The following is a 57,296-nucleotide window of genomic DNA, read 5'->3' as shown; positions in this document are numbered from 1 at the left end:
GACTCACCGGAAAGCGTTGAACGCGCCGCAGATGAGGTGATCGCCCTTACCGGCAACCGTCTGTACGGTCTGTTCAATAATGCCGGTTACGGTCTCTATGGCCCGCTGAATACGATCTCCCGCGAACAGCTTGAACAACAGTTTTCCAGCAACTTTTTCGGTGTGCATCAGCTCACCATGCGCCTGCTTCCGGCGATGCTGCCTCACGGTGAAGGGCGTATCGTGATGACCTCCTCGGTGATGGGGCTGATTTCTACCCCCGGCCGCGGCGCGTATGCCGCCAGCAAATATGCGCTGGAAGCATGGTCGGACGCCCTGCGCATGGAGTTGCGTCACAGCGGGATTAAGGTGAGCCTGATTGAACCCGGCCCCATCCGCACCCGTTTTACGGATAACGTCAACCAGACGCAGGCGGACAAACCGGTCGAAAACCCCGGCATCGCCGCACGTTTTACTCTTGGGCCGGAAGCGGTTGTCGCGAAAGTGCGCCATGCTTTTGAGAGCGATAACCCAAAAATGCGCTATCCGGTAACGCTGGTCACCCATGCCGTAGGCTGGTTAAAACGTCTGCTGCCGGGCCGGATGATGGACAAAATTTTACACGGTTGAGTTGAAGCGACGACGCTCACCCCCATGTAAATAACAAACCGATAAAAGAGAATACCGCATGTCCGTACAGAATATCGTCAATATTACTGAAGCAAACCTGCAACAGGTCCTCGAACAGTCGATGGTTAAACCGGTACTGTTCTACTTCTGGTCTGAACGCAGCCAACACTGTCTGCAGCTGACGCCGGTCCTCGAAAGCCTTGCCGCACAATACAATGGCCAGTTTATTCTCGCCAAACTGGACTGCGATGCAGAACCCATGGTGGCCTCACAGTTTGGCCTGCGCGCCATCCCCACGGTCTATCTTTTCCAGAATGGACAGCCTGTTGATGGCTTCCAGGGACCGCAGCCTGAAGAGGCGATCCGCGCCCTGCTGGATAAAGTGCTGCCGCGTGAGGAGGAGCTAAAAGCGCAGGAAGCCATGGCGCTGATGCAGGAAGGTAAATACGACGAAGCCCTGCCGCTGTTGAAAGACGCCTGGCAGCTCTCTAAGCAGAACAGCCAGATTGGCCTGCTGCTGGCTGAAACGCAGATTGCCCTGCACCGCTCAGAAGATGCTGAAGCCGTGCTAAAAACGATCCCGTTGCAGGATCAGGACACCCGCTATCAGGGCCTGGTGGCGCAAATTGATCTGCTGAAACAGGCGGCGGATACCCCGGAAATCCAGCAACTCCAGCAGCAGGTTGCCGATAACCCGGCCGACGCAGCGCTGGCAAGCCAGCTGGCACTCCAGCTGCATCAGGTGGGTCGAAATGAAGAGGCCCTGGAACTGCTGTTCAGCCACCTGCAAAACGATCTGGCTGCCGCAGACGGTCAGGCGCGGAAAATGTTCCAGGAGATCCTGGCCGCACTGGGTACCGGCGATGCGCTGGCGTCGAAGTACCGTCGTCAGCTGTACGCGCTGCTCTACTAAAAAAAATGCCCGGTGGCGCTCACGCTTACCGGGCCTACACAAACAGGCTTAATCCGCTTTTTTTAGCTGTGTGACCACCAGCTGGTGGCGCTCGTTGTAGAACTTCCTATACGTCAGATAACAGGCAATGATGGTCGACAGGCTCGCCGTGGAGAGCAGCATAAAGGTCACCATGATCTGATATTTGATCGCTTTTACCGGATCAATGCCAGCGAAGATCAGCCCTGACATCATCCCCGGCAGACTCACCAGTCCGACCGTTTTCGCCGAATCCACCGTGGGGATCAGCGACGCGCGGATACTCTCACGAATCAGCCGCGCCGACGCCACTTTAGGCGTGGCCCCCAGGCTTAACTTCTCCTGCAGCTTCTGTTGCTCACTGCTGAAGCGCTGGCCAAGGTTGTTGTAGCACAGCCCTACCGCCACCATGGCGTTCCCGGCGATCATCCCGGAGATGGGGATCACCTGCATCGGCGTAAACTCAATAGAGCCAGATAGCACCAGCACCGCCAGCGTCAGCGCGGTCCCGGTCGTAATGGCAATAAATGACGAGACAAACGCCTTATCGATATATTTGCTGCGCTTCTGAGCATTCCACGCTGCGTTGAAGCAGATAAACAGCACCATCAGCAGCGTAAGCACCGCGTGGTTGACGTTAAAGATGTACTTCAGCACATAGCCAACGATGATGAGCTGAATCACCGCGCGGCAGATGCTCCAGAGAATATCTTTCTCCAGCCCCAGCTTTTCCCGGTAGCTCACAAAAATCGCCACCAGTACCAGCACCATCGAAAACGCCAGCGATGCGTTGGTGATATTATGCTCACCCATGGTTTGCCTCCTGCCATTTCCCACCCTGCGGCTGCAGCGTGATGACATCATCCGCATGGGCAATTTCATTTGCGTCGTGCGTCACCCACAGCACGGCAATATTTTGTTCACTGGCGTAGCGATGGATGATGTCGTTCACGTTGCGCTTGTTGGCCTCATCCAGCGCGCTGGTGATCTCGTCCAGCAGCAGCACCTTAGGTAAAAACTGCAGGTTACGAATCAGCGAAACGCGCTGCTTTTCGCCCCCGGAGAGCTCATTAATGGATTTGGTCAATGTCTCTTGTGCCAGGCCAAAGCGGGCCAGGTCAGCGATAAATTTATTCGGCTCCGGCGTTTGCTGGCGAATCTGCCACGGGAAGATCAGGTTGTCATAGACCGTTTCGCCGAACAGTGAAGGGGTCTGTACACAATAAGAGACCTGCTGGCGATAGCGTTCCGGGGAGAGGGTCGCAATATCGTGGCCCTCAAACAGAACGGTTCCCTCCGTAGGACTTAGCAGTGAAGCCACAATTTTCAATAACGTGCTTTTGCCGCAGCCTGACGGCCCGGTGATTAATTTAAACTCGCCCGGTGAAAGGCAAAATTCGACGTGCTGAAGGATCGTATTTCCCCCAACACGAAATCCGACATCCCTGAGATGTAATATGTTTTTTTGATCGTTCATTCCGCTTCCGTTAACCGCTTCTGGTAAAAATCGTCTGTAGCATAATCCTTTGTCCCTTCCCAGCCTATTTTCAGAGGCGAATTTCAGCCCGATAGCCGATATACTTATGAACAATAAACATGCATTTTTACTCATCAACAGCATGCAAAACAGGAGGTTTTTATGCTTATCGTTGTTCCTGTCCTTATATTCGTTGCGCTGGTTATTGTGGGCGCCGGGGTCAAAATTGTCCCGCAGGGATATCAGTGGACCGTTGAACGCTTCGGCCGCTACACCAATACACTCCAGCCAGGCTTGAGCCTGATTGTTCCCTTCATGGACAGAATTGGTCGCAAGATCAATATGATGGAACAAGTGTTGGATATCCCCTCGCAGGAAGTTATTTCGAAGGATAACGCCAACGTCACCATCGATGCCGTCTGTTTTATTCAGGTAATTGATGCGCCCAAAGCCGCCTATGAGGTGAGCAACCTGGAGCTAGCGATTGTTAATCTGACGATGACCAACATCCGTACGGTACTCGGCTCTATGGAGCTGGACGAAATGCTCTCTCAGCGTGACAGCATCAACACCCGTCTGCTGCACATTGTTGATGAAGCGACAAACCCGTGGGGCATTAAAGTCACCCGCATTGAAATCCGGGACGTTCGCCCACCTGCGGAGCTTATCGCTTCGATGAACGCCCAGATGAAGGCAGAACGAACCAAGCGCGCCTATATTCTGGAAGCCGAAGGGGTGCGTCAGGCGGAGATCCTGAAAGCAGAAGGGGAAAAACAGTCGCAAATTCTGAAAGCGGAAGGGGATCGCCAGTCTGCTTTCTTGCAGGCAGAGGCGCGTGAACGTTCTGCCGAAGCGGAAGCCCGCGCAACCCAGATGGTATCCGAGGCCATTGCCGCCGGTGACATCCAGGCCGTGAACTACTTTGTCGCGCAAAAATATACCGATGCGCTGAAAGAGATCGGCTCGGCAAATAACAGCAAAGTGGTGATGATGCCGCTGGATGCCAGCAGTCTGATGGGCTCCATCGCCGGGATTGCTGAACTTATCAAAGACAGCGGAAATGAGCGCAAAAAATGATTGAGCTGATCGTCGCACATCCTCATGCTTTCTGGCTAAGCCTGGGTGGCTTACTGCTGGCCGCAGAGATGCTTGGTGGCAACGGTTATCTGCTCTGGAGCGGTGTGGCCGCGGTGATTACCGGGCTGCTGGTCTGGCTGCTCCCCCTGGACTGGGCGTGGCAGGGCGCGCTGTTTGCCGTGCTGACGCTGGTGGCCGCCTGGCTGTGGTGGCGCTGGCTGAACCGTCAGGTTAACGAGCAAAAACCGCTGGATACCCATCTCAATCAGCGTGGACAGCAGATCGTCGGCCAGCGCTTTACGCTTGAGACCGCGCTGGTGAACGGCCGCGGACATATGCGCGTGGGCGATAGCTCCTGGCCGGTGGTGGCCGACGATGACCTCAGCGCCGGGACGCGGGTTGAGGTCATCGCGGTGGAAGGGATTACGCTTCGGGTGAAAGCCTGCTAAGCCTGCGCCTTACGATGACAGCAGCCGGCAAGATTATCGATAATCGGGCAGTCGGCGCTGTCATCTCCCGGACAGGATTCCGCCAGCGCCAGCAGCTGCTTGCGCATCGCTTCCAGTTCCGTAATGTGCCGTTCAATCTCCGCCACTTTTTCCAGCGTCCGTTTTTTTACATCTGCGCTGTGGCGTTTTGGATCGTTGAACAGATTCACCAGCTCACCGCACTCTTCAAGGTTAAAACCCACCTGACGCGCCTGACGCAGTAAGGTCAGCTCGTCCAGATGCAGTTGCGTGTAGCTACGGTAGCCATTTTCGCTGCGCAGCGGCGGCGTCACCAGCCCCTTCTCTTCATAAAAGCGGATGGCTTTGCTGGTCAATCCGGTTTTTTTCGCAACATCGCTGATATTCACATTTCCCCCTTGACCTTCCCCTTGATGGAAGGTTTAACCTTCATAACAGTTAGCGAAAAGCGTTACTCCGGTCAACAACTGACCAGTTCATTATACGGGAGTTTTGTTATGTCTCACACAATTGACCTGACACTGGACGGCCTCTCCTGCGGCCACTGTGTCAAACGCGTTAAAGAAAGTCTGGAACAGCGTCCTGATGTCGAAAGCGCTGACGTCACTATCGATCACGCCGCCGTCACCGGCAGCGCCAGTGCGCAAGCGCTGATTGATACCATCAAACAGGCAGGTTATGGGGCGGAGCTGAGCCACCCAAAGGCTAAACCGCTGGCAGAGTCATCATCCCCGTCGGAAGCACTGACAGCGGCCACTCCTGAGCTTCCGGCAGCTGATGATATCGATGACAGCCAACAGCTGCTGATCAACGGCATGAGCTGCGCCAGCTGCGTCTCCCGGGTGCAAAATGCCTTGCAGGCGGTACCCGGAGTCGCGCAGGCACGGGTCAATCTTGCGGAGCGTACTGCGCTGGTCATGGGCAGTGCCTCCGCCGCAGAATTAGTGCTGGCCGTTGAAAAAGCGGGCTATGGCGCAGAGGCCATCGAAGATGATGCCAAACGCCGTGAACGTCAGCAGGAAACGGCCATCGCCACCATGAAACGCTTCCGCTGGCAGGCCATTGTTGCGCTGCTGGTCGGGATCCCGGTGATGGTGTGGGGCATGATCGGTGACAACATGATGGTCACCGACGACAACCGCACGCTGTGGCTGGTCATTGGTATCATTACGCTTGGTGTAATGGTATTTGCAGGCGGACATTTCTACTCCAGCGCCTGGAAGAGCCTGAAAAACCGCACCGCAACCATGGATACGCTGGTGGCACTCGGCACGGGTGCGGCATGGCTCTACTCCATGAGCGTGAACGTCTGGCCACAGTGGTTCCCGATGGAAGCCCGCCATCTCTATTATGAAGCGAGCGCGATGATCATCGGCCTGATTAACCTGGGCCATATGCTGGAAGCCCGTGCCCGTCAGCGCTCCTCAAAGGCGCTGGAGCGGCTGCTGGATTTAACCCCCCCGACCGCCCGCGTGGTCACTGACGACGGAGAAAAAAGCGTTCCTCTGGCCGAGGTTCAGCCCGGTATGACGCTGCGTCTGACCACCGGTGACCGCGTTCCCGTGGACGGAGACATTACGCAGGGCGAAGCCTGGTTTGACGAAGCGATGCTCACCGGGGAACCCATTCCGCAGCAGAAATCACAGGGTGATGGCGTGCATGCCGGTACGGTGGTGCAGGACGGCAGCGTGCTGTTCACCGCCAGTGCAGTGGGAAGCCACACCACGCTGTCCCGTATTATCCGCATGGTGCGCCAGGCACAGAGCAGTAAGCCTGAAATAGGTCAGCTGGCCGATAAAATCTCCGCCATTTTTGTGCCGGTGGTGGTGGGCATTGCGCTGCTGAGCGCGGCTATCTGGTATTTCTTCGGCCCGGCGCCGCAAATTGTCTATACCCTGGTGATCGCCACCACGGTACTGATTATCGCCTGTCCTTGCGCGCTCGGCCTTGCGACGCCGATGTCGATTATCTCCGGCGTGGGACGCGCCGCCGAGTTTGGCGTGCTGGTGCGTGATGCCGACGCCCTGCAACGCGCCAGCACTCTCGACACGCTGGTCTTTGATAAAACCGGTACCCTGACCGAAGGTAAACCGCAGGTTGTATCCGTGCATACCTCAGGCTTCGCGGAGGCTGACGCGCTGCGTCTCGCCGCGGCCCTGGAACAAGGCTCCAGCCACCCGCTGGCGCGAGCCATCATTGAGAAAGCCGGTGAGGCCAGCCTGCCGCAGGTGAACAACTTCCGCACCCTGCGCGGATTAGGCGTCAGCGGTGAGGCCGAAGGACACACACTGCTGCTGGGTAACCAGGCCCTGATGAATGAAAACGGCATAGCAACTTCAGCGCTGGAAAGTGAACTGAATGCCCAGGCATCGCAGGGCGCAACCCCTGTGCTGCTTGCGGTGGACGGTCATATTGCGGCCCTGCTGGCCGTGCGCGATCCGTTACGTCAGGACAGTGTGGATGCCTTACAACGACTGCACCGCGCGGGCTACCGTCTGGTGATGTTAACCGGGGATAACCCAACCACGGCCAACGCCATCGCCAGAGAGGCGGGGATCGATGAAGTCATTGCCGGTGTCCTGCCGGACGGCAAAGCGGACGCCATTAAAACGCTGCAACAGCAGGGGCGCCAGGTCGCGATGGTTGGCGACGGTATTAACGATGCGCCTGCGCTGGCACAGGCAGAGGTGGGGATTGCCATGGGAAGCGGGAGCGACGTTGCCATTGAGACGGCAGCCATCACACTGATGCGACACAGCCTGATGGGTGTTGCCGATGCGCTGGCGATTTCGAAAGCCACGTTGCGCAACATGAAGCAGAACCTGCTGGGTGCGTTTATCTATAACTCGCTCGGTATCCCGATTGCTGCCGGCATTCTGTGGCCCCTGACCGGTACGCTGCTTAACCCGGTGGTCGCAGGTGCAGCGATGGCGCTCTCCTCCATTACCGTGGTGAGTAACGCCAACCGTCTGCTGCGCTTTAAACCGAAAGCGTAATACGTTGTAGGCCGGGGAAGCGCAGCGCCACCCGGCTTTTTTGCCTGATGGCGCTGCGCGTATCAGGCTTACGAAACGTGCCGACGTTCACCTGTTGCGCCGCCCTTCCCCACGCGTTAGCATGAACCTTTCCGTTTATGGAGCGCGTATGAGTCTGTTTCGCCGTATAAAAACATCGTTTCGCGCCCTCTTCCCCCGCCGTTATACCTGGCCCGGAATGGATATTTCGCTCCCCGGCGGTCAGCATCTGCACCTGGTGGGCAGCATACATATGGGCACGCAGGATATGTCCCCGCTACCCTCTGGTCTGTTATCCCTCCTGAAGCAGGCCGATGCGCTGGTGGTTGAGGCGGATATTTCAGGCCACGAGTCTCCCTTTGCCGGTCTGGAGAGCGATCTCACCCTGGCCGACCGTCTGGACGAGGCTCAGCTCGCCGAACTGACGCGCGTGGCGGATGAAACCGGCGTTTCGCTCTCGATGCTGGACACCCTGCCGCTCTGGCAGATTGCCATGATATTACAGGCGACGCAGGCGCAGCGTCTGGGTCTGCGCGGTGATTACGGTATTGATTACCAGCTGCTGAATGCAGCCCGGGCACGCCGTCTGCCGATCATTGAGCTGGAAGGTACCGATAGCCAGATTGCCCTCCTTCGCCAGCTGCCTGATGACGGTCTCATTCTTCTTGATGATACGCTAACGCACTGGCATACCAACGCCCGTCTGCTGCAAACCATGATTGGCTGGTGGCTGGATGCCCCGCCTGCTGAGGGGAAATTAACGCTGCCATCGACGTTCAGTGAATCGCTGTATGATGTGCTGATGAATGCACGCAATGCGGCATGGCGGCAGACGCTGCATGCGTTACCTGCTGGGCATTACGTGGTTGCAGTGGGGGCATTACATTTGTACGGAGAAGGGAATTTGCCGTCGCTGCTGAAATAAAAAAATGGCCAATATTTCTATTGGCCCGTCAAAGAGGAATTTCATCGTTTTTATTATGCCGAAGGAGACCTTCGGTTGAGCCGATTGTCGCTCAAAGTGACCATCACTGCCAATACTATTGCGCAAGATGGTGCTATTTTTTAGACAAACGTCAGGCGTATGCTGTCAGCATGAATTGTCTGTCGTAAGAAGGATAGCTATGACTCCCGCCGTTAAATTACTCGAAAAAAACAAAATTTCTTTCCGGATCCACACTTACGATCACGATCCGAACGAAACCAATTTTGGTGATGAAGTGGTGCGCAAACTGGGGCTGAACGCCGACCAGGTCTATAAAACGCTGCTGGTGGCCGTGAATGGCGATATGAAGCATCTCGCCGTCGCGGTCACGCCCGTGGCTGGTCAACTGGACCTGAAGAAAGTGGCCAAAGCGCTGGGAGCGAAAAAGGTAGATATGGCAGACCCAATGGTTGCGCAACGCACCACGGGTTATCTGGTGGGCGGGATCAGCCCGCTCGGACAGAAAAAACGCCTGCCAACGCTGATTGACGCCCCTTCTCAGGAATTTGAAACCATCTATATTTCCGGCGGCAAGCGCGGGCTGGATATCGAACTGGCCGCAGGCGATCTGGCCAAAATGCTGGATGCGAAGTTTGCGGATATTGCGCGCCGGGATTAAAAGAAAAAGCCGGGTGGCGGCTGCGAGGTAAAAGCAAAACGGTAACAGACGTTACCGTTTTTTGTATTCACGCCCTCTCCCGGTGGGAGAGGGTTGGGGTGAGGGCATCAGGCCGCACAACGTTACTGCCAGCTCACCTCGCCTTTCGGCTCATACGCATTCACGTCGATCGGTGAATTCTGCTCGATAAACTGCTTCAGAACCTCGGCATCAATAAAGCCGGTATTCACATAGCCCGGTTTATTATCGATGTGCGGATAACCGTCGCCGCCGGTGGCGTTAAAGCTTAAGGTTGCCAGACGGTAGGTTTTCGCGGGATCAACCGGCTCACCCTTGATTTTGAGATCGTTGAGCTTGCCGTCTTTGGCCACAAAGCTGACGTTAGCGAACTGCGGATAGGCGCCAGAGTCCGGCTTCATCTGCGCCACGGCGGTAAGGTACTCAATCACCTCTTTCCCGCTCATATCGGCATAAACCACCACGTTGCCAAACGGCTGCACCTTCAGCACATCTTTATAGGTGATATTCCCGCCTTCGATGGAATCACGGATCCCGCCGCCGCTCATCACACCAAAATCAGCGCCGGTGCGCGCGATTTGTGCCGCCAGCACCAGGTGACCCATATTGGTCTGTACGAAACGGACTTTGCTGCGGTCCCCTTCCAGACGCCCGTTCAGCGTACCGATTTTCACGTCCAGCTGCGCTTTGCCTTTATTCTGGAACGGGGTTAACAGGGAGAGCATCTGTGGGTTCTCGGGGATCTCCGGGGTGTAGAGCACGCGCTCACTTTTCGCGTCCGGATAGATCACTTTTTTCTTCAGGTTGACCGGGATGAGCTGATAATGCACCAGTTTCATCTCGCCGTTACGGAACTCAAAGTCGGCACGGCCAACGTATTTACCCCACTCGTGCGCCTGCACAATCCAGATCCCGTTCTGACGGTCTGGTGCACACGGCGTGCCCGGAACATAATCCACCTGCTTTTTATTCTCCGAGGCCATGCACACCGGATCTTGTGAGTGACCACCCACAATCATTGCCAGCGAGCCCGCAGGGAGGCTGCGCGCCATTTCAACGTCGCCCGGTGCGTTAGAACCATGCTCGCCGTTGTCGTAATGTCCCATATGGGTGGTGGCGATGATCACGTCCGGTTTTTCATTTTGCTGCAACTCCTGAATCACCAGCTTCGCTTCGTCTGCCGGTTTACGGAATTCGATATCGGTAAAGAACTCAGGGTTGCCAATTTTTGCCGTATCGTCCGTGGTGAGGCCAATCACCGCGATTTTCAGATCCTGACGCTTAAACAGCGCCCACGGTTTAAACAGGCGTTCACCGGTGCTTTTCTGATAGATATTGGCGGAGAGGAACGGGAATTTGGACCATTTTTCCTGCTGGCGCAGCACGCTCAGCGGGTTATCAAACTCGTGGTTTCCAACGGCCATCGCATCGTAACCGATTAAATTCATGCCGCGAAAATCAGGCTCGGCATCCTGTAAATCGGACTCCGGCACGCCGGTATTGATATCGCCCCCCGATAACAGCAGCACGCTGCCCCCTTCGGCGGCAACCTCTTTACGAATGCCATCCACCAGCGTTTTTTGCGCGGAGAGACCATATTCGCCGTACTCGCTGCGCCAGAAATGGCCGTGGTGATCGTTGGTATGCAGGATCGTAATTTTATACGTTTTGTCTTTTTCATACGCCTGTGCGGGCAGGCTTGCCAGACCCCAGGCGGCGAGCAGCGCCAACGCGACGCCATGCTTCATTAACTTCATCTTCTCTCTCCCTGACCAATAGACAAACGCAAAAATTACAGTGAGTAACAAGAATAGACAAATAAGTTTTCATAATTGCGACTTTCTTCAAATGTCGCTGGCAGGTATGTTAGTTGGATAATAATTACCCCCTGCATTTTTCATCACTAACGACGTGGTATTTATGGCAATCAGTGAATCAACCCAGCCCGTTTCGGGCGCGCCGGCGTCGCCGCCACCCTCGCGCACCTCATTTAAAGTCTTAGGCGCTATTAGCCTCTCCCATCTGCTCAACGACATGATCCAGTCGCTGATCCTGGCGATTTACCCGCTGCTGCAATCCGAGTTTTCATTAACCTTCGTGCAGATCGGGATGATCACCCTGACCTTCCAGCTGGCCTCTTCGCTACTGCAACCGATCGTCGGTTACTGGACGGATAAATATCCGATGCCGTGGTCGCTGCCGATTGGCATGTGCTTCACCCTGAGCGGGCTGGTGCTGCTGGCTATGGCGGGCAGTTTTGAAGCGGTGCTGCTTGCCGCCGCGCTGGTGGGGACCGGCTCGTCGGTCTTCCATCCGGAGTCCTCCCGTGTGGCACGTATGGCCTCCGGCGGGCGCCACGGGCTGGCGCAATCACTCTTCCAGGTGGGCGGTAATTTTGGCAGTTCCCTCGGCCCGCTGCTGGCGGCAGTGATCATCGCCCCCTACGGCAAGGGTAACGTCGCCTGGTTTGTGCTGGCCGCCCTGCTGGCGATCGTTGTGCTCGCCCAGATCAGCCGCTGGTATGCCGCACAGCACCGCGTAAACAAAGGCAAACCAAAAGTGAAGGTTATCAATCCCCTTCCACGCAATAAGGTGATCCTGGCCGTGTCCGTGCTGCTGGTGCTGATTTTCTCGAAATATTTCTATATGGCGAGTATCAGCAGCTATTACACCTTTTACCTGATGCAAAAATTCGGATTATCGGTACAAAACGCGCAGTTCCATCTGTTTGCTTTCCTGTTTGCCGTCGCAGCAGGGACGGTGATTGGCGGGCCAGTCGGGGATAAAATTGGCCGTAAATATGTTATTTGGGGCTCTATTCTTGGTGTTGCCCCCTTTACCCTTATTTTGCCTTACGCCAGCCTTGAATGGACGGGCATTTTAACGGTAATTATTGGTTTTATTCTGGCCTCGGCGTTCTCGGCTATCCTGGTGTATGCGCAGGAGTTGTTACCGGGGCGTATTGGTATGGTTTCCGGGCTCTTCTTTGGTTTCGCCTTCGGCATGGGCGGCCTTGGTGCAGCCGTGTTAGGCATGGTTGCCGACCACACCAGTATCTTCCTGGTTTATAAAATCTGCGCTTTCCTGCCACTTCTGGGGATGTTGACCATATTCCTGCCTGATAATCGTCATAAAGCGTAATTTCATGGCTGCCAAAGTGTAATTTTGGCAGCCTGATGCCCTCATGGCATAAGGCTTTCCTGTTCATCCCTTCTCTGAATTTATCAAAACCTGCCTTTTCTTAGGCATATTGCCGTTTTATTCAAACTTCAACAATTATTCATAAACACAAGGGTAAAAATTGTCATAAACTATTACTCGGTTTTTGGTTTTCACCAAAATGGAACACCCACAACGAAAGGAGACGGAATGCACCACGCCACACCGCTTATCACCACCATTGTTGGTGGACTTGTGCTCGCTTTTATTCTCGGCATGATTGCCAATAAACTGCGTATTTCCCCTCTTGTGGGCTATCTGTTAGCCGGGGTACTGGCGGGACCGTTTACGCCTGGCTTCGTTGCGGATACCAAACTGGCACCTGAACTGGCGGAACTGGGCGTGATTCTGCTGATGTTTGGCGTGGGGCTGCATTTTTCCCTGAAGGACCTGATGGCGGTAAAGTCGATCGCCATACCGGGAGCGATCGCCCAGATAGGGGTAGCGACGCTGCTGGGCATGGCGCTTTCGGCCGTACTGGGCTGGTCGTTAATGACCGGCATCGTATTTGGGCTCTGTCTCTCAACCGCCAGTACCGTGGTGCTGCTGCGCGCGCTTGAAGAGAGGCAGCTGATAGATAGCCAGCGCGGACAAATCGCAATCGGCTGGCTGATTGTTGAAGATCTGGTGATGGTGCTGACGCTGGTCCTGCTGCCTGCCGTCGCCGGAATGATGGAAAAAGACACCCTCGGCTTTGCCTCGCTGGCGCTGGATATGAGCATCACCATCGGAAAAGTGGTGGCGTTTATCGCCATCATGATGCTGGTAGGCCGCCGTCTGGTGCCGTGGATCATGTCGCGCAGCGCGGCCACCGGCTCGCGTGAACTGTTCACCCTTTCCGTCCTTGCGCTGGCGCTGGGGATTGCCTTTGGTGCGGTGGAGCTCTTTGACGTCTCCTTTGCCCTTGGCGCGTTCTTCGCCGGGATGGTGCTGAACGAATCCGAACTGAGCCACCGAGCAGCGCACGACACCCTCCCCCTGCGTGATGCCTTCGCGGTGCTGTTCTTTGTCTCCGTCGGGATGCTGTTTGATCCGATGATTCTGGTTCAGCAGCCGCTGGCCGTACTGGGGACGCTGGCGATTATCATCTTTGGTAAGTCGGTCGCTGCCTTTTTCCTGGTGCGAATGTTCGGCCACTCACCGCGTACCGCTCTTACCATCGCCGCAAGCCTGGCACAGATTGGTGAGTTCGCCTTTATTCTGGCGGGTCTGGGGATGGCGCTGAACCTGCTGCCGCAGGCCGGGCAGAACCTGGTGCTGGCGGGAGCGATCCTCTCGATTATGCTGAACCCCGTGCTGTTCGCGCTGTTGGAAAAATATCTCGATAAAACGGAAACCCTTGAAGAGCAGACGCTCGAAGAGGCCATTGAAGAAGAGAAACAGATCCCGGTGGATATTTGCAACCACGCCCTGCTGCTCGGCTTTGGCCGCGTGGGAAGCCTGCTCGGCGAGAAGCTGATGGCGCAGGGGATCCCGCTGGTGGTGATTGAAACCTCGCGCACCCGCGTCGATGAGCTGCGAGAGCGCGGTATCCGCGCGGTGCTGGGCAATGCGGCGAACGAAGAAATTATGAACCTGGCGCATCTGGACTGCGCCCGCTGGCTGCTGCTGACCATTCCAAACGGCTACGAAGCGGGTGAGATTGTGGCCACTGCACGTGAGAAATGCCCAACGATTGAGATCATTGCCCGCGCCCATTACGACGACGAGGTGGATTACATCACCGAACGGGGTGCGAATCAGGTGGTGATGGGTGAGCGCGAAATTGCGAATACGATGCTGGCGCTGCTGGCGAAGCCGCCGGTTGAAGAAGAGGTGACGGGCTAGCTTGTGCGGCCTGATGCCCTCACCCTGACCCTCTCCCACCGGGAGAGGGAATAAACACTAAAAACGGCAACATGCGTTGCCGTTTTGCTTTTACCTGTCCCAGTACGCCTCTTCGAGGCTGTCTTCCCTTTCCGGCAGGCCACGCGTTAAGCGCGGGGAGTGCTGGTTCAGCACCTGATAACTGACGCGGTTCGCGTATTTACATACCTGCGCCAGCGACGAATAGGTGAGCCAACTGAACTTATGTTTGCTGGAATTCGGCACGTTGGTTTTGTGGTAGGCATTGGCGGTGATGTCATGCAGCAGCGCCGCCAGCGCACCGTCGCCCGCACCGTTGGTGTTCATGATCTTCTCCGGGCCGCCCATGTACGGGGCGATGTGCGAGTAGATCCGCAGCGGATTAACACAGTCTTTATAACGCATGCCACGGCTGAACTCATACTGGTTGAACTCGGCGATGGCGCCAGGCAGCAGCGGATGCTGGGTTTTGCGTTTGCTCTCTTCTTCCGTGAAGCCTGCCATATACAGCCCTACCGGTCCGGCGGTGCAGAGCACCAGATCCACCCAGTCCAGCGCTTTATCGGAGGCCAGCAGCGGATCGCTCTCGCCGGTGAGAGCCTCAGCTTCTTCTTCGTTCATCGCCAGAATCGAGACATGCTCTTTCAGGAAGGCCTGCCACCACTCCGGGTTGTCGGCAATCACAAATTTCGTTCCCAGCGTCAGGACCACCGGCACATCGTACTTTTTCGCGTACTCAATCGCCTTCATGGTGGCTTCCGGCATCGGCTCGCCCGGCTTGCAGCGCACCAGGTAGGAGGTGAGCACCAGCGCCGACGCGCCCGCAATCACCTCTTCGGGAATGCTCTCGGCACGCAGCTTGTTCATGTGGCCAGGGCTGATAGCAAAGGTACGCTCGCCGGATTCACCGATCAGCGTAAAGCAGCGGCCAATGGGGCCGTCGACACCCTGCAGATAGTTAAGATCGGTACGGCTGGAGGTATTGCACAGGTAACGGTAGGCGTAGCCACCAATTTCGATGTTGCTGCACATCACGCCGAGCAGCACTGAGCGGTCGTCTGCCAGAACGGAGTAGTTGTGCATGGTATTGCCGATGGTGCCACCGGCAAACTGATGGGTGATCAGGTTGTCACGCACCAGCTCCTGATAGAGCGCCTCAGCAACGTCGTCTTCGATTACCAGCGAGTGGCCGGCGCTCAGACCGTAACGGGCGACAAACGCATCATCCACTTTCGCTTCAATGTCCACCAGCGTCTGATCGATACCGACGACCCATGCCGCGCTGGTTTCATTTTCAGGCTGGATTTGCTGCAGGAGCGGATCGCGGGCATCAACAGGGAAGTAGTGTTTGGATTTGCGTTTACCGGGAAATTTCATGGTCTGAACTGTGCATAGAATATGGGCCGGGAATGGTAGCACAAACCCGGCCCTGAGTGCGATCAGCGGCTGTTGGTCACCAGCGAGACCATCATGTCGATATGTTCCGGAGCGTCGTTAAGTGCCGGAATGTACTCGTACTTCTCACCACCAGCCTCAAGGAAAAACTCCCGGTTTTGCACCGCGATCTCCTCCAGCGTTTCCAGGCAATCGGCCGAGAAGCCCGGGGACATTACCTGAATATGCTTCACGCCTTTCTCGCCGAGCATTTTGAGGGTTTCATCCGTATACGGTGTCAACCACGGCTCGCGACCAAAGCGCGACTGGAAAGTCATCATCACCTTCTCCGGCGGCAGGCCGAGCGCGGACACCAGCTCACGCGTGGTATCGCGACAGCGCTGCGGATAATCATCCCCTTCGTTAGCGAAACGCTGCGGAATGCCGTGATAGGACAACAGCAGCAGATCCGGCTCGCCGTGTTTTTCAAACGACGCGCGGGCACTGCTGGCAAGCGCTTTGATATAGAGTTCGTTATCGGCGTAGTCGCGTATAAAGGTCACGCCCGGAATGCGGCGGCGGGTCGCCAGAATGCGGGCCAGTTCGTCCCACACCGCAGCAACCGTCGAGCAGGAGTACTGCGGGTAGAGTGCCAGCACCACAATGTGCTCAACCCCCTGCGCGAGCAGCGCGTCGACCGCACTTTCCAGAGACGGTTTGCCATAGCTCATGCCGAGCGCGACAGGCATATCCGGCAGGCGGGCAGCCAGCGCTTTCTCCTGACGACGGCTGTAGACCATCAGCGGCGAGCCCTCTTCCATCCAGACAGACTGATAGAGTTTGGCGACGCGCGGTGAACGAATGGGCAGAATCACGCCACGCAGTAATGGCCACCACAGCAGTCTTGGGGTATCCACAACGCGCGTGTCGCTTAAAAATTGTCGCAGATAGCGTTTTACCGCTTCTGGCGTAGGTGCTTCTGGGGTGCCCAGATTGGCAAGCAGGATGCCGGTTTTCGCCTGACTCATTCACGCCTCTTAACCATTTGAATGGTTGTCAATTGTAGCGGAAATGCGTTTAAACGGAACCCATTGCTGTAATAGGTAAGATGAGAAATATTCTCACCCGGGGACCCGGGTGAGAGCAGTGCGATTAGCCGAGGATTTTTTCCAGCTCTGCACGAACGTCAGCCACGGCTTTGGTGCCGTCAACTTTCGCGTATTTGGTGTTACCCGCCTGCGCTTCTTTGGTGTAGTAGCCGATCAGCGGCGCAGTCATCTGATGGTATTCCACCAGGCGCTTACGCACGGTCTCTTCCTGATCGTCTTTACGGGTGGTCAGCTCTTCGCCGGTTACGTCGTCTTTACCTTCAACCTTAGGTGGGTTGAATTTAATGTGGTAAACGCGGCCAGAAGCAGCGTGCACGCGACGACCAACGATACGGTCAACGATCAGCTCGTCTGGTACGTCGAACTCCAGCACGTAGTCTACGTTGATGCCCGCTTCTTTCATGGCGTCAGCCTGAGGAATGGTGCGTGGGAAGCCGTCCAGCAGGAAACCGTTACGGCAGTCTTCCTGAGCAATGCGCTCTTTGACCAGAGCGATAACCAGCTCGTCGGTCACTAGTTTGCCAGCGTCCATGATGTCTTTCGCTTGTTTACCCAGCTCAGAGCCAGATTTAACAGCGGCGCGCAGCATATCACCGGTGGAGATTTGCGGAATACCGTATTTCTCCATGATGAACTGAGCCTGAGTTCCTTTACCCGCGCCCGGAGCGCCAAGCAGAATAATACGCATTGCGAAAATCCCCTCAAAAGTCGATTCAATTTTTCAAAAGCGCTAAACAATACCACCAGAACGGATGCGGCTCAAGGAAGGCGGGAGGGCTGAAACGGTTAATGGGGGGAGATTATTTGGGGGAGTGCGGTCTGGTGCCCTCACCCCGGCCCTCTCCCACGGGGAGAGGGAGAAGACCAGGGGAGGCGTGGTCAATTACGCCAGCAGCAGCGCATTCACACGTTTAATGAAGAGGTTAGGATCTTCCAGCGTGCCGCGCTCGGCCAGCAGAGACTGATCCAGCAGCAGTTCAACCCACTCGGCAAAGCGGGTTTCGTCCTGGGTATCCGCCGCGCGTTTCACCAGCGGGTGATCCGGGTTCAGCTCGAAGATATATTTCACTTCTGGCATTGCCTGACCCGCCGCGGCGAACAGTTTCGCCATCTGGGTACCCATTTCGTCCGCATCGGTAGTCACAATCGCCGGAGTATCGGTCAGACGGTGGGTGAAGCGCACCTCTTTCACACGATCGCCCAGCAGGGTTTTCACGCGCTCAACGAACGGCTCCAGGGCCTTCTCGGCTTCTTTCGCGCTTTCATCCACTTCATCCGCCAGCTTGTCGATGGATTCATCGGCTTTGGCAACAGACTGGAATGGCTTACCGTCGAACTCGGTCAGGTAGTTCATCATCCACTCGTCGATGCGGTCAGAAAGCAGCAGCACTTCGATACCTTTCTTACGCAGCAGCTCCAGGTGCGGGCTGCTCTTCGCCGCGGCGTAGCTGTCGGCGGTGATGTAGTAGATCTTCTCCTGCCCTTCTTTCATGCGGGAAATGTACTCTTCCAGCGACACGGTCTGCGCGGAGGAGTCAGTGTTCGTAGAGGCAAAGCGCAGCAGTTTGGCGATCGCTTCTACGTTCGCGGTATCTTCCGCCGGGCCTTCTTTCAGCACCAGGCCAAACTGCTTCCAGAAGGTCTGGTATTTTTCCGCGTCGTCTTTCGCCAGTTTTTCCAGCATCTGCAGCGTACGTTTGGTCAGCGCGTTACGCAGGTTGCGGGTCACGGTGCTGTCCTGCAGAATTTCACGGGAGACGTTCAGCGGCAGATCGTTGGAATCTATCAGGCCACGGACAAAGCGCAGGTAGTTCGGCATGAACTGCTCGGCGTCGTCCATGATGAAGACACGCTGAACGTAAAGCTTCAGACCATGCTTGTGATCGCGGTTCCACATATCCCACGGTGCCTGCGACGGGATATACAGCAGGCTGGTGTACTCCTGCTTACCTTCCACACGGTTATGGCTCCAGGTCAGCGGATCGGTAAAGTCGTGGGCGATGTGTTTGTAGAACTCGTTGTATTCGTCGTCCTTGATTTCAGCCTTATTGCGCGTCCACAGTGCCTGCGCCTTGTTGATTTTCTCCCAGGAGACCACGGTTTCACCGTCTTTCTCTTCCTGTTTTTCAATCTCAACCGGCAGGGCAATGTGGTCGGAATATTTGCTGATGATGGAGCGCACGCGCCAGTCGTTCAGGAAATCGTCTTCGCCTTCGCGCAGGTGCAGGGTGATTTCGGTGCCGCGATCCGCTTTGGTGATGTCATCAACGGTGTATTCACCTTCACCTTTAGATTCCCAGAACACCCCGTTTTCCGCGCTGTCGCCCGCCGCACGTGTACGCACGGTCACTTTGTCCGCCACGATAAACGCCGAATAGAAGCCCACGCCGAACTGGCCGATCAGCTGGCTGTCTTTCGCCTGGTCAGAGCCCATTGATTCCAGGAACGCTTTGGTCCCGGATTTGGCGATAGTCCCGAGGTGGTCGATCACCTCGTCGCGGTTCATGCCGATGCCGTTATCGGCGATGGTCAGGGTACGGTTCTCTTTATTGAAAGAGACGCGCACGCGCAGCTCGCCGTCGCCTTCATACAGATCCGGGTTAGACAGCGCGCGGAAACGCAGCTTGTCCGCCGCATCGGAGGCGTTGGAAATCAGCTCACGCAGGAAGATTTCTTTGTTGGAATACAGGGAATGGATCATCAGGTGCAGAAGCTGTTTTACTTCTGACTGGAAACCACGGGTTTCTTGTCCTTTCATCTAAGTCGACCTCAACAATGCCATTTAATGGGGTTGTAAAACGTTGAGGGAGAGATGGGGATAAGCAGGGAAATTTTCAAGCGGAGGCTGCGAATGCCGCCTCCGTTTGGTCAGAAAATAATCTTGTGACGTCCGGCCAGAGAGTGCGACAGCGTGGTGCCGTCAACCATCTCCAGCTCGCCGCCAACCGGCACGCCGTGAGCGATACGGCTGGCGTCAACACCGTACTGCGCGCACAGCTCGGCGATGTAGTTGGCGGTTGCCTCCCCTTCCACCGTGGGGTTGGTGGCGAGGATCACCTCTTTGATGGTCTCGGACTCCAGACGCTGTTCAAGGCGATCAAGACCGATATCATCCGGGCCAATACCGTCCAGCGGGGAGAGATGCCCCATCAGCACGAAATAGCGGCCAGAAAACTGCCCGGTTTGTTCGATGGCATAGATGTCCGCCGGACTCTCCACCACGCAAATCTGACCGTTCTCCTGACGACGCGGATTCGAGCAAATATTACAGACGTCCTGCTCGGTAAAAGTACGGCAATCCGCACAGTGACCAATCTCTGACATGGCGCGGGTCAGAGCCTGCGCCAGGCGCATCCCGCCGCTGCGGTCGCGCTGCAATAGCGTAAACGCCATACGCTGCGCCGACTTCGGGCCTACGCCCGGCAGGCAGCGCAACGCTTCCATTAACTGCGTGAGCAGCGGACTGGTTTGCATCAGAACGGCATCTTGAAGCCCGGCGGCAGTTGCATACCGCTGGATACAGAGGCCATTTTCTCTTTCTGGGTTTCGTCGATACGGCGAGCGGCATCGTTGAACGCGGCTGCAACCAGATCTTCCAGCATCTCTTTGTCGTCTTCGAGCAGGCTTGGATCGATTTCAACGCGGCGGCAGTTATGCGCACCGTTGATGGTCACCTTGACCAGACCGGCACCGGATTCACCCGTGACTTCCAGCTGAGCGATCTCTTCCTGCATCTTCTGCATTTTTTCCTGCATCTGCTGAGCCTGCTTCATCAGGCCACCCAGACCGCCTTTTCCACCAAACATAGGCTTCTCTCTCTTTCACGTTTAACGATGACAACCGTAAGTCAGACTCACGATCAAATGGGGCGAATACTCTCTTCATCCAGATCGGCGTCGAAGAACCGGCGCAGGGTCTGGATGTTGTTATCCGCAATAATCGACTCACGCGCCTGCGCGAGTTTCTCTTCATAAATGGCCTGGCGCCACTCCAGTGGCGTTCGCACCGCCGGATTATCATCTTCAATGATAGTCAATTCAACCGGTGCACCCTGCAATGTGGCCAGCGCCTCCGCCAGCGCTTTTTGTGCGCCGGGGGAGTTCAGATGCCGTTGACCAGGACGCAGATGCAGACGCACCTGATTACCGTCCTGCTCTTTCCAGGCATTCAGCGCGACCTGCTCGACCAGCTTAGGCAAATGCAGTTTACTGACCTCCGCGGCCCAGGCGTCACGCGCGATAGACTCTTCCGCGAGCTTCGCGGAAAGCTCCGGTGTTTTTTCATGCTCCAGCGCTTTCTTCAGCGCTTTTGGCGTGGCAACCTCTTTCTTCACCTCTTCGACGATGGTCGTCGACTTCCAGCGGTAAGCCTCTTCTTTCACCGGGGCTTTTTGCTCGAGCGCGGACGGTGCCGGGCGCGCCTGTACGCGCTCCGTTACCGAGGCCAGTCGTTCAAGCGCGGCGTTGTTAACCGGCCGCGCTCTTCCTGGCGCTGCCGGTTCACTCTTTTTTGGTTTGGTTGCTCCCTGCGCTCGCTGCAACTGGCTGCGGGCGGCAAGCACCGAACTGGTGGCATCCGACAGCGGTACATTTTGCGGCGGCGGCGCTGCCGGCTGTGCTGGCACCTGCTGCGGCGACATCACTGCCGTCGGGGCGGTCGGGGCGAATGACTGCCGGGGCACTTCAGGCTCTGGCAGCGGCATACGCGGGTGGAACGCCAGCGCACGCAGCAGCGTCATTTCAACGCCCATTCTAGGATCCGGCGCAAACGGCAGCTCTTTACGGCCAATCAGCAAGGTCTGGTAATAAAGCTGTACGTCAGCAGGCGGCACGGTTCGCGCAAGTTCACGCATCCGCTGTTCAATGGCCGCCATATCCGCCCCCATTGCTGACGGAGAGAGCTGCAGCATCGCTACACGGTGCAGCAGGCTAAGCATCTCGACCATCAGGGCTTCCCACTCGACGCCACGGGCTGCAGCGGCATTCACCAGCGACATGACGCGCTCACCGTTCGCGGCGATCGTGGCTTCAATCAGGGACAGCGCCTGGTCGTCGTCCAGCGTGCCGAGCATGGTGCTGACCGCCTCCGTCGACAGTTTACCGTCACCGCTGGCAATGGCTTGATCCGTCAGACTGAGCGCATCGCGCAGACTACCGTCCGCTGCACGGGCCAGCAGTTGCAGGGCGCGCGGCTCGTGGACAATGTTCTCTTCGTCAAGAATGTGTTCCAACTGAGTACGGATCTGTTCAACGTCCAGCGCCTTCAGATGGAACTGCAAACAGCGCGACAGAATCGTCACCGGCAGCTTTTGCGGATCGGTGGTCGCCAGCAGGAATTTCACATGCGCAGGCGGCTCTTCCAGCGTTTTCAGCAGGGCGTTGAAGCTGTGACGTGACAGCATGTGCACTTCATCGATCAGATAGACCTTGAAGCGGCCACGCGCCGGGGCGTACTGCACGTTATCCAGCAGGTCACGGGTATCTTCAACTTTGGTGCGCGAGGCGGCGTCGATCTCGATCAGATCGACAAAGCGCCCCTGCTCGATCTCACGGCAGTTGTCACACACGCCACACGGCGTGGCGGTGATCCCGGTTTCGCAGTTCAGACCTTTTGCCAGCAAACGGGCAATAGAGGTTTTACCGACGCCGCGGGTACCGGAGAAGAGATAGGCGTGATGGATACGACCTAGCGACAAGCCGTTCGCCAGGGCCGTCAGCACATGTTCCTGACCGACAACGTCGGCAAAGGTTTGTGGTCGCCATTTACGGGCTAACACCTGATAACTCATGGGCAGGCTCTGCAACGCTGGAAGGTGAATTAATGGAGGGGAATGCTATCACAACCTCACCCATTGAGCGAGGTTGTGAGAAACGGGATTAATGACCCGGGAAAGGCACCAGGCTGTAGCTGGTAATACCCTGTTTTTCCAGGCGCTGTTCGCCGCCCAGATCGAACAGATTGATGATGAAGGCCGCATCGGTCACTTCACCACCCAGGCGACGAATCAGCTTCACGGTCGCTTCGATAGTGCCACCGGTTGCCAGCAGATCGTCCACCACCAGCACTTTGTCGCCAGGCTTAATGGCATCGACGTGGATTTCCAGCTGATCGGTGCCGTATTCCAGCTCATAGCTCTCCGCGATGGTTTCACGCGGCAGTTTGCGCGGCTTACGCACTGGCACAAAACCTACGCCCATTGCCAGCGCCACCGGTGCGCCAAACAGGAAGCCACGGGCTTCGGTACCTACTACTTTGGTGATCCCGGCGTTTTTATAACGCTCTACCAGCAGTTCAATGCTGAGCGCGTACGCTTTCGGGTCTTCCAGCAAGCTGGTGACATCACGGAAAAGAATGCCAGGTTTTGGATAGTCCTGGATGCTTTTGATGCTGTTTTTCAGATATTCAAGCTGCTGTGCAGTTGCGGTCATCGGTTTGTGCCTAAATGAAACAGTGTTACTCACAGCGCGCAAAGAGGCGGTAAAGGTAACAATTGTTTAACCTTTAACCAGGCGCGCCTGTGCTCGAAAACGGTCGAATTTACTGGCTGCGCGCAATAATTGCAACAGCCATTATAAGGCTTCAGTGCTTTTGTTGCTTTTCATCAACCACGGGGATCCGCCACATGAAGATAAGCAGGCAGGTCAGGATAACCAGCAGCAGGATCCGCACCCACATCATTTTCACCAGCCATAATGAAATGGCGAAGGTGATGAGGATGACTGCAATCGCACGCGGCTTTGCGCCAGGCGGCATGGCCCGGTGTTTCTGCCAGTGGCGCAGATAGCCGCCAAACCACGAGCGATACAGCAGCCAGTGATGAAAACGCGGGGATGAGCGGGCAAAACACCAGGCTGCCAGCAGAATAAACGGCGTCGTGGGCAAAAGTGGCAAAACCACGCCCAGAGTGCCTAACACTACCGCGAGCCAGCCAATGATGATTAAAATAGTACGCTGCATAATGCGAATCGTTATCAAACTGAACGGCTACTTTACCACTGGAGCGCGCCTTGAAAATAGCCCTGCTTTTAGAGACGCTGCAAAATCAGCTCGTTGCCCTGCGCACGCAGGCGTCACCGTTGATGCAGCATGCGACGCTCAAACCGCGCTTTGACCGGCAGTTATTTCATACGCGAAGTACGCTGATGAAAGACTATCTTGATGAGGCGCAGACCAACCTCGACGAACTGCGACAGGCCGTGAATGACGGTAAACATGAGCAGGTGGCCTGGCTTGCGGAGCATCTCACCAGTCAGATCACCGCCTTGCACCGGGAGATCGCAGCCTGGCCCCTGCGTACGTGGGATAGCGCGTCGCCCGGCCTCGGTAAATGGCAGCGCAAACGGCTGGAGCACCAGGAGTTTGAACGCCGTCTGTTTGAGATGAAGCGCGAGCGGGAAGCACGTCTGAACAACAGTGAAACGCTGGAAGAGCAGCAATTATTGATGCGCGAAATCGACGCGCTGGATGGACGTCTTGTCCGCTGCCGTCAGGCGCTGGATGAGATCGAACGCGTCATTGAACGCCTGACCCGTTAAAAGGAGCCACACATGTCGCTGGAAAATGCCCCCGATGAGGTCAAACTGGCCGTCGATTTGATTATGCTGCTGGAGAATCATGAGATCCCGGCTGAGACGGTGCTGAAGGCGCTGGAGATAATGCGGCGGGATTTTGAGGGAAAGGTGAAGGCCGGTTGCCCTCACCCTAACCCTCTCCCACAGGGAGAGGGAAAATAGTTCAGGCGGGAGTCGGATCGTCACCCTTAATCTCACGCTTCACTTCCGTATGCTCGTCACCTTTCTCGTTATGCAGGTGAACCTCAAGCTGGTTGAAAGCAATATTGATATTGTTTTCACGGCACAGACGGTCGATGGAGCGGTTCAGTTCATCCACGGTGTAGCTGCGATCGCGAAGCTCACGCACGTATAAACGCAGCTCGTGATCCAGCGTGCTCGCCCCGAAGGTGGTGAAGAAGACGTCTGGCGCCGGCTCGTGCATAACCTTTGGATGCTCTTTTGCGGCCTTCAGCAATACCTCTTTCACCTTATCCAGATCCGAACCGTAGGCTACGCCGAGGCGGATCACCACACGCGTCGTCGTATCAGAGAGCGACCAGTTGATTAGACGCTCGGTCACGAACGCTTTGTTCGGGATGATCACCTCTTTGCGATCGAAGTCGGTAATAGTGGTCGCACGAATGCGGATCTTGCTGACGGTACCGGAGAAGGTCCCGATGGTCACCGTATCGCCAATTCGCACCGGACGTTCGAACAGGATGATCAGGCCGGAAACGAAGTTACCGAAAATCTCCTGCAGGCCAAAACCGAGACCCACAGAGAGCGCTGCCGCCAGCCACTGCAGTTTGTCCCATGACACGCCCAGCGAGCCGAAGACCGTCATCGCCCCGACAATAATAATGACGTAGTTGAGGATGGTGGTAATGGCATAGGACGCCCCCTGACGCAGGTTCAGGCGCGACAGCACCAGCACCTCCAGCAGACCCGGCAGGTTTCGAATCAGCGCCCAGGCCACCATCGACGACACTACCGCAAACAGCAGGCTGCCCATGGTGACGCTCTTCATCACCGCAGCGCCTGCTTCGGTCCCGCTGTACTGCCAGAGGGTGATACTGTCGAGATAGGCAAAGACGGTAATCAAATCAGACCAGATGGCCCAGAACATCACCGCGAACAGGGCAATCATCACCAGCATGGTGATACGCAGCGTCTGTTGGTTAACCTGCTCCAGCGCGATGGTCGGCTCTTCCTGCGGCTCCGCGCCTTCGGCGCCCTCTTTCACCTGATGCTGACGACGCGCAATGGCGCGGCGATAAGCGATACGGCGAGCCGCCACGCTCAGGCCGCGCAGCACGGTCTGGTAGAGCAGGTTCCAGACAATCACCAGATAGACGGTTTCTATCCAGCGGCCGGACAGGCGCAGCGTGGTGTAGAAGTAGCCCGTCGCCGTGAGCACCATCAGCGCCAGCGGAATGATTGCCAGCACCGTGACGGTGGCGAGGCGCAGGTTGTGGGACTCTTTATCACGCCAGCTATCGCGGCACATCGGCCACATCAGGATGGCAATCAACAGCAGGTTCAGCAGAATGACCAGCTGACCCAGAACGTCATCCATCAGATGCAGCGGAGAAAGCTCGGAAACCACCGACCAGAAGTGCAGCGGCAGGAGCGCCAGGCTGATGCGGACAATCTGACGACGCCAGTGGCTGGTCAGTTGCTGCGGCATATTGAAGTGACGCACCGCCACGCCGTCTTTTTCCAGCACCTTCCAGCACAGACCAAACACCAGCCAGAACAGGGCCAGCTTTTTACTGAAAGCCCACAGCAAATCGCTGACGTTGAGCTGCATGGTGAGCAGGATCAGGCCAACCGCCAGGATGATCAGGCACACCGGCAGCGCGCGAATGAGATCGATCAGAATCGCTTTTGGCGTATGCAGCTGGCTGTCATTTCGCAGTTGCCCCACTTCTGAGGCCAGCTTCGCCTGATAGTTCTTCAGCCATCCCAGACGCCAGCGGATCACGCCCGCAATCAGCAGCAGCGGTAATCCCGCCAGGAAGGCAATCATCACCGCGGGCCAGGCTTTCTCCCAGTTCCCGGTGATTTTCATGCTTTTAATCTGCGTTTTCAGCGTTTCGGGGAAGGATTTAACCCAGTCCCAGTCCATCGGTTTGTTGCTGTTAACCCAGAAAATCTGCTGGGTTAAAATCTCCTGCAGACTTTTAGAAACGCTCACCAGCTGCTGCTGGTTGATCTGCAGGTTAATCGCCATCATCAGCTGGTTACCCAGCTGTTTATTGAGCTGGTCAAGCAGCTCGCGGCGCATATCCACCACCTGCAACAGTGCGTCGTGCACTTCCGGGTTCACTTCACTGGAGTGGCCCTCTTCTATTTTGGCGACAAAGGTATCGCTCTGGAAAAGGGCATCGCGCTGCTGGTTGACGTCAAACTGTTCCAGACGTAAATCCGCAATGCGGTTGGTCATGTCCTCCAGCTCGTCGGCAGAGGGCAGCGTCTGCTGTTGCTGATAAAGAATGCGTGACAGCAGAAGGCTGCCTTTCAGCACCGCAATTTGCTCTTTGATGTTACGTTCCGCCTGGAGCGCGCGGTCCAGCCAGTTTTTAACTTTAATGTTCTGTTGAACCAGCGAGTTACCGTTTTCGGTCGCCTGAATCAGGCGCTCGCTCAGCTGATGGTTCGCATCGAGCTCCTGCTTCACCAGCGGATTGGCCTGGATGCGGGCGGTTTCGTCCGGCGATACCGCCTCCTGGGCGGTTTTTTCCGTCAGCGTCAGGCGCTTGCTGTTCACCGCCTCCTGCAATAGCTGAAGCTGATGTTCCAGACGGTTAATGTTGGCGGTCACGTAATCACGCTGTTTTTGTAGCGTGTCCTGCAGCACCGTATTCCCTTCCAGGCTTTTACGCTGCTGTTCAATCTGCGCATTCAGTAACGACTGCTGAACCAGCAGCAGCGTTTGCTGCGTCGGGCGCAGCGTGCCTTCACCCACCGTGGTGCCGTTCAGGCGATTGCGGATTTGCTGCAGTTGCTGAGACGCGGCGTACATCGCGTTTTGTACGCGCTCGGGCTGAGTCTGCAAAGAGACAAGCTGACTGTTGTAGGTGGCGAGATCCGACTGTGCAGTTTGCAGATCGTCGAGCAGTTGTGCGACGCGCGACTCCAGCTGACGCAGCGACAGCGTTGCCAGCGTTTTGCGCGTTTCGTCGTCGTTATCCACGTCGCTCAGGGCATTTAGCGAATCCGTTGCTTTACGCATGTTTTCAGGCGCCTGCGCCACCTTCTGACGAAGCTGGGTGGTTTCCGCTTTAACGCGATCGATTTTATCCAGTGATTCCAGCGTTTCCGTCAGATCCTGCTGAACGAGTTTGTCCTGAGGCGTGAGATCTTTTTGTTTATTCAGGGCGTCGAGCTGCGACTGAACATCAGCACGTGATGGAATGTCATTGCCGTTATCGGCGCGGGCCCAGGAAAGCGGTGCCGTTGCGAAGAAAAACAGCGTCGCGAAGAGTAGTGCAAGAACAGGATGTTGCGAGCGATTGGTGTGCAGCATAGTCGTGAGTGATGTCAGAAGATGACCGAAAATAGTCCGGCGTGCAGAATATCACGCTCGCCTGAAGCAGAATAGCGCGAACGTGAGCCTCTGAGATAAATCCTGGAAATGGCTCAGGCAGTGAGCGAAGGCGCGTCGCTGCGCAGCGTCGGGCAGAGCTGTAGCATTTCCAGTAAAATCGCCACGTAGCTGCGGGCTTCCGCTTTTAAGTCAAAGGATTGCGGGGCGAAAAGCCAGTTTTCCATCAGGCCCGAAATGTAGCTGCGCATCAGAATAGCCGCCCGGCGGGTCAGGAGATTGGCCGGTAGCAGTTTAGCCTGCATGCACTGGTTCAGGTTCTGTTCAATGCGGTCATAGCTTTCCAGGCTGAGGCTGCGTTGCGCCTGCTGCACGACAGCCATCTCTCCCACAAACTCACATTTATGGAAAATAATTTCCATCATTAACCGACGGCGCTCTTCAACTACCGTCGCTTCAAGGATATATACTAATATTTCTCTTAATACTGAGAGTGGATCGTCAGGGAATTTTGCCCGATACTCACTCTCGAGATCGCTAATGCTGGACTCTGAAAGCTCCCAGATTTCACTGAACAGATCTGACTTGTCTTTAAAATGCCAGTAAATCGCTCCCCGCGTAACGCCAGCGGCCTGAGCAATCTGTGCCAGCGAGGTTGACGAAACACCTTGCTGAGAAAATAAGCGGATTGCCACATCCAGAATGTGTTGTCGGGTTTCAAGCGCTTGTTGTTTGGTTTTTCGTGCCATAAGTGGGTGAATTTACAGGCGTCAGATTTACATACATTTGTGAATGTATGTACCATAGCATGACGATAATATAAACGCAGCAATGGGTTTTTGGACTCAGGACCATTGATCAATTTGAAATCGGACACTCGAGGTTTACATATGAACAAAAACAGAGGGTTAACGCCTCTGGCGGTCGTTCTGATGCTCTCAGGCAGCTTAGCGCTTACAGGATGTGACGACAAACAGGCTCAACAAGGAGCGCAGCAGATGCCAGAAGTTGGCGTTGTGACGCTCAAATCCGAACCTCTTCAGATCACCACCGAATTGCCTGGCCGCACAAGTGCTTATCGCATTGCAGAAGTTCGTCCTCAGGTGAGCGGCATTATCCTGAAACGTAACTTTACCGAAGGCGGCGATGTGCAAGCCGGTGAGTCTCTGTATCAGATTGATCCCGCAACGTATCAGGCGTCGTATGAAAGCGCGAAAGGCGACCTGGCGAAAGCGGAAGCGGCGGCCAAAATCTCTCAGCTGACGTTGAATCGTTACAAAAAACTGCTCGGTACGCAGTACATCAGCCAACAGGACTACGACACAGCCCTGGCGGATGCACAGCAGGCTAACGCGGCCGTTGTGGCAGCAAAAGCAGCTGTCGAAACCGCGCGCATCAACCTGGCCTATACCAAAGTGACCTCCCCTATCAGCGGTCGTATTGGTAAGTCCTCCGTGACCGAAGGGGCACTGGTGCAAAACGGTCAGGCCACAGCGATGGCAACCGTGCAGCAGCTTGATCCGATCTACGTTGACGTGACGCAGTCCAGCAACGATTTCCTGCGACTGAAACAAGAGCTGGCAAACGGCACCCTGAAGCAGGAGAACGGCAAAGCCAAAGTGGAGCTGGTCACTAACGACGGCATCAAATATCCACAGGCGGGTACGCTGGAATTCTCTGACGTAACGGTCGACCAGACCACCGGTTCCATCACCTTACGTGCGATCTTCCCGAACCCTGACCACACCCTGTTGCCAGGTATGTTCGTTCGCGCACGTCTGGAAGAAGGCACTAACCCAACCGCACTTCTGGTTCCACAGCAGGGTGTGACCCGTACGCCACGCGGCGATGCGAGCGCACTGGTTGTTGGCGCTGGTGACAAAGTCGAAATGCGCAATATCACTGCTACGCAGGCGATTGGCGATAAATGGCTGGTGACGGACGGTCTGAAAGATGGCGATCGCGTGATTGTTACTGGTTTGCAAAAAGTTCGTCCTGGCGCGCAGGTTAAAGCACAGGAAGTGAAGTCTGACGATAAACAACAAGCTTCGGCCGCTGGCCAGTCAGAACAAACCAAGTCTTAACTTAAACAGGAGCCGTTAAGACATGCCTAATTTCTTTATCGATCGCCCCATATTCGCATGGGTGATCGCCATTATTATCATGCTGGCCGGGGGACTTGCGATCCTGAAGCTGCCTGTTGCGCAATATCCGACCATTGCGCCACCGGCGGTGACGATCTCCGCAACCTACCCGGGGGCGGATGCGAAAACGGTGCAGGATACCGTTACGCAGGTTATCGAACAGAACATGAACGGTATCGATAACCTGATGTACATGTCCTCAAACAGTGACTCCACCGGTACGGTTCAGATCACCCTGACCTTCGAGTCTGGTACTGATGCTGACATCGCGCAGGTTCAGGTGCAGAACAAACTGCAGCTGGCGATGCCGCTGCTGCCGCAGGAAGTACAACAGCAGGGTGTGAGCGTCGAGAAATCGTCCAGTAGCTTCCTGATGGTTGTTGGCGTTATCAACACCAACGGCACCATGACGCAGGAGGATATTTCCGACTACGTGGGCGCCAACATGAAGGACGCCATCAGCCGTACTTCAGGTGTGGGTGACGTTCAGCTGTTTGGTTCCCAGTACGCGATGCGTATCTGGATGGACCCGAACAAACTGAACAACTTCCAGCTGACGCCGGTTGACGTCATCAACGCGATTAAAGCGCAGAACGCCCAGGTTGCAGCCGGTCAGTTAGGCGGTACGCCGCCGGTGAAAGGCCAGCAGCTTAACGCGTCCATCATCGCGCAAACCCGTCTGACCTCCGCCGATGAATTCAGCAAAATTCTGCTGAAAGTGAATCAGGACGGTTCGCAGGTTCGCCTGCGTGACGTGGCAAAGGTGGAGTTGGGTGGCGAAAACTACGACATCATTGCGAAGTTTAACGGCAAACCGGCTTCCGGTCTGGGTATCAAACTGGCGACCGGTGCTAACGCCCTGGACACCGCAACGGCTATCCGTGCAGAACTGAAGAAGATGGAACCGTTCTTCCCGTCAGGTCTGAAGATCGTTTATCCGTATGACACCACGCCATTCGTTAAAATTTCGATTCACGAAGTGGTTAAAACCCTGGTAGAAGCGATCATCCTGGTCTTCCTCGTGATGTATCTGTTCCTGCAGAACTTCCGCGCGACGCTGATTCCAACCATCGCCGTACCGGTCGTCTTGCTCGGAACCTTCGCCATACTGGCAATATTTGGCTACTCGATAAACACCCTGACGATGTTCGGGATGGTGCTCGCCATCGGCTTGCTGGTGGATGACGCCATCGTGGTGGTAGAAAACGTCGAGCGCGTCATGGCGGAAGAAGGTCTGCCGCCGAAGGAAGCAACCCGTAAATCCATGGGCCAGATCCAGGGCGCGCTGGTCGGTATCGCGATGGTGCTGTCCGCCGTATTTATTCCGATGGCCTTCTTCGGGGGCTCTACCGGTGCGATTTACCGTCAGTTCTCCATCACTATCGTTTCTGCGATGGCGCTGTCGGTGCTGGTGGCGTTGATCCTGACGCCTGCGCTGTGTGCAACCATGCTGAAACCGATTCAGAAAGGCGGTCACGGCGAGCACAAAGGGTTCTTCGGCTGGTTTAACCGCATGTTTGATAAGAGCACGCACCACTATACCGACAGCGTGGGGAACATTCTGCGCAGCACCGGTCGTTATCTGCTGCTCTATATCATCATCGTGGTGGGCATGGCCTATCTGTTCGTTCGTCTGCCAAGCTCGTTCCTGCCAGATGAAGACCAGGGCGTATTCCTGACGATGGCGCAGCTTCCGGCGGGTGCATCGCAAGAACGTACCCAGAAAGTGCTGGATGAAGTGACGGATTACTACCTCACCAAAGAAAAAGCGAACGTTGAATCCGTGTTTGCGGTTAACGGCTTTGGCTTTGCGGGTCGTGGCCAGAACACCGGTATCGCCTTCGTTTCGCTGAAAGACTGGTCTGAACGTCCGGGCGAAGAGAACAAGGTTGAGGCGATCACCGGCCGTGCAATGGGCACCTTCTCGCAGATTAAAGATGCGATGGTCTTCGCCTTTAACCTGCCAGCGATCGTTGAACTGGGTACGGCGACCGGTTTCGACTTCCAGCTGATTGACCAGGGCGGTCTGGGCCACGAGAAACTGACTCAGGCGCGTAACCAGCTGTTTGGCGAAGTGGCTAAACACCCTGATCTGCTGGTCGGCGTGCGTCCTAACGGCCTGGAAGATACGCCGCAGTACAAGATCGACATCGACCAGGAGAAAGCGCAGGCGCTGGGTGTATCCATCAGCGACATCAACACCACACTGGGCGCAGCCTGGGGCGGTAGCTACGTTAACGACTTCATCGACCGCGGTCGTGTGAAGAAAGTGTACGTGATGTCTGAAGCGCAATACCGTATGTTGCCGAACGATATCAACAACTGGTACGTTCGCGGCAGCGATGGCCAGATGGTGCCGTTCTCAGCCTTCTCGACGTCGCGCTGGGAATACGGTTCACCGCGTCTGGAACGTTATAACGGGCTGCCATCCATGGAAATTCTGGGTCAGGCCGCGCCAGGTCGAAGCACCGGTGAAGCCATGAACCTGATGGAAGAGTTAGCCAGCAAGCTGCCTGCGGGTATTGGCTATGACTGGACCGGTATGTCCTATCAGGAACGTCTGTCCGGTAACCAGGCCCCTGCCCTGTACGCCATTTCACTGATTGTGGTGTTCCTGTGTCTGGCGGCACTGTATGAGAGCTGGTCAATTCCGTTCTCCGTTATGCTGGTGGTGCCATTGGGGGTTATCGGTGCGCTGCTGGCCGCAACGTTCCGTGGGCTGACCAACGACGTGTACTTCCAGGTAGGCCTGCTGACAACCATTGGCTTGTCGGCGAAGAACGCGATACTTATCGTCGAATTCGCCAAAGATCTGATGGAGAAAGAAGGTAAAGGCCTGATCGAAGCCACGCTTGAAGCTGTTCGTATGCGTCTGCGTCCTATTCTGATGACCTCACTGGCATTTATCCTCGGGGTACTGCCGCTGGTTATCAGTTCTGGTGCGGGTTCCGGCGCACAGAACGCGGTAGGTACCGGGGTAATGGGCGGTATGATCACCGCGACCGTACTGGCTATCTTCTTCGTACCGGTGTTCTTCGTGGTGGTTCGCCGCCGCTTCAGCCGGAAGAATGAAGATATTGAACACAGTCATTCGGTAGAACCTCACTGATACCGGTTTCACATGATAAAAAGGCCGCATTAGCGGCCTTTTTCATTTCTGAAAAAAATCATAAAATACGCTTATTGTCGTTTTATTTATTTTATGCCATGTTTAAAAGGCATATCATAATTAGCAGAAAACTTAATGGGCGAACTCAGGATTGTTTTAATTCCATTTCGCCGCTTAACTTATTAGGAATATTCCTAATAACAAGTCCATACAAAGAAAATTCTGAATCCGGACTTTTTCCGCGTGTTTACGCTAAATCAATGAAACGTAAGGAAGCGAAAAAAAACCAGCGTTAATTTGGATAAAAGTGTTCATCTTAGGATGTACTATTGCGTAAACGCTCGCAGACTCTGATTTTAATTGTAATTTTTCGTAATAGCGCGGTGAAATCCTGATCAGAGTGGCTTATAGTTAGAGTGAACAGGAGCACAGCACCCGTAGAGCTAAGTAGGTTGTATCCATCCCGACAATGATGTTCGGTGAGTAAGAAATCACTCAGAAGGGGATGCGCTATGGACGAGTACTCGCCAAAAAGGCATGATATCGCGCAGTTGAAATTTCTCTGCGAATCCTTGTACCATGACTGCCTTGCCAATCTTGATGAAAGTAATCATGGCTGGGTGAACGATCCAACATCGGCCATCAATTTGCAATTGAATGAGTTGATAGAGCATATCGCGACCTTCGCACTTAATTATAAAATTAAGTACAATGAAGATAATAAACTGATTGAGCAAATTGACGAATACCTGGATGACACCTTTATGTTGTTCAGCAGCTACGGCATTAACGCGCAGGATTTGCAGAAATGGCGTAAATCTGGAAACCGGCTATTCCGCTGTTTCGTCAACGTGAGCAGAGCTAACCCGGTTAGCCTTTCCTGTTAAAATTATTACAATGACTAAGGTGAATTTATGTCTGATAAACCACTCACAAAAACCGATTATTTGATGCGCTTACGACGTTGTCAGTCAATTGACACACTCGAACGCGTGATTGAAAAAAATAAATACGAGCTTTCTGATAATGAACTGACCGTATTTTATTCAGCCGCTGACCATCGTCTTGCCGAGCTGACCATGAATAAACTGTATGACAAAATCCCGCCTTCCGTGTGGAAATTTGTCCGTTAGTTGTTGCAGTGTGTCTGTAGAGGTTCTACGCCACTCTCTTAGTTGTTTATACCTTTCGAATTACGATCCCGGTGTTAGAGCCAGGTCTCCGTGTAAAACGTGATCATTAGCAACAATGTTGTGACTTTAGTCACACGCGCTTTTCGGGAACGTTCCCTTCCTGGCTTATCCCGATTACCCTGCGGTAATCAAACCCAGAGAGGCATCCTATGAGCGTAGAAAAACAGAAAATGATTGCGGGTGAACATTACCGTCCTGGTGATGAAACATTACGGGCCGACCGACTGCGCGCCCGCCATCTGGTTCACCGCTATAACCACTCCGCCCCCGATGAGAAAACAGAACGCCAGAAGATTCTGGCGGAACTGCTGGGGCAAAGTGAAGGGGCTTATATTGAGCCAGCTTTCCGTTGTGACTATGGCTATAACATTTTCCTGGGCAAAGAATTTTACGCTAACTTCGACTGCGTGATGCTCGATGTCTGCCCCATTCATATTGGTGATAACTGTATGCTCGCGCCAGGCGTGCATATTTATACGGCCACCCACCCGCTGGATGCCGAAGAACGCAACAGCGGAGTGGAATACGGTAAACCCGTACGCATTGGCAATAATGTCTGGATTGGGGGACGAGCGGTGATTAACCCGGGCGTCACGGTGGGGGATAATGTGGTGATTGCCTCCGGCGCTGTGGTGACAAAAGATGTCCCGGCCAATGCCGTCGTCGGGGGTAATCCGGCGAAAATTATCAAAATGCTGTGAGGATGTGGGGAGTCAACTGTTATGGTCTTTCAGCGCGTAACTGTTACTTTTTTCAGTCAAATGGCTCCCCTAAAATAGGCAGATCCCCTGTATTCAACAATCATGAAGGCAAAAAATGACCGAAATACAGCGCCTGCTTACCGCCACCATCGACGATCTCAACACCCGCGAAAAGCGCGATAATCGCCCGCGCTTTAGCATTAGCTTTATTCGCAAACATCCAGGCCTGTTTGTCGCAATGTATGCCGCCTGGCTGGCAACGCTGATTGTCATGCTGAAATCCGAAACGCTGGTGGACTCCGTCTGGCTGCTTGTGGTGCTGTTTGTGGTGTTTAACGCGTTTTTCTTTTTTGACGTGCATCCGCGTTATCGTTATGAAGATATCGACGTGCTCGATTTCCGGGTCTGCTACAACGGCGAGTGGTACAACACCCGTTTTGTCCCGCCGGAACTGATCGACAGCATTCTGCACTCCCCTGCGGTAGAAACCGAACAAAAAGAGAAACTGCAAAAAATGGTCTCAACCAAAGGCCAGCTCTCTTTCTATGATGTCTTTACCCTTTCCCGCCCTGCTGTTGCGTGATGAGTATCTGTATGCGTCGGATAGCTGACGCATACAGTGAAGCGGATGTGTTCCCGTAGCCTAATACCAGACCGCTCTGCCCCTGTTTTGTATCAAGGTAATACCCGCTCAATGCCGCTGGAGCCAGCTGATACGCCCTGGCCTGTTCCACCAGTTGCCTGTCGTCAATTCCGTCAATCGCCACCGTCAGATGCATGCCCCCTTCCCCCGCCAGAATCCGGTGTGGTACATGAAGCTCCGTATTCAGAGCCTCACGCAGCTGCCGGTAGCGTTTACGATAGAGACGACGCATGGCTGCCAAATGGCGGGCATAGTGGCCCTCTTCAATGAACAGCGCCAGGGTACGCTGCTCGGCGCGATGCCCGCCGCGCAATAACGAACCGATGGCCGGGCGTGCCGCTTTCGCCAGCGCCGGGGGGAAAACCATAAACCCCATTCTGAGCGACGGGAATAACGTTTTGCTGAATGTTCCCAGATAAACAACGGGCGCATGGTTAATCATTCCCAGCATCGCCGGTACCGGCTCACCGCTATAACGAAACTCGCTGTCGTAATCATCCTCGATAATCCAGGCGTTATGTTGTCGCGCCACATCCAGTAACGCCAGACGCCGCCGCGCGCTGAGGACACTTCCGTACGGAAACTGATGTGAAGGTGAAGTAAAAATAAGCGAAGGGGACGGCGCATCTGTTCCTTCCCAGCACATGCCCTCTCCATCAACCGGTATTCCCGTTATGGCTAAACCCGCTTTCACAAAGGCGCTTTTTGCGCCGGCATAGCCGGGATCTTCCACCCAGGCAACATCGCCCGGCTCACTCAACAGCAGGGTGCAGAGGTTCACGCCTTCCAGTGCGCCTTCGGTGATCACAATCTGGCTGGCGTCGCAGTCAATCCCGCGGGAAAGCGCAAGGTGGCGGGCAATGGCCGCCCGCAAAACAGGTTCCCCGGCGGGATCGCCGTAGCCCAACAGGGCACTTCCCTCCTCCCGCAACACGCGATCGTACAGGCGCCGCCAGAGCGGCAAGGGAAAATAGTTGATGGCCGGTGTCCCCGGCGTAAAGGCCAGAACCGGCGTGCTACGCGGTACAGGGGCAGGCAGTGCGCTAACCCGCCCGGCAAGCGCAACCGCAGGTGCCGGTAAATCCTGCGCGAGCTGACGGGCCGCCAGCGGTGCCACCCGCGTTCCCTGGCGGCTACGCAACAGATACCCTTCGAGGGTGAGCTGTTCCAGTGCCCCATTAACGGTGTTTCGGGAAAGGGAGAGGTGCCCGGCCAGCGTTCTGGAACCAGACAGGCGACTACCGGACTGTAACCTGCCGCACAATATGTACTCCCGCAATGAAAGATAAAGCGTGCGCTGCAGCGTCTCTTGTCCGCGGTTTTTCAGCGCCGTATTCAGCAAGGTATACAGTTCATCGCCAGGAATATTCATCGCCCCTCCTCGTGGTACCACCAAAACATAGCCTGTTGGTCCTTTTTAAGGAACCACTTCTTCACTAGTCTGGAACTCTTTACAACGTCACGGAGATGAAGATGAATACTTTCAATCAGTTTGGGCAGCCAGTGGGCGAAGCGCTAATCGACTGGCAGCCCCGTCAGCACCCTTCCCGGGTGGTCCTTCAGGGCCGCTACTGCTGGCTTGAGCCGCTGCAGGTGGAGCATGCCGGTGCGCTGTTTGCCGCTTATTCGCTCGCCGGGGATACCCGAAGCTGGACATGGCTTCTGCGTGAACCCGATGCCACGGCAGGCGAATTTGCCGCATGGGTGGCAAGCGTGAGTGAATTATCAGACCCGATACACTTTACCGTCTTCGATAATCAGACCCGCTCCCCGGTGGGAACCCTGGCCCTGATGCGTATCGACCCCAAAAATGGCGTTGTGGAGGTGGGACACGTTCATTTCTCCCCGCTGTTGAGCCGTACGCCAATGTCTACCGAAGCGCAGTTTCTGCTGATGCAATACGTGTTCGATACCCTGGGCTACCGGCGTTATGAGTGGAAGTGCAACAGCCTGAACGAGCCTTCCCGCAAGGCTGCGCTGCGTCTGGGCTTTTTGTTTGAGGGGCGTTTTCGCCAGGCGCTGGTCACCAAAGGCCATAACCGGGATACGGACTGGTTTTCGATTATCGACAAAGAGTGGCCAGCGCTGGCGAGCGCCTTTGAAAGCTGGCTTGCCACCGACAATTTTACTGCCGATGGCAAACAGAAAAGATCCCTGGAAAGCTGGCGTGAAACGGGCGTCTAGCGTCTTTTTTTACGTCCCTGCACCGCTTTAAAGCGCGGGTTTGATTTGCAAATCACATACAGGCGTCCCTTACGTTTGACTATCTGGCAATCCGGGTGACGCTGTTTCGCACTCCGCAACGAGTTAAGTACCTGCATGATCACCCCCGCTTCGCATTAAGAAAGCCGCCAAAACGTTTACGGAAGCGCGCCGCGCTGCCATCCGTCGAGAAGGTTTTCTGTTTGCCGGTATAAAACGGATGCGATTTTGAAGAGACCTCGATGGTGATGTAAGGATAGGTTTCACCGTCGAGTTCAATTTCGCGGTCAGTCTTGATGGTTGAACCAACTTTAAAGTATTCATTGGCGCTGGTGTCGTGAAACACCACGGTGCGATAGGCTGGATGGATATTGGGTTTCATCGTGAATCACTCATGTTTTGTTATAACATAACAAAATAATATCCAGGCTCTGCGGTAAAAACAACCCCCGAGAGTGCATCACATTTCCGACGATATTTTTTGATTTCGCTGCTGCGGAACGAAAACCATGACGCTCACGTGCTATAACTATATCATTTCGCGGTAAAAACTTTCTCCTCTGGCAAGCGTCTCAGTGCCCTGGAGTGGGCATATGAGGAAGGACACGGCAGCATGAAAACCCGACATCTGGTCAGCCTGGTGACTGGCATACTGATCTTTTCTGTGCTGATACCGATTTGCCTCAGTATCTGGCTGGCGCATCGCCAGGCGGAAGAAAAATTTGTCGATGCGCTGGACAGCTATGCCTCACGCGTGCTGTTGCGTACGGACAGGGTTGTTGGGCAGGCCAAGGAAGCACTCACGCAGCTGCAGGCCTTTAAAGGCCCTCCCTGTAGCCATTTGCATTTACGGGAAATGCGCCGGATCGCCTTCTCGTGGCTCTATGTTCAGGAAGTGATCTACACCGATAACCTTAAACCACTGTGCTCGTCGCTGGAACAGGTCAGCAAAGCGACCGCGTTCCCGCCGCCCATGCGCATTACGGAAGATGGCTATAGCGCGTGGCTTACGAGGCCAAACGAACTCGGTTTCAACCGCAACATGGCCGTGCTGGGGCAAGGACATTATCTGGTACTGGTCGATCCCGCCTCGCTGGTGGATGTGATCCCCTTCGCCAATATTGCTATCGATGCCGCCCTGGTAGCGAACGCAACGCATCTCGTGTTCTCCAGCAGCAGCAAACTGGATCCGCATATCCGCGACATGATTCAAGATCAGGAGATGGTCAGTGTTGAGTACAACGGTGCAATGTACGTCATGAAGCCCGTACCGGAGCTGGGAATTAACGTTGTTGCATGGGCTTCACTGAAACCGCTGGCGGAAACCTGGCACCGGCAGCTCCTTTTCTGGCTGCCGTTTGGCATGTTGATAAGCCTGCTTGCCGCCCTGTTTGTTCTGCGGATATTGCGTCGCATCCAGTCGCCGCGTAACCGCCTGCTTGATGCGATCAATAACCGTGAATTCGAGGTTTACTACCAGCCTATTGTGGCGCTCTGTAGCGGGAAAATAGTGGGCGCAGAGGCGCTAACGCGCTGGCCTCAGCCTGACGGGAGTAGCCTGTCGCCTGACAGTTTCGTCCCGCTGGCGGAACAAACGGGGCTTATCTCGCGCCTCACGCATCTGGTGATCGAAAAAGTGTTCGAGGATATGGGCAACTGGCTGCATCTCCATGCCGATCAGCATATCTCCGTCAACCTCGCGCCTGCAGATTTAACCTCCGGCAAGCTGCCGCCGCTCCTGAGCCAGCTACTCAATAAATGGCAAGTCCGCCCGGAACAGATAGCGCTTGAATTAACCGAACGCGGCTTTGCCGATCCCAAAATCAGCGCACCGGCCATCGCCGCTTTTCGCCGTTCGGGCCACGCCATTTACATCGATGATTTTGGCACGGGCTATTCCAGCCTGAGCTATCTGCAGGATCTGGACGTCGACACGCTGAAAATTGATAAGTCGTTCGTGGATGCGCTGGAGTACAAAAACGTAACGCCACACATTATAGAAATGGCGAAATCACTGAAGCTGGCGATGGTTGCTGAGGGCGTGGAAACCGCAGGGCAGCTCGCCTGGCTGCACCGTCACGGCGTGCAATACGGGCAAGGCTGGTACTACAGTAAGGCGCTGCCAAAAGCGGAATTTATGGCATGGGCAGAAAATAACCTTAACGCCCCTTCTACTTCAGATAAGATTTGATCACCTGTAAAACCACGCCAAGATCGGCCTCACGCTGATCTTCCTCAGGCTCTTTGACGACGTGATCGGTTAAATGGCCTTCGATCACCTGCAGCATCATGCCATTCACCGCACCGCGGATCGCGGCCAGCTGCTGTAATACCTCGGCACACTCATGCTCGTCGTTACTGAGCATTTTTTCCAGCGCGGTGCTCTGCCCCTGAATTTTCTTCAGGCGAGTCAATAACATCTTCTTGTGACGAACCGTATGTGACATCTCTGCATCCTTCTTCTTCTGGCGGGTAAAGCATAACACGCCCTACTCCCCCTGAGTATTTTTCTACTGGGGGGTAGTATTCAACTACTGGGGGGGAGTACTATCTGCGCACCTTTTCCAGTGCGGATTTTGTAATGAACGATTTTGCTTCTCTTCTGCAACAGGGCAACGCATGGCTATTCATTCCCAGCGCGATCCTGCTCGGTGCCCTGCATGGTCTTGAGCCGGGCCACTCTAAAACAATGATGGCGGCCTTTATTGTGGCGATCCGTGGCACGCTGAAACAGGCGGTATTGTTGGGGCTGGCGGCCACGCTTTCCCATACCGCGGTAGTCTGGATCATTGCCATGGCGGGATTATGGTTTGGTCGCGGCTGGGATGCGCAAACCTCTGAACCCTGGTTCCAGCTTATCTCTGGGGTATTGATCGTTTTGATCGCGCTGTGGATGGCGTGGCGTACCTGGAAGGAGAATCAGCCGCACGATCATCATCACCACCATGACCATGACCATGACCATGACCATGACCACCATCATGATCATCACCACCATGAACATCAACTGGTTGCAGAGGAGTGGCAAGACGCCCACCAGCGCGCCCATGCGCAGGATATCAATCGTCGTTTTAACGGACAAAACGTCACCACCGGGCAAATTGCGATGTTTGGGCTGACCGGCGGGTTGATCCCCTGCCCGGCGTCAATCACCGTCCTGCTGATCTGCCTGCAGCTCAAGCACTTTGCCCTGGGCGCCACGCTGGTATTTAGCTTCAGTATTGGTCTGGCGTTAACGCTGGTGGCATCGGGCGCGATTGCCGCGTTAAGCCTTAAACATGCCACAAAACGCTGGCCGGGGTTCAGCGAGTTTTCACGCAAAGCACCGTGGTTCTCTGCGGCACTGATTATCCTGGTGGGGGGTTACATGATCCTGCACGGGTTAGGCGGTATTCTGGCCTGAACCAGGCGGCCAACGCGTGGCCGCCACCTAAGGTCAGTTGAGGTTCTGACGCCAGCTAAAGCGATAGCGAAGCTGGCGATTTTGCAGGATGAATTCCGGCGAGACGCTGGGGCTCCAGGAGTCATCTCCACCCACGCCCATATGGAACGCATCAAGATTGAGCCAATACCCCGGCTCGTCACGCAGCAGATGGTGATGGGTTGTCTCACGCAGCTGTTGCTGGCTGTAGCGGCTCGCAGAGAAATGGAACTGCCCGTTCAACTGATGCGTCCCCAGCACCAGTTCACGGGTATCGCACCGCAAGCCGTTTTCCGTCGGAAAGATGTACGGCGTATGCATTGCCTGCAGCGGCAACGTCCAGCGCCCCTGCTGTGCTGCCAGCTTTCTGTCCGGGTAGTTTTCATGCGGCCCCAGCCCCAGCCAGTGAACGGCTTCCGGCGGCCGGGCAAGATGCATGCTCAGGCCAATACGCGCAGGCTCCGGAATATCAGACGCAACCTCTACCTCAACCTCACCGTACAGCACACCCTGATCGTCCACTCGCCAGACTTTACGGCTCAGGAACAGCGCTTTGCCGAGATGTTCCCAGGCATGCAGCGTCGTGACTACCGCCTCGCGGGCATGCTGCTCTCCTTCACAACGCAGCAACCGCGGGGTGACGTCGTACATCCCCGCCGCCTTCCAGCGCTCCACCCATGCATTTGGATCGATACGCGTGGCCTCGCTGACCCCGATATCATTATCCAGCGGCGCGCGGGTAAAGTTATCCGTCAGCGGCGAGAGCAGCGTTTCAACGCCATTGTTCAGCCACTGCGTCAGGTGTCCTGAGGTACGGTCAACTATCCATCGCTGCTGCTGGTGCGTCAGGGTCAGCATCTCATCGGTTTGCGTCAGTACCGGCGGCACACCCACCGGTGCGGGCGGGGCGATAAACAACGGTGCCGGGAGTGGCCATTGATCCCACGCGCAGCGATGGTTTTCCGGTGACCACGGCGTCGCCTTCAGCTGGTACACCTCTACATTCAGCCAGACCTCGCCCGGCTCCGCCGTCAGCGCGGGCAGCGAGATGTCCAGACGCTGAGTCTCCTGAGGCGCGATGGAGAGCGTAACCTCCCCCTTAGCCAGCACCGTTCCGTCACGGGTCACCGACCATCTGAGCAGCTCGTTATCCGTATGACGGAACAGGTAATCGCTTTGCACGTCCACCACCAGCGGAGAAGTGCTTACCCGCGTAAAGGTGAAGAACTGCTGCGCACGCTGAGCCTCATACAGTGCCGGGTGCGGCGTGCGATCGGGGAATACCAGCCCGTTAAGGCAGAACTGTCGGTCATTGGGTGTATCACCAAAATCGCCGCCGTAGGCCCAGAACGGGGTGCCATTTTCATCTTTCTTCGTCAGCGCCTGGTCGACCCAGTCCCAGACAAATCCTCCCTGCAGACGCGGATGGCTACGAAACGCCTGCCAGTATCTGGCGAAGCCGCCAAAGCTGTTGCCCATTGCGTGGGCGTATTCGCAGAGGATCAGCGGTCGGGTTTCATCCGGCAACCCGATCCATTTTTTAATGGACCATTTCGGCACCGCCGGGAACGGCTGATCCTGATCAACACGGGCATACATCGGACAAATGATATCGGTCGCCGCCGTGTTCGCCCCACCGCCTTCATATTGAACCGGGCGCGTCGGATCGGCGGTTTTTAGCCAGCGATACAGCGCGTCGTGGTTTGCACCGTGACCAGACTCATTGCCCAGCGACCAGATGATAATGGACGGATGATTACGATCGCGTTGCACCATGCGGATCACGCGCTCGCTCATGGCGGGCAGCCAGCGGGGATCGTCAGCGAGACGGCTCATCGGCACCATGCCGTGGGTTTCGATATTGGCCTCGTCAACCACATACAGGCCATAGCGATCGCAAAGCCGGTACCACAGAGGATGGTTTGGGTAGTGCGAGCAGCGCACGGCGTTGAAGTTGTGCTGCTTCATGATTTCGATATCGCGACACATCGTCGCTTCGTCCATCACCTGGCCGTTTTCCGGGTGATGTTCATGCCGGTTGACCCCGCGGATCAGTAGTGGCTTGCCGTTGAGCTTCAGCAGGCCATTGCTGATTTCAACGCGGCGGAAGCCCACGTCACAGGCTTCAATCTCCAGCACCTCATCCTGCGGGTCCAGCAGCGCGATCGTCAGCCGATAAAGCGCTGGGGTCTCAGCACTCCATAAGGCGGGTGACGCAACCGGGATCGCCACCGTCAACCGCTCGGCCCAGTTGCCACGTTCATCCACAATGGCCGAGCCTGGCCGCCGGGTGGCGCTGGCACAGCGTTCACCGTTGCGCCAGAGCGTTATTGCCACCTCGCACTCCGCAAAGTGAGCGCCCGCCAGGGCGACATCTACCTTCAGCACGGCGCGATCCAGCTCCGCATTGAGGTCGGTGACCACCTGATAATCCGCGATGTACGTCTCCGGCTTATGCAGCAGCGACACATCGCGGAAAATCCCGCTCATGCGCCACATGTCCTGATCTTCCAGATAGCTTCCGTCGCACCAGCGCAAAACCATCACGGCCAGGCGGTTCTGGCCAGCACGCAACACGTCCGAGAGATCGAATTCGGCCGGCAGACGGCTGTCCTGGGAATACCCCACCCACTGACCGTTGCACCAGAGATGAAACGCCGAGTTCACGCCATCAAAGATAATGCGGGTTTGCCCGCCCTCGAGCCACGCGTCCTCCACTTCAAATGTGAGCGAGTAACAACCGACCGGATTCTCTGCCGGAACAAAGGGCGGATTGACGGGAATGGGATAGGTGACGTTGGTGTAAACAGGTGTATCAAACCCCTGCATCTGCCAGTTTGACGGCACCGGCATCGCAACGGCATCCGGGCAATCTTCGCCTGTCCATGCCTGCGGAACCTGCTCAGGTGCAGAAAAGAAGCTAAATCGCCACTCCCCATTCAGGGAACGTCGGCTGATGGATGCCGCATCCTCTCTGGCGGCGTGTTCATTACGCCAGCTGTGAAATGGCGCATGCGCCGCCAGCCGGTTCCACTGGGTGACGCCGGGATTTTCCCAGTCCCGACGGGCCAGAAGTGCGCTGAGAGTCAGCGAGACAGTATTGGACATGTTTTCCTCTTTGCGAAGCGCTCACAATTCCACTCAACATGCCCTGGCAAACTGCCGCGGTAAAGCGCGGGATCGCCGTGTAGCGAGTCAGATCACAAAAGTGTTACTGGCGGGCAAGTTGCTCTGCCAGCAGGGCCAGGCTTTTGAGCTGCTGCGCAAGATCCTCACGATCGGCCTGCTGAGGGGTGCGACGGGCACTGGATTGTCGGCTAATCAACGTGACGGGCAACTGAACCTGCCAGCAGGCTTCATGGCGGGCGGGAGTCAGCAGCCACTCCACACTTTGTTCACCTGCCTCGCGAAATGCCTGACGGATGGTGGTAAGCGGAGGTGAAAACCAGGCGCTGTCGGCGGTATCGTCAAACCCCACAATCGATATCTGGCCCGGGATCGTCACCCCTTTTTCCGCGCAGGCCCGCATCACCCCCAGCGCCATTTGATCGTTAGCCACCAGAATGGCGTCCGGTAACGTTGCAGCAGACAACAGCGCATGCCCCTTCTCATAACCGCAGGCTGCGCTCCAGTCGCCGTAGGCCACCGCCGCCGCCTCAAGGCCAGCTTCCGCCAGCGCGGCTTTCCATGCCGCCAGACGGGCACGAGCGGAAACAGAGCTTTCCGGCCCGCTCAGCAATGCAATACGCTGATGCCCGAGCGACAGCAAATGTTCAACGCCCAGACGAGCGCCCTGTTCAGCATTGAACACCAGGCTGTTGACCGCTGCCGACGGAGAGACATCCAGAAACAGCACCGGCACGGGCGACGCCAGTGCCTTGAGTTGTTCGGCATGGGGATCGTCAAACGGCACGTTCACCAGCAGGGCTTCCACGCGCTGTGCCAGCAGCTCCTGAAGCGCGGCCTGGCACTGTTGCGGATGTTCCACCATTGAGATCAGTACGCTCGCCCCCTTTTCTACCGCCCGGGATTTGACCGCAGAGACAATTTGCGAAGGCGCATGCAGCGCCAGATCGGTAGTGATCAGTCCCAGCGTACGGGTGCGCTTGCCCGCCAGCTGCTGCGCGCCACGGTTAGGAACATAGTGCAGCTCCGCCATGGCCTGCTGCACCTTTTCCCGTGTCCGGGCAGAAACATGCTCCGCGTCGTTAATCACACGGGAAACGGTTTGATAAGACACCCCCGCAAGGAGGGCAACATCATAGAGGGTAATGGCTTTCATGCGTTCCGGCTTGGTGTTAACAGAGCCGTCTATTGTGGCACAGCGCGGCCATTAATACCTGTGAGCGCTTCGCAAAATTAAACAACCCGCTCTGGCTGAGGAACGTTATCCGTACGCGGCTTCTGACGGAACCACGGCAAACAGAGCTGGATAAGCGGGCCGATGGTCAGGGCATACAGTACCGTCCCGACGCCAAACGTTCCGCCAAGGACGCAGCCAATCAGCAGAACACTCACTTCAATTGAGGTTCGAACGCTGCGGATTGACCACCCCAGCCGGGCGTGAATGCCGGTCATCAGTCCATCGCGTGGGCCCGCCCCGAACCCGGCACCGATATACATACCGGTTGCTATCGCGTTCAGCACAATGCCCCCAACCAGCAGAGCAATCCGAATGGGGAGAAGATCCAGCTCGGGGATAAGGGCCATCGAGGCATCCGCCGCCAGGCCAATACAGACTACGTTACTGAGCGTTCCCAGCCCAGGCATCTGACGCAGCGGGATCCACAGCAGCAGCACCGCAGCGCCGGTCAAAATAATCACCGTACCGATGGTCATCCCCAGCTGTAATCCCACCCCAAGGTGAAACACATCCCACGGGTCAACCCCCAGATCCGAACGAATAAACATCGCGGTTGAAAGCCCATACAGGCCTAAACCTACGTACAGTTGCAGCAGACGACGTACCATTTTAGCTTCTCCAGTGAACCAGGCTTTCATCTTGTTCGAAAATGGCACTATGATTAATGTCCAGTTTTCAAATAGTGGACTGCATATGTCATCACGCCGTTTCGGAAGTCAGTCGCTGGTTCGCCTTTTGGGCCACTGGCAACAAACCCCGTCCCGAACCCCGCTCTGGCGACAGCTGGCCGACGCGTTGCGCCTGCTGATCCTCGACGGCAGGCTGGCTTTGAGCACGCGCCTGCCCGGTGAACGTGAACTGGCCACGGCGTTAGATGTAAGCCGGACGACCATCAGCAGCGCGCTGGCCCATCTACGAGAGGAAGGGTATCTGGAGAGCCGCCACGGCAGCGGTTCACGCGTGATCCTGCCCGATACCCGTGCCGTACCGACGCTTTCAGCGGCAAGCGCAGCGCTGGATCTCTCCACTGCCGCCCTGAATGCCGGGCCAGAGATCCACCAGGCTTACACCTGGGCGCTCACCGCGATCACCCAGCATCTTACGCTGACCGGTTACGATCAGCTCGGCCTGACGGCTCTGCGCGACGCCATTGCCGCTCGCTATACCGCACGCGGGCTGCCGACCCGCGCAGACGAAGTGATGGTGGTTAATGGTGCCGTCAGCGGTTTTGCGCTGGTACTGCGGATGATGGCCAGCCCGGGCGATCGCGTCGTGGTCGATCATCCCACCTATCCGCTGGCGATTGCAGCCATCCAGGGGGCATCGTGTCGGCCGGTGGGCGTGTCGCTGCCGGAAAGCGGCTGGGATACGGATGGCTTTGCCGCCACGCTGGCACAGACAGCACCGCGCCTGGCGTACCTGATGCCGGATTTTCACAATCCAACAGGGCGATGCATGGATATCGCCACCCGTCAGGCAATAACCGACATTGCCGCTCGCACCCGTACCACGCTGGTGGTCGATGAAACGATGGTCGATCTCTGGTTTGAAGCACCGCCCCCGCCGCCGCTGGCGTCGTTTAACCAGCAGGCTACGGTGATCACCCTGGGTTCGGCGGGAAAAAGTTTCTGGGGTGGGCTGCGCCTCGGCTGGATCCGCGCCTCGTCGCGCACCATTGCCACACTTGCCCAGACGCGGGATACGCTGGATTTAGGCTCGCCGCTGCTGGAACAGCTGGCCACGCTGTGGCTTATCAACAATAGCGAGACATTTCTGCCTGCGCGCCGGAAAATACTGAAGGAGCGACGCGACCGCTGCGGTGAACTGCTGCGCGAACATTTTCCCCAGTGGCGGTTTCAGGAGGCGGAAGGCGGGCTATCCTACTGGATCGAGCTGCCGGGCATGCTGGCGACACAACTCGCCGCACGTGCAGAGATGTTGGGGATTAATCTGGGAACCGGCACACGCTTTGGGTTATCGGGTGCGTTTGACCGCTACTTACGCGTGCCCTTCTCGCTCGAGTCGGCAGAGCTTGAGCAGGCGTTGCTACGAATCAAACCGGTTTGGCTCGCATTAAATAAAACCGCGCCGTCGGTAAAACGCAGTCTTGTTTAATATAAAAGTTTGAAGTGGATCATAAAATAAAAACTGCTGACTGTCATACGGCAGTCAGCAGTTTTCACCAGTCAGGAATCAGTGCTGAGGAGGAATAGGAAAACCTTTCAGTGAAATAACAAAACTTTCACCGTCTTTCTTTATTTTTGCGCCGGTATCACACCAGTCAGACGCAATACGAAAGAACTCATCACTTCCTACATTCCAGCCAAGACGGACATGCTTCACGTAGCCTGAACGCAACAGATCGCAGGCTTCTTTGTAGTCACTGGCGGTCGATAGTTGTTGTTTCATTTTCTCTTCTTCAGAAGTTTACGTAGGGCTTTGATTTCTTTAGGAGTAAAAGGCGTTACACTCTCTTCTTCCGTATGCTGATTATCAATATCCTCTTCCGATACTCCCACCTCGTCTGCGGCTTCAAATGCCAGCAGCAGCAACTTCTCTGTGGTCACGCTTAAGTTTTCGTTATTCACTTCCGCATAGTGGCGAAGTCTTTCTTTTAGCGCTTCGTCAATCTTAACGTTTAATACCGCAGTAGCCATGATTGTCACTTCCCTTCGGAATAAGTGCTTTATTTAATACACGATGTTAACAATGTAATCCAGATATATATTTTTAACTTATGACAGAAAAAAGACGCCCAGAAATAAAATGACAGTCTATTATTACAAGTTTATGACAGTAATATTTCAGCGCGATGAAATATATATTACACCACGAATTAAACCCTGTTAATTCTGTGGAATAGCCATGCCGGAAGGAAGTAAAAAACGGGGAGATGTTGCCAGAAGCACAAATGGGTGGGGGCCCTGCCAGGTGCCGTTAGTACTAAATTGTGCTGGTTAATCAATTGATTATAGTGGTAGTACTACAACAGTACTGTACCACTCTCGATAGTACCGTCCAGCACAAAATCTTGCAAGGTAACGTGCTTTAAGGGTTGGGGACATGACATGTACTTTTCGAAATTTATAGTGTCGGAAGTGCTTATCCGATGTACATAAAAAAGGGGCGACAAGCCCCTTATTCAGTTACTTCTTGTCCTTTGGTGGACAAGGATCGTTACCATGCGAATCTTTTTTTGCGATCCTGCCATCCTTGTTATGGATCACAAGCTCACTTCTTTGATTTGTAGCAATCCCTCTTGCAGCTTCCACCGCAGATTGCTTTGTTGAATGAACGGATGTCGCTTTACTGTTTCCTGCACCCTTAACGGCCCAACCGCCATCATGAGGAACAACATGCTGATCTTTACCCATAATCGAACCCTCTATTTCCATGGAAACATCAGCATATAGCGACAAAACCAACCACTCAACACTACATATTGTGTTTAAATTGATTTTCATCACAAAAAGTGGATAGATATCGAAAGGATTCGTTCACTACAAAACTGTAAGTACCCTTCATTAACCCTATGCCGCTATATTTGTTAACAATCTGGCAGTGCTGGTCTACTCTGCCCTTTCTTACCCACTATTCTTCTGTAAGAGATGAGTTTTTAGCCACCTTTGCGATAGTAGCCCTTGAACAACCGATCAAAGCCTGAATTTTGCTCCAGCTTTTACCGTCAGACAGTAATTCTTGTACTTTATGATGCAAGTTCTCATCAACTGGACGACCACGATACTTTTTCTCTCTCTTGGCCTTTTCAATACCTTGCTTTTGTCGTCTGCGGCGATCTTCATAGTCCTTGCGACTGATTGCCGCCAGCATATCGAGCATCATTGAATTCATTGCTTCAAACATACGAGCGGTGAACTCATCCTGAACATGCAAAAGCTGATGGCTCGTAGGCAAATCTAACGATACAACCCTGATCCCCTTGGATTCGATGAGTGCTCGTAGGGTTTTCCAATCTTCTGCTGTGAGTCTAGAGATCCTATCGATCTGTTCACAAAGAATAATATCGCCCCGTTCAGCAATTTCTAAGAGTAAGAATAATTGAGGACGTTGGAGGCTTGCACCTGATTCATTCTCTTTGAAGTACTTTGATATTTTCAGATCATGTGAATGAGCAAAAGCCTCTAACTCTTTCAATGCCCTATTCGCATCTTGCTCTTTCGTGGATGCTCTTAGATATGCCCATACACGCATGATAACCACCATCAGTCTGCTTTAGGTGGTTCATTATATACAGTCTGTTTTAGGTTGTAAAACCAATTTAATGAACCACTTTGAATGGAGATCTGTGTAGGTCTGCTTGAGGTATACATATGATGCACTAGGAATACTGCACATCAATAACAATAAGTTACTATTTCCAATGAAATAATATCCATTTACGCATAGACAAATCGAGCTAACTGTCTGGCTTATAGAGAATTTTTCATGTTTAATTAGATGTATCGCAGTCGGCAGTGTTTATGTTAGTGACAACCTCTTCTAATTTTTTGTAAAGGTGCTGGTAGATAGATTCATTCGGAATATACTGTATGAATAACCAGTGCTGTGATTTGATTTCTTATAAGGACTTATCAGCAATGAGTGAACTTAAAGTTATATCACACGCAATGTTTAACATATCCGTAGAACAGGCAGAAGCAAGTAGGGTAGACCTTGAACACGGTGAGGGCGATTTTCAGAAGTATTGCGGCCAATTGTTAGATGAGTTACTGGAAAATACTCGCAGCAAATCCTTTAAATTCAGAGCAATAGAAGAATTTGTCCCTGCTCATCTTAACGTGCTTGTTAATGATCAAAACGAGTGGGACAAGAGAACACTTGGAATTGCTGAAAAACTTTTGTCCGTGGAAATAGATGCTCAAGATAAAATTAAGGCTATGAAGAAAAAAATTAAAAAAGGAGCCTTATTAATTTTATCACTTTCTCGTGACAATAATTTCAATTTCGTAATACTTAAAATTGAACATAGCGATTTTTTTGATGAGATAGAGTCAAAAATCAAAAAAGGACTTCCTCTTAATCGTCAAAGGCTCCAAAAATCATGTTTAGTTAGCTTCAGCAACACATATGATGTTGAAGAGATTCTTATATCGGATAGTGGAGCTTCAATTAGTGAATATTGGTGGAAAAACTTCCTCAGTACTATAGAACTTCAAAGTTCTGAACTTAATACAAAAAATGCGTTTGGTTCAATTGAAAACTTCCTTAAAAGGGAAGTAGAAAAGCACTCTTCCGTGGATTATTGGTATATGCGTAATGACATTATTGCTTACTTTAGAAACAATGAGCAATTTGCATACGATGAATTAGTAGAGAAAGTACGTTCACATAAGCCAGAAAGCCCTGCTATTGATGAACGTTTCGACCAAATAATCGAGAAATTTAAAGCATTACCAGATCATAAAAACTCGAAATTTGATAGGCAATTTCAATTAGAACCAAATGTAATTCGTGCTAGAATAAAGAAAACAATAGCTTTGTCGGACAACATTGAATTAAGAATCAACGGGGAAGTTGCTGATTTCCGTAAAAAAATTGTTCCCGAATCAGATGCGTTAGGTAAATATCTGAAAATCTACTCAGATACTGGTTACGAAGAATTTAGTGCAGGAAAAGAAGATAACGTATGAATATAGTATCTAAAATAGCCGATTTATTCATGCCATCGCAAGAAGTTTCTTCTTGCGACAACTTTCATTTATTTAAGGCTGAATATCGTATTTTAGAAACTACTATCCATCAAGATTATTCTCAACGGGTGGAAGAATTAACAAATGAAGTCATAGCTAACAATCTAGATATTGAAATTGACTTTAAGTTTCAGACTTGTGATTCATTCACCCTTCTTATTTCCCCAGAATATTGTAGTGATCTTCAACAAGTTAAAGATAAAATTGACAATGCTATTCAATTTTCAGAAACTGATGATACCATTATTATTTGCATTTCTATTGATAAAAAAATCGCCTTAGATAAAGACAATAAAATACATATATTTAACTTTGATAATTTCATCAAAAATGTCTTTGGGGCGAATGTATCCAGTATTCTGACATATCTTAACTGCTTTGATCTACATAAGGAGTTGCTTTTTAATGTCTGGGACGACATTAACTCCTTTGGTAGTGAAACAATCAAATTTGTTAGCCAAAAAGATTTGGTTGGTTCTAATACTCTCAGCATAGCCCGGGATTCCATCATCTCAAAAAGAAATAAAAGCTGCCATTTTATAAATGATTCACAATATAAATTCATTCCCGATGATTTTTTCCTGTCCCCTTCAGGGTCTTGTCATTCTGATATAAAAAACACATTTGATTCTCTATTAACAACTTTTCTCATTGTTTATCTCGCTGATACATCTGAAATTTCAGTTGAGAATGATAGTAATGATTTATATATTGATTATAAATTCAAAGGTTATAGACTAATCAGTGAAGTTATTGCAATAAATGACATGAGCAATAACAGTACAAGTGAGCTTTTCGATATTTACAAGTGGGTCTATAATAGCGGCAACTTCATAGATAAAATTGGTCTTGCTCGAAATATAATATCCATTCATATGGTGGATAAGAGTATGACATCGATAAATCATGGCACATTAAAGTCCATAGAATCGGGCTATGACATATACCTTAAGGATAATGTAAAGCAATACATTGAAATAAAAAATAAAATCTCTGAGTTTCTCGTTGGGCAATCAGACAAAGCATCTGACATTACTAAAAACATGTTTTCCACCTTCAAAACTAGTTTTTGGAGTATTATAACATTCTTTATTTCGGTATTTCTCATTAAGATAATCACATCTAATAGTTATAGAGGAACTGTAACCTTAGAAACTCTAGTTGTAACTCTGGTGTTTATTTTATTCTCTGTTGTCTATTGGTATTTTACAAATAAAGAAGTATTGGAAGAAAAAGATAGATTACTCAGCCGTTATGACACAATCAAAAACAGATATAAAGATCTTCTTAATGAAGACGATTTAAATAACATAATTAATACAGAAAAATTAAAAGCAGATGACACTGCATACATAGAGTCCCGACGGAAAAGATTTTCAATTATTTGGAATAGTTTTAATGCTGTTATTGCAATAGTGGTATTGGGGTTGTTTTGCTTAGATAATAATATGTCACCGAGTAATAAATTAGAAGAAGAGGTAAAAGCACAGCCACAGCCACAGCCACAGCCACAGCCACAGCCACAGCCACAGCCACAAAATACAAAGCAGAAATTGCAAAATCAAGATCTAAATACAAATTAAGTGATATTTTAATTCGTGTAGAAAAAAATAGCCTTTATTTTTATTTGCGTAAACGATTCCTTTACTTTTAGCACTAAAAGCAAGAAAACTATAATTTTATAATTTTCTTTGTTTAAGGCCAGTAATGTTATCGGCGTTTCAATTGTCCTCGACGAAGGCCGCTTCCGCGACCTTATCTAGCTCGTGTTCATTGAGAACGGTCAACTATCATGTATGTTGGTTGACACAGGCTGCCGCGTTCCTGTAACCAGTAGTAATCAAGATCCGCAACACGCATATCCAATCCCGAATCCACACGATTGATCTGTAACCGCAGCCCTACAGTATCTTTGTACGATAAACCAGATTTAACATTGTACTTGTACTTAACCCCGCTTTCTTCTTCAAAAGATTTGAGATAAGGGGTGATTTGCTTCTGAATTTCTTTCAAACAAATAACTTCCCCATCAATTACGAACGGCTTTTCAGTTTTACCGTCAGGAATAGTAGCCGCAATTGTGGTTAATGGAACTATCGACAACAGTACTGATAATGCTCTTTTCATCTGTTCTTCCCCTTGAATATAATCATTGTTTAGAACAAATTTGTGTAATGGTTGCATTATGGTTAAATTCAACATCAATTACTTTTATATTATTATCATTAAGTACAGATACAAAATAATTACTTGACGAATTTCCGTACTTCCTTGAACCATCTGCTGCAATCTTGTTGAATTTAGCAGTATACACACTATCTTTATCGCCGGGAATTGGCATTCGACTGATTAATTCATTATCGGATATAGTATAATAAATTAAAATTCCTTTATCTGAATAGTAACCTGAATCGCTTTTTGTTCCCTGTCGAGTTTGTATTATTGCATCGAACTTATCGCATTTATAAACATTGGTTTTGGCCTTTTCAGTACTGGTAGACGTTGAAGCCTTTGCATCAGTACTTTTATCTTGTGAAACAACCCCGGAACCGATACCTACCGAAACGACAAAGACAATAAAACTCATGCCTAACGACGTAATCAAAGTACGGAACTTTCCCCGACCTTTATTTCTGGAATAGTTTGAAACTTTCCTGAAAGTAAGTACTGCAAGGATCACACAAATGATGAAAACGACAAGCCCGGCCATAAAATCCCTCAAACGTTGTGTATCAAAGGCAATCATAGTATCACTTCGCAATACATTGATCGCCAAAAACGATCAATTTTTAATTTTTGATCGTTTAAATCTATCGATATCTATTAATTGAAGGAAAATCAATAGGTAAAAACGATCAGACGTTGGTCAGTACTTCGGAAACACCAGAAGTATGGTTTGGGTCTGCCGTTTAAACGCCCTCAGAAAACCGCTAAGGTCTCTTTATCGCATATGGCTTGGGATTTCAGCCTTTGGCTAAAATCGCTTTCAGGGGGGCTTCTTGTGCGTTTTGTCGGGAACACCATCATGGAGGGGGATAAATCGGATCGAAGTCGCTTCGCTCTGGTCAGTACTGGAAGGGTTAGCTTATCTGGCGAGGGAAGATGGTTGGTTTTGTGGACAAGAATAACTGCCGTTTTGAGTATTACCCCTCACACCCAACAAACCTACCCATTAGCAAGGGGGAGTACTTTCTCGTAGTATACAGAACGAATAAATTCTTTGTATACTTCCGTTTTATCCTAAAGCGATTTGATTATGGACGAGAATAATAAAGAAGTTATTGAAATAAGACCAGAAGATAAGGACTTTTTCGCAGAATTTATTGATTGTGAAGGTCCAATCATCCAAGATTCAATTGATCATAAAAAAATCACCCTTGCACTTGATAAAGCCCACGACATAAGAAAGTTTGAAATAGATCTCTATTGGAAGCGTGCTACATACTTCTTCGCATTCTTCACTGTAATAACAGCTGCATTTGGTTATTTGTTCACCCATAAAAACTATACTTTCTTAGCCCCTGCACTTGCGATCATTGGTTCTGTTTTTGCTTTATGTTTTTGTTATGTGAATATCGGTAGTAAGTATTGGCAAGAAAACTGGGAGTTTATAATTGATAAAATTGAATATTATGTCACAGGAAACCTTTATAAACTTTTCTTCTTCGAAAACCATAGAACCAAACGCCCATCAGTCACTAAGATTAATATATTTCTAAGCAAGCTAATTATAGCTATATGGTACGCTTGCTTTATACTTTCCATGCACCAGATATGGAATCAAAGCATGGTATTAAATGTCTCTTATATTATCCTTATCATATATAGCACTGGAACGACCTTATATTACTGCGATAAAACTGTTGCAGACATATCGAACAATGATAAAGAATCACCACGATTCTTTAGATTCAGAAATCCTAATTACATAAAATCATAAACATGGGGGCATTTGATGCCCCTTGTAAATTGATAATCCGACCTAAAAATACTTTGAGTACTTCATTTGTCAGTACTGTTATCTGTCTGAGCGAGAGCGAGTAAGGGCTTTGGCGTTCTTTCGAGTACTGGCGAGAAAAACGCAAAGTTACGATCTAATATTTGGTTTTTATAGAGACTAACGAGCAAAGCGAGTTAGGCTCTTTAGAAACTGAATATCAGTAAGACAAATACATTTAAAATATCAGTCAAAGGTAATATTATATTAAGTTACGGTTATTCATTTTACTGAATAGAATATGCGTAAGATACTGATTTCACATGCCTTTACCCGCATAACCACTCACTAGCAACTACAATAACCGTATTTTTCAGTTTTAAGTTACGGTTATAGTTATGTTTAAGTAACTGTTCGTAGATATGCGATTAGAGCTTTCGCCGAGGCTTTACTGTCCAATAGTTCCTGTACTGCGTTATGCTGTTCATCAGTCAATGGCTTACCAGGTGATGCTTTCTTTAATCCACATAGTATTCCCCCCTCTTCTACAAACTTATCCAGTGCTGTAGCAACTGCGGTACAGGCTAATTTGTATTTCTCGATAGAAGATTCACTTGCTGCTAATGTCTTCATCTGTTCTGAACGGGTTAAGATAAGATAATACTTAACCTGTACTTTTGAAAGCTCTGTAGCGTGTTTGACGATGTAGAAGACATCTTTAACAGGTAACTTGTACTTTCCCAATGATTTACACTCTTGAATCGTCTGGTTAATTATTAGAGTTGCTTCTGATGTTAGGCCACTGTAAGTAACACGTTTTAATGCTTCTTCTAACTTTTTATTGTCATAAATCCTTTCTTTTTTTGCCATGATAAATACCCCTATGGAAGATGTTAATTAATATTGCCCTGATGTATTCCTAATACTCAGGCTTTCTATTTCAGAAGAAAATGGGCGGGGTTTATACTCCACGTACCTTCTTGAACCATTCACTATACTCTGGCACTTTATTTTTGCGTAGATTGCTAATGAAATCTTTATCGCAATTCACTTTAAGTAAATTACAAATCCTGGCACTTGTCATATCACCTAGTAGGATATTCTCGTACTGAGAGAATGTTAGTTGAATGAAATTAACCTTTTCTTTTTTTCGTACTGATTTGTTCAATGACTTCCTATTAGTCCTGATCTTATTTTTGGTTTGTATTTTACCGTTTTTCTTTGACATTTTGTCACTCCTCTAAATTAAAACTCATCTCATGGTTAACCTCCTACGGCTGCTGTTTATGTTCGATTGGCTATATGTTAACGGGCAAAATTGCCCCAATCAAGGAATAGTTGCAACTTTTTCTTGACAATATCATTACTATTCAAGTCAAAAAATCATATATCATTTAGGCACTATCTTTGTACTTTTTAACTGGTACATTATTAGATGATTTAGCGAGTATCTTTGTACTTTCTTACTGATACATTCGTAAATTGTTTTAGAAGTATTCATGTATTTTCTAAGTGGTGCATAAATTTATGCGACCTTGCGGTCAGGCAGGATATAAAAAAGAAAAATCAATAAACATAATAATAAATCTATTGAAACACGTTACCTTGCAAGATTTTGTGCTGGACGGTACTATCGAGAGTGGTACAGTACTGTTGTAGTACTACCACTATAATCAATTGATTAACCAGCACAATTTAGTACTAACGGCACCTGGCAGGGCCCCCACCCATTTCTGGGTAAGTACTTGATAGCTATACGCTATAGTACTGAAATCTCTCCTCCATAGCCTTAGTGGTACAAAAACTGTGTATCACCAGTAGGCTACACGATGTCCCTTATGCTCTCCCGTCACTAAGCAGGCTCTCAGCGATGAGTCTGCTTAGTACGAATCAAATATGTTCTAATAAATCATATAGTTGAGATGACCTGCTCCCCGTTGATTAGTACACCCCGATGTTAGTAATGTCTTCATAAGCCACATGAGGACATCCCCATGAAGAAGCGTTTTTCCGACGAACAGATCATCA

At 52.7% G+C, this 57,296-nt stretch carries 53 protein-coding genes and 1 other annotated feature (1 of these 54 running past the window's edge); of the genes, 24 read left to right on the top strand and 29 right to left on the bottom strand.

The window, feature by feature from the left end; all coding sequences use genetic code 11:
* Positions 1-609: the 3' portion of an SDR family oxidoreductase gene (locus ACOTX3_RS15570; protein ID WP_013095912.1), read on the top strand. 162 nt of this gene lie to the left of the window's left edge; only the last 609 of its 771 coding nucleotides appear in the window; its start codon lies beyond the left edge, outside the window; it ends in the stop codon at positions 607-609.
* Between the two features lie 58 nt (positions 610-667).
* Positions 668-1,522, top strand: coding sequence for a co-chaperone YbbN (locus ACOTX3_RS15565; protein WP_013095911.1), 855 nt, complete (start codon positions 668-670; stop codon positions 1,520-1,522).
* 48 nt (positions 1,523-1,570) lie between these two features.
* Here the strand turns inward: ACOTX3_RS15565 and fetB are convergent, their stop codons facing one another.
* On the bottom strand, positions 1,571-2,353 hold the full coding sequence (gene fetB, locus ACOTX3_RS15560; protein WP_013095910.1) for an iron efflux ABC transporter permease subunit FetB: 783 nt from the start codon (positions 2,351-2,353) through the stop codon (positions 1,571-1,573).
* Entirely contained in the window at positions 2,346-3,017 is a 672-nt protein-coding gene (fetA, locus tag ACOTX3_RS15555; RefSeq protein ID WP_013095909.1) for an iron efflux ABC transporter ATP-binding subunit FetA, read from the bottom strand. Before fetA ends, fetB begins: the two co-directional genes overlap by 8 nt.
* 162 nt (positions 3,018-3,179) lie before the next feature.
* Here fetA and ACOTX3_RS15550 point away from each other — a divergent pair, with 162 nt between their 5' ends.
* Both ACOTX3_RS15550 and ACOTX3_RS15545 read left to right on the top strand, forming a co-directional pair.
* A complete protein-coding gene (locus tag ACOTX3_RS15550) occupies positions 3,180-4,094 on the top strand; it encodes an SPFH domain-containing protein (RefSeq protein WP_008499312.1) in 915 nt (304 codons plus the stop codon).
* Positions 4,091-4,543, top strand: coding sequence for an NfeD family protein (locus ACOTX3_RS15545; protein WP_020685017.1), 453 nt, complete (start codon positions 4,091-4,093; stop codon positions 4,541-4,543). The genes ACOTX3_RS15550 and ACOTX3_RS15545 overlap by 4 nt, the downstream gene beginning before the upstream one ends.
* Here the strand turns inward: ACOTX3_RS15545 and cueR are convergent.
* Complete coding sequence (gene cueR, locus ACOTX3_RS15540; protein WP_013095907.1) at positions 4,540-4,950, bottom strand: Cu(I)-responsive transcriptional regulator; 411 nt, start codon at positions 4,948-4,950, stop codon at positions 4,540-4,542. The genes ACOTX3_RS15545 and cueR overlap by 4 nt on opposite strands.
* A 108-nt stretch (positions 4,951-5,058) precedes the next feature.
* On the opposite strand from cueR, the gene copA reads away from it, so the two are divergent.
* The 3 genes from copA (at position 5,059) to ybaK (ending at position 9,179) form a co-directional block, all read left to right on the top strand.
* Positions 5,059-7,557: a copper-exporting P-type ATPase CopA gene (gene copA, locus ACOTX3_RS15535; protein WP_038982812.1), complete on the top strand. Its 2,499-nt coding sequence runs from the start codon at positions 5,059-5,061 to the stop codon at positions 7,555-7,557.
* A 148-nt stretch (positions 7,558-7,705) separates the two neighbouring features.
* Positions 7,706-8,500: a TraB/GumN family protein gene (locus ACOTX3_RS15530; RefSeq protein WP_013095905.1), complete on the top strand. Its 795-nt coding sequence runs from the start codon at positions 7,706-7,708 to the stop codon at positions 8,498-8,500.
* Positions 8,501-8,699: 199 nt separating this feature from the next.
* On the top strand, positions 8,700-9,179 hold the full coding sequence (ybaK, locus tag ACOTX3_RS15525) for a Cys-tRNA(Pro)/Cys-tRNA(Cys) deacylase YbaK (protein WP_010428207.1): 480 nt from the start codon (positions 8,700-8,702) through the stop codon (positions 9,177-9,179).
* Positions 9,180-9,301: 122 nt separating this feature from the next.
* On the opposite strand, the gene ushA is transcribed toward ybaK, so the two are convergent.
* Entirely contained in the window at positions 9,302-10,954 is a 1,653-nt protein-coding gene (gene ushA, locus ACOTX3_RS15520) for a bifunctional UDP-sugar hydrolase/5'-nucleotidase UshA (protein ID WP_127869189.1), read from the bottom strand.
* Between the two features lie 163 nt (positions 10,955-11,117).
* On the opposite strand from ushA, the gene ACOTX3_RS15515 reads away from it, so the two are divergent.
* Positions 11,118-12,338 (top strand): MFS transporter, encoded by a 1,221-nt coding sequence (locus ACOTX3_RS15515; RefSeq protein ID WP_013095903.1) that lies wholly within the window; start codon positions 11,118-11,120, stop codon positions 12,336-12,338.
* A 228-nt stretch (positions 12,339-12,566) separates the two neighbouring features.
* Entirely contained in the window at positions 12,567-14,243 is a 1,677-nt protein-coding gene (gene ybaL / locus ACOTX3_RS15510; protein ID WP_127869190.1) for a YbaL family putative K(+) efflux transporter, read from the top strand.
* A gap of 90 nt (positions 14,244-14,333) precedes the next feature.
* On the opposite strand, the gene ACOTX3_RS15505 is transcribed toward ybaL, so the two are convergent.
* From ACOTX3_RS15505 to ACOTX3_RS15465, 9 genes are all read right to left on the bottom strand, one after another.
* Positions 14,334-15,638 carry an inosine/guanosine kinase gene (locus ACOTX3_RS15505; RefSeq protein ID WP_020685011.1) on the bottom strand — a complete coding sequence of 435 codons (1,305 nt, stop codon included), beginning with the start codon at positions 15,636-15,638 and terminating at the stop codon, positions 14,334-14,336.
* Positions 15,639-15,700: 62 nt separating this feature from the next.
* Positions 15,701-16,663, bottom strand: a complete 963-nt coding sequence (hemH, locus tag ACOTX3_RS15500; RefSeq protein WP_013095900.1) for a ferrochelatase — start codon at positions 16,661-16,663, stop codon at positions 15,701-15,703.
* A gap of 124 nt (positions 16,664-16,787) precedes the next feature.
* Complete coding sequence (gene adk / locus ACOTX3_RS15495; RefSeq protein WP_006809841.1) at positions 16,788-17,432, bottom strand: adenylate kinase; 645 nt, start codon at positions 17,430-17,432, stop codon at positions 16,788-16,790.
* A 195-nt stretch (positions 17,433-17,627) separates the two neighbouring features.
* Positions 17,628-19,502 (bottom strand): molecular chaperone HtpG, encoded by a 1,875-nt coding sequence (htpG, locus tag ACOTX3_RS15490; RefSeq protein WP_058679160.1) that lies wholly within the window; start codon positions 19,500-19,502, stop codon positions 17,628-17,630.
* A gap of 110 nt (positions 19,503-19,612) precedes the next feature.
* A complete protein-coding gene (recR, locus tag ACOTX3_RS15485; RefSeq protein ID WP_013095898.1) occupies positions 19,613-20,218 on the bottom strand; it encodes a recombination mediator RecR in 606 nt (201 codons plus the stop codon).
* Complete coding sequence (locus ACOTX3_RS15480; protein WP_003858972.1) at positions 20,218-20,550, bottom strand: YbaB/EbfC family nucleoid-associated protein; 333 nt, start codon at positions 20,548-20,550, stop codon at positions 20,218-20,220. The genes recR and ACOTX3_RS15480 overlap by 1 nt, the downstream gene beginning before the upstream one ends.
* Positions 20,551-20,603: 53 nt before the next feature.
* Positions 20,604-22,532, bottom strand: a complete 1,929-nt coding sequence (gene dnaX, locus ACOTX3_RS15475) for a DNA polymerase III subunit gamma/tau (protein WP_058679161.1) — start codon at positions 22,530-22,532, stop codon at positions 20,604-20,606.
* Positions 21,210-21,274: a sequence feature (DnaX frameshifting element), on the bottom strand. Its footprint overlaps the gene before it by 65 nt.
* 88 nt (positions 22,533-22,620) lie before the next feature.
* Entirely contained in the window at positions 22,621-23,172 is a 552-nt protein-coding gene (gene apt, locus ACOTX3_RS15470; RefSeq protein WP_000127359.1) for an adenine phosphoribosyltransferase, read from the bottom strand.
* Between the two features lie 151 nt (positions 23,173-23,323).
* Entirely contained in the window at positions 23,324-23,701 is a 378-nt protein-coding gene (locus tag ACOTX3_RS15465; RefSeq protein ID WP_013095896.1) for a DUF454 family protein, read from the bottom strand.
* 50 nt (positions 23,702-23,751) lie between these two features.
* On the opposite strand from ACOTX3_RS15465, the gene priC reads away from it, so the two are divergent.
* Positions 23,752-24,279: a primosomal replication protein N'' gene (gene priC / locus ACOTX3_RS15460; RefSeq protein ID WP_020685008.1), complete on the top strand. Its 528-nt coding sequence runs from the start codon at positions 23,752-23,754 to the stop codon at positions 24,277-24,279.
* Positions 24,280-24,291: 12 nt separating this feature from the next.
* Complete coding sequence (gene rsmS / locus ACOTX3_RS15455) at positions 24,292-24,477, top strand: pleiotropic regulatory protein RsmS (RefSeq protein WP_058679162.1); 186 nt, start codon at positions 24,292-24,294, stop codon at positions 24,475-24,477.
* Between the two features lies 1 nt (position 24,478).
* Here the strand turns inward: rsmS and mscK are convergent, their stop codons facing one another.
* On the bottom strand, positions 24,479-27,826 hold the full coding sequence (gene mscK / locus ACOTX3_RS15450) for a mechanosensitive channel MscK (protein ID WP_038418817.1): 3,348 nt from the start codon (positions 27,824-27,826) through the stop codon (positions 24,479-24,481).
* Between the two features lie 113 nt (positions 27,827-27,939).
* Positions 27,940-28,593 carry a multidrug efflux transporter transcriptional repressor AcrR gene (gene acrR, locus ACOTX3_RS15445; protein ID WP_013095892.1) on the bottom strand — a complete coding sequence of 218 codons (654 nt, stop codon included), beginning with the start codon at positions 28,591-28,593 and terminating at the stop codon, positions 27,940-27,942.
* Positions 28,594-28,734: 141 nt separating this feature from the next.
* Between acrR and acrA the strand changes: the two genes are divergently transcribed.
* The 6 genes from acrA (at position 28,735) to ACOTX3_RS15415 (ending at position 35,574) form a co-directional block, all read left to right on the top strand.
* Complete coding sequence (gene acrA, locus ACOTX3_RS15440) at positions 28,735-29,928, top strand: multidrug efflux RND transporter periplasmic adaptor subunit AcrA (RefSeq protein ID WP_023620093.1); 1,194 nt, start codon at positions 28,735-28,737, stop codon at positions 29,926-29,928.
* A 22-nt stretch (positions 29,929-29,950) separates the two neighbouring features.
* Entirely contained in the window at positions 29,951-33,097 is a 3,147-nt protein-coding gene (gene acrB / locus ACOTX3_RS15435; RefSeq protein ID WP_013095890.1) for a multidrug efflux RND transporter permease subunit AcrB, read from the top strand.
* A gap of 512 nt (positions 33,098-33,609) precedes the next feature.
* Positions 33,610-33,984: an Hha toxicity modulator TomB gene (gene tomB / locus ACOTX3_RS15430; RefSeq protein WP_008499288.1), complete on the top strand. Its 375-nt coding sequence runs from the start codon at positions 33,610-33,612 to the stop codon at positions 33,982-33,984.
* A 27-nt stretch (positions 33,985-34,011) separates the two neighbouring features.
* Positions 34,012-34,230, top strand: coding sequence for an HHA domain-containing protein (locus ACOTX3_RS15425; RefSeq protein WP_013095889.1), 219 nt, complete (start codon positions 34,012-34,014; stop codon positions 34,228-34,230).
* Between the two features lie 209 nt (positions 34,231-34,439).
* Complete coding sequence (maa, locus tag ACOTX3_RS15420) at positions 34,440-34,991, top strand: maltose O-acetyltransferase (protein WP_013095888.1); 552 nt, start codon at positions 34,440-34,442, stop codon at positions 34,989-34,991.
* A gap of 115 nt (positions 34,992-35,106) precedes the next feature.
* A complete protein-coding gene (locus ACOTX3_RS15415; protein WP_058679163.1) occupies positions 35,107-35,574 on the top strand; it encodes a YlaC family protein in 468 nt (155 codons plus the stop codon).
* Here the strand turns inward: ACOTX3_RS15415 and ACOTX3_RS15410 are convergent.
* Positions 35,546-37,006 carry a PLP-dependent aminotransferase family protein gene (locus ACOTX3_RS15410; RefSeq protein WP_058679164.1) on the bottom strand — a complete coding sequence of 487 codons (1,461 nt, stop codon included), beginning with the start codon at positions 37,004-37,006 and terminating at the stop codon, positions 35,546-35,548. The genes ACOTX3_RS15415 and ACOTX3_RS15410 overlap by 29 nt on opposite strands.
* A 101-nt stretch (positions 37,007-37,107) precedes the next feature.
* Here ACOTX3_RS15410 and ACOTX3_RS15405 point away from each other — a divergent pair, with 101 nt between their 5' ends.
* Positions 37,108-37,818, top strand: coding sequence for a GNAT family N-acetyltransferase (locus tag ACOTX3_RS15405; protein WP_023620096.1), 711 nt, complete (start codon positions 37,108-37,110; stop codon positions 37,816-37,818).
* Here the strand turns inward: ACOTX3_RS15405 and ykgO are convergent.
* A complete protein-coding gene (gene ykgO / locus ACOTX3_RS15400; RefSeq protein ID WP_003859006.1) occupies positions 37,815-37,955 on the bottom strand; it encodes a type B 50S ribosomal protein L36 in 141 nt (46 codons plus the stop codon). The genes ACOTX3_RS15405 and ykgO overlap by 4 nt on opposite strands.
* A gap of 2 nt (positions 37,956-37,957) precedes the next feature.
* Positions 37,958-38,218 (bottom strand): type B 50S ribosomal protein L31, encoded by a 261-nt coding sequence (locus tag ACOTX3_RS15395; RefSeq protein ID WP_006176933.1) that lies wholly within the window; start codon positions 38,216-38,218, stop codon positions 37,958-37,960.
* Between the two features lie 231 nt (positions 38,219-38,449).
* Between ACOTX3_RS15395 and ACOTX3_RS15390 the strand changes: the two genes are divergently transcribed.
* Positions 38,450-40,027 (top strand): EAL domain-containing protein, encoded by a 1,578-nt coding sequence (locus ACOTX3_RS15390; protein WP_058679165.1) that lies wholly within the window; start codon positions 38,450-38,452, stop codon positions 40,025-40,027.
* Here the strand turns inward: ACOTX3_RS15390 and ACOTX3_RS15385 are convergent.
* Positions 40,008-40,283 carry a metal/formaldehyde-sensitive transcriptional repressor gene (locus ACOTX3_RS15385; protein WP_014830896.1) on the bottom strand — a complete coding sequence of 92 codons (276 nt, stop codon included), beginning with the start codon at positions 40,281-40,283 and terminating at the stop codon, positions 40,008-40,010. The genes ACOTX3_RS15390 and ACOTX3_RS15385 overlap by 20 nt on opposite strands.
* Positions 40,284-40,417: 134 nt before the next feature.
* Here ACOTX3_RS15385 and ACOTX3_RS15380 point away from each other — a divergent pair, with 134 nt between their 5' ends.
* Positions 40,418-41,239: a nickel/cobalt efflux protein RcnA gene (locus ACOTX3_RS15380; protein WP_045292924.1), complete on the top strand. Its 822-nt coding sequence runs from the start codon at positions 40,418-40,420 to the stop codon at positions 41,237-41,239.
* Between the two features lie 33 nt (positions 41,240-41,272).
* On the opposite strand, the gene ACOTX3_RS15375 is transcribed toward ACOTX3_RS15380, so the two are convergent.
* From ACOTX3_RS15375 to ACOTX3_RS15365, 3 genes are all read right to left on the bottom strand, one after another.
* Positions 41,273-44,365 (bottom strand): beta-galactosidase, encoded by a 3,093-nt coding sequence (locus ACOTX3_RS15375; RefSeq protein ID WP_127869091.1) that lies wholly within the window; start codon positions 44,363-44,365, stop codon positions 41,273-41,275.
* Positions 44,366-44,468: 103 nt separating this feature from the next.
* Positions 44,469-45,539, bottom strand: coding sequence for a LacI family DNA-binding transcriptional regulator (locus ACOTX3_RS15370; protein ID WP_058679167.1), 1,071 nt, complete (start codon positions 45,537-45,539; stop codon positions 44,469-44,471).
* A 77-nt stretch (positions 45,540-45,616) separates the two neighbouring features.
* On the bottom strand, positions 45,617-46,228 hold the full coding sequence (locus tag ACOTX3_RS15365) for a YczE/YyaS/YitT family protein (protein WP_013095879.1): 612 nt from the start codon (positions 46,226-46,228) through the stop codon (positions 45,617-45,619).
* 85 nt (positions 46,229-46,313) lie between these two features.
* On the opposite strand from ACOTX3_RS15365, the gene ACOTX3_RS15360 reads away from it, so the two are divergent.
* Positions 46,314-47,735, top strand: coding sequence for a PLP-dependent aminotransferase family protein (locus ACOTX3_RS15360; RefSeq protein ID WP_058679168.1), 1,422 nt, complete (start codon positions 46,314-46,316; stop codon positions 47,733-47,735).
* Positions 47,736-47,813: 78 nt separating this feature from the next.
* Here ACOTX3_RS15360 and ACOTX3_RS15355 read toward each other — a convergent pair whose 3' ends face one another.
* The 4 genes from ACOTX3_RS15355 to ACOTX3_RS15340 all read right to left on the bottom strand — a co-directional run bounded on the left by ACOTX3_RS15355 (position 47,814) and on the right by ACOTX3_RS15340 (position 49,832).
* Positions 47,814-48,029 carry a hypothetical protein gene (locus ACOTX3_RS15355; protein ID WP_013095877.1) on the bottom strand — a complete coding sequence of 72 codons (216 nt, stop codon included), beginning with the start codon at positions 48,027-48,029 and terminating at the stop codon, positions 47,814-47,816.
* Complete coding sequence (locus ACOTX3_RS15350; protein ID WP_020686138.1) at positions 48,026-48,277, bottom strand: hypothetical protein; 252 nt, start codon at positions 48,275-48,277, stop codon at positions 48,026-48,028. Before ACOTX3_RS15350 ends, ACOTX3_RS15355 begins: the two co-directional genes overlap by 4 nt.
* 489 nt (positions 48,278-48,766) lie before the next feature.
* Positions 48,767-48,994: a DUF2188 domain-containing protein gene (locus ACOTX3_RS15345; protein ID WP_176601164.1), complete on the bottom strand. Its 228-nt coding sequence runs from the start codon at positions 48,992-48,994 to the stop codon at positions 48,767-48,769.
* A 217-nt stretch (positions 48,995-49,211) separates the two neighbouring features.
* The gene (locus ACOTX3_RS15340; protein ID WP_044263717.1) at positions 49,212-49,832 is read right to left on the bottom strand and encodes a recombinase family protein; all 621 of its coding nucleotides are present in this window, start codon (positions 49,830-49,832) and stop codon (positions 49,212-49,214) included.
* 386 nt (positions 49,833-50,218) lie between these two features.
* Between ACOTX3_RS15340 and ACOTX3_RS15335 the strand changes: the two genes are divergently transcribed.
* Complete coding sequence (locus ACOTX3_RS15335) at positions 50,219-51,271, top strand: hypothetical protein (RefSeq protein WP_421631621.1); 1,053 nt, start codon at positions 50,219-50,221, stop codon at positions 51,269-51,271.
* On the top strand, positions 51,268-52,914 hold the full coding sequence (locus ACOTX3_RS15330) for a hypothetical protein (protein WP_421634978.1): 1,647 nt from the start codon (positions 51,268-51,270) through the stop codon (positions 52,912-52,914). The genes ACOTX3_RS15335 and ACOTX3_RS15330 overlap by 4 nt, the downstream gene beginning before the upstream one ends.
* 187 nt (positions 52,915-53,101) lie before the next feature.
* On the opposite strand, the gene ACOTX3_RS15325 is transcribed toward ACOTX3_RS15330, so the two are convergent.
* Complete coding sequence (locus ACOTX3_RS15325; protein ID WP_058679171.1) at positions 53,102-53,458, bottom strand: hypothetical protein; 357 nt, start codon at positions 53,456-53,458, stop codon at positions 53,102-53,104.
* Between the two features lie 22 nt (positions 53,459-53,480).
* Complete coding sequence (locus ACOTX3_RS15320) at positions 53,481-54,077, bottom strand: hypothetical protein (protein ID WP_058679172.1); 597 nt, start codon at positions 54,075-54,077, stop codon at positions 53,481-53,483.
* A gap of 510 nt (positions 54,078-54,587) precedes the next feature.
* Between ACOTX3_RS15320 and ACOTX3_RS15315 the strand changes: the two genes are divergently transcribed.
* Positions 54,588-55,271 (top strand): hypothetical protein, encoded by a 684-nt coding sequence (locus ACOTX3_RS15315; protein ID WP_058679173.1) that lies wholly within the window; start codon positions 54,588-54,590, stop codon positions 55,269-55,271.
* Positions 55,272-55,670: 399 nt separating this feature from the next.
* On the opposite strand, the gene ACOTX3_RS15310 is transcribed toward ACOTX3_RS15315, so the two are convergent.
* A complete protein-coding gene (locus ACOTX3_RS15310; RefSeq protein WP_058679670.1) occupies positions 55,671-56,138 on the bottom strand; it encodes a hypothetical protein in 468 nt (155 codons plus the stop codon).
* Between the last annotated feature and the right edge of the window lie 1,158 nt (positions 56,139-57,296).

The sequence above is a fragment of the Enterobacter cloacae complex sp. IR5384 genome (genome assembly GCF_049237265.1).
In the GTDB taxonomy this organism is placed as follows: domain Bacteria; phylum Pseudomonadota; class Gammaproteobacteria; order Enterobacterales; family Enterobacteriaceae; genus Enterobacter; species Enterobacter cloacae.
The sequence above is the reverse complement of the archived record's forward strand: the minus strand, read 5'-3'. Positions and strand labels throughout refer to the sequence as shown.

Coding starts and splice junctions, on each gene's coding strand:
- ACOTX3_RS15565 (WP_013095911.1), top strand. CDS start 668: ATGTCCGTACAGAATATCGTCAATATTACTGAAGCAAACCTGCAACAG.
- fetB (WP_013095910.1), bottom strand. CDS start 2,353: ATGGGTGAGCATAATATCACCAACGCATCGCTGGCGTTTTCGATGGTG.
- fetA (WP_013095909.1), bottom strand. CDS start 3,017: ATGAACGATCAAAAAAACATATTACATCTCAGGGATGTCGGATTTCGT.
- ACOTX3_RS15550 (WP_008499312.1), top strand. CDS start 3,180: ATGCTTATCGTTGTTCCTGTCCTTATATTCGTTGCGCTGGTTATTGTG.
- ACOTX3_RS15545 (WP_020685017.1), top strand. CDS start 4,091: ATGATTGAGCTGATCGTCGCACATCCTCATGCTTTCTGGCTAAGCCTG.
- copA (WP_038982812.1), top strand. CDS start 5,059: ATGTCTCACACAATTGACCTGACACTGGACGGCCTCTCCTGCGGCCAC.
- ACOTX3_RS15530 (WP_013095905.1), top strand. CDS start 7,706: ATGAGTCTGTTTCGCCGTATAAAAACATCGTTTCGCGCCCTCTTCCCC.
- ybaK (WP_010428207.1), top strand. CDS start 8,700: ATGACTCCCGCCGTTAAATTACTCGAAAAAAACAAAATTTCTTTCCGG.
- ushA (WP_127869189.1), bottom strand. CDS start 10,954: ATGAAGTTAATGAAGCATGGCGTCGCGTTGGCGCTGCTCGCCGCCTGG.
- ACOTX3_RS15515 (WP_013095903.1), top strand. CDS start 11,118: ATGGCAATCAGTGAATCAACCCAGCCCGTTTCGGGCGCGCCGGCGTCG.
- ybaL (WP_127869190.1), top strand. CDS start 12,567: ATGCACCACGCCACACCGCTTATCACCACCATTGTTGGTGGACTTGTG.
- ACOTX3_RS15505 (WP_020685011.1), bottom strand. CDS start 15,638: ATGAAATTTCCCGGTAAACGCAAATCCAAACACTACTTCCCTGTTGAT.
- hemH (WP_013095900.1), bottom strand. CDS start 16,663: ATGAGTCAGGCGAAAACCGGCATCCTGCTTGCCAATCTGGGCACCCCA.
- adk (WP_006809841.1), bottom strand. CDS start 17,432: ATGCGTATTATTCTGCTTGGCGCTCCGGGCGCGGGTAAAGGAACTCAG.
- htpG (WP_058679160.1), bottom strand. CDS start 19,502: ATGAAAGGACAAGAAACCCGTGGTTTCCAGTCAGAAGTAAAACAGCTT.
- recR (WP_013095898.1), bottom strand. CDS start 20,218: ATGCAAACCAGTCCGCTGCTCACGCAGTTAATGGAAGCGTTGCGCTGC.
- ACOTX3_RS15480 (WP_003858972.1), bottom strand. CDS start 20,550: ATGTTTGGTGGAAAAGGCGGTCTGGGTGGCCTGATGAAGCAGGCTCAG.
- dnaX (WP_058679161.1), bottom strand. CDS start 22,532: ATGAGTTATCAGGTGTTAGCCCGTAAATGGCGACCACAAACCTTTGCC.
- apt (WP_000127359.1), bottom strand. CDS start 23,172: ATGACCGCAACTGCACAGCAGCTTGAATATCTGAAAAACAGCATCAAA.
- ACOTX3_RS15465 (WP_013095896.1), bottom strand. CDS start 23,701: ATGCAGCGTACTATTTTAATCATCATTGGCTGGCTCGCGGTAGTGTTA.
- rsmS (WP_058679162.1), top strand. CDS start 24,292: ATGTCGCTGGAAAATGCCCCCGATGAGGTCAAACTGGCCGTCGATTTG.
- mscK (WP_038418817.1), bottom strand. CDS start 27,826: ATGCTGCACACCAATCGCTCGCAACATCCTGTTCTTGCACTACTCTTC.
- acrR (WP_013095892.1), bottom strand. CDS start 28,593: ATGGCACGAAAAACCAAACAACAAGCGCTTGAAACCCGACAACACATT.
- acrA (WP_023620093.1), top strand. CDS start 28,735: ATGAACAAAAACAGAGGGTTAACGCCTCTGGCGGTCGTTCTGATGCTC.
- acrB (WP_013095890.1), top strand. CDS start 29,951: ATGCCTAATTTCTTTATCGATCGCCCCATATTCGCATGGGTGATCGCC.
- tomB (WP_008499288.1), top strand. CDS start 33,610: ATGGACGAGTACTCGCCAAAAAGGCATGATATCGCGCAGTTGAAATTT.
- ACOTX3_RS15425 (WP_013095889.1), top strand. CDS start 34,012: ATGTCTGATAAACCACTCACAAAAACCGATTATTTGATGCGCTTACGA.
- maa (WP_013095888.1), top strand. CDS start 34,440: ATGAGCGTAGAAAAACAGAAAATGATTGCGGGTGAACATTACCGTCCT.
- ACOTX3_RS15415 (WP_058679163.1), top strand. CDS start 35,107: ATGACCGAAATACAGCGCCTGCTTACCGCCACCATCGACGATCTCAAC.
- ACOTX3_RS15410 (WP_058679164.1), bottom strand. CDS start 37,006: ATGAATATTCCTGGCGATGAACTGTATACCTTGCTGAATACGGCGCTG.
- ACOTX3_RS15405 (WP_023620096.1), top strand. CDS start 37,108: ATGAATACTTTCAATCAGTTTGGGCAGCCAGTGGGCGAAGCGCTAATC.
- ykgO (WP_003859006.1), bottom strand. CDS start 37,955: ATGCAGGTACTTAACTCGTTGCGGAGTGCGAAACAGCGTCACCCGGAT.
- ACOTX3_RS15395 (WP_006176933.1), bottom strand. CDS start 38,218: ATGAAACCCAATATCCATCCAGCCTATCGCACCGTGGTGTTTCACGAC.
- ACOTX3_RS15390 (WP_058679165.1), top strand. CDS start 38,450: ATGAAAACCCGACATCTGGTCAGCCTGGTGACTGGCATACTGATCTTT.
- ACOTX3_RS15385 (WP_014830896.1), bottom strand. CDS start 40,283: ATGTCACATACGGTTCGTCACAAGAAGATGTTATTGACTCGCCTGAAG.
- ACOTX3_RS15380 (WP_045292924.1), top strand. CDS start 40,418: ATGAACGATTTTGCTTCTCTTCTGCAACAGGGCAACGCATGGCTATTC.
- ACOTX3_RS15375 (WP_127869091.1), bottom strand. CDS start 44,365: ATGTCCAATACTGTCTCGCTGACTCTCAGCGCACTTCTGGCCCGTCGG.
- ACOTX3_RS15370 (WP_058679167.1), bottom strand. CDS start 45,539: ATGAAAGCCATTACCCTCTATGATGTTGCCCTCCTTGCGGGGGTGTCT.
- ACOTX3_RS15365 (WP_013095879.1), bottom strand. CDS start 46,228: ATGGTACGTCGTCTGCTGCAACTGTACGTAGGTTTAGGCCTGTATGGG.
- ACOTX3_RS15360 (WP_058679168.1), top strand. CDS start 46,314: ATGTCATCACGCCGTTTCGGAAGTCAGTCGCTGGTTCGCCTTTTGGGC.
- ACOTX3_RS15355 (WP_013095877.1), bottom strand. CDS start 48,029: ATGAAACAACAACTATCGACCGCCAGTGACTACAAAGAAGCCTGCGAT.
- ACOTX3_RS15350 (WP_020686138.1), bottom strand. CDS start 48,277: ATGGCTACTGCGGTATTAAACGTTAAGATTGACGAAGCGCTAAAAGAA.
- ACOTX3_RS15345 (WP_176601164.1), bottom strand. CDS start 48,994: ATGGGTAAAGATCAGCATGTTGTTCCTCATGATGGCGGTTGGGCCGTT.
- ACOTX3_RS15340 (WP_044263717.1), bottom strand. CDS start 49,832: ATGCGTGTATGGGCATATCTAAGAGCATCCACGAAAGAGCAAGATGCG.
- ACOTX3_RS15335 (WP_421631621.1), top strand. CDS start 50,219: ATGAGTGAACTTAAAGTTATATCACACGCAATGTTTAACATATCCGTA.
- ACOTX3_RS15330 (WP_421634978.1), top strand. CDS start 51,268: ATGAATATAGTATCTAAAATAGCCGATTTATTCATGCCATCGCAAGAA.
- ACOTX3_RS15325 (WP_058679171.1), bottom strand. CDS start 53,458: ATGAAAAGAGCATTATCAGTACTGTTGTCGATAGTTCCATTAACCACA.
- ACOTX3_RS15320 (WP_058679172.1), bottom strand. CDS start 54,077: ATGATTGCCTTTGATACACAACGTTTGAGGGATTTTATGGCCGGGCTT.
- ACOTX3_RS15315 (WP_058679173.1), top strand. CDS start 54,588: ATGGACGAGAATAATAAAGAAGTTATTGAAATAAGACCAGAAGATAAG.
- ACOTX3_RS15310 (WP_058679670.1), bottom strand. CDS start 56,138: ATGGCAAAAAAAGAAAGGATTTATGACAATAAAAAGTTAGAAGAAGCA.